At 70.1% G+C, this 56620-nt stretch carries 51 protein-coding genes (1 of these 51 cut by a window edge); 25 read left to right on the top strand and 26 right to left on the bottom strand.

Features of this window, described 5'->3' with window-relative positions; all coding sequences use genetic code 11:
- The 3 genes in view from ACWD26_RS35825 to ACWD26_RS35815 are tightly spaced (at most 44 nt apart) and all read right to left on the bottom strand, a layout consistent with a single transcriptional unit that may run on beyond the window.
- A protein-coding gene (locus tag ACWD26_RS35825) for an ROK family protein (RefSeq protein WP_451276473.1) crosses the window boundary here: on the bottom strand, positions 1-677 show its 5' portion. It extends 496 nt beyond the left edge of the window; 677 of the gene's 1173 nt are visible here — the first part of the coding sequence; its start codon is at positions 675-677; its stop codon lies beyond the left edge, outside the window.
- A gap of 44 nt (positions 678-721) precedes the next feature.
- A complete protein-coding gene (locus tag ACWD26_RS35820) occupies positions 722-1801 on the bottom strand; it encodes a phosphotransferase (RefSeq protein WP_451276471.1) in 1080 nt (359 codons plus the stop codon).
- 24 nt (positions 1802-1825) lie between these two features.
- Positions 1826-3232 carry an aspartate aminotransferase family protein gene (locus tag ACWD26_RS35815; protein ID WP_451276469.1) on the bottom strand — a complete coding sequence of 469 codons (1407 nt, stop codon included), beginning with the start codon at positions 3230-3232 and terminating at the stop codon, positions 1826-1828.
- 117 nt (positions 3233-3349) lie between these two features.
- Here ACWD26_RS35815 and ACWD26_RS35810 point away from each other — a divergent pair, with 117 nt between their 5' ends.
- Together ACWD26_RS35810 and ACWD26_RS35805 are read left to right on the top strand one after the other, a co-directional pair.
- Positions 3350-3754: a PaaI family thioesterase gene (locus ACWD26_RS35810; RefSeq protein ID WP_451276467.1), complete on the top strand. Its 405-nt coding sequence runs from the start codon at positions 3350-3352 to the stop codon at positions 3752-3754.
- Between the two features lie 37 nt (positions 3755-3791).
- Positions 3792-4436: a TetR/AcrR family transcriptional regulator gene (locus ACWD26_RS35805; protein ID WP_451276465.1), complete on the top strand. Its 645-nt coding sequence runs from the start codon at positions 3792-3794 to the stop codon at positions 4434-4436.
- Positions 4437-4656: 220 nt separating this feature from the next.
- On the opposite strand, the gene ychF is transcribed toward ACWD26_RS35805, so the two are convergent.
- Complete coding sequence (gene ychF, locus ACWD26_RS35800; protein WP_093791646.1) at positions 4657-5745, bottom strand: redox-regulated ATPase YchF; 1089 nt, start codon at positions 5743-5745, stop codon at positions 4657-4659.
- 430 nt (positions 5746-6175) lie between these two features.
- Here ychF and ACWD26_RS35795 point away from each other — a divergent pair, with 430 nt between their 5' ends.
- Entirely contained in the window at positions 6176-6718 is a 543-nt protein-coding gene (locus tag ACWD26_RS35795) for a DUF6542 domain-containing protein (protein ID WP_451276463.1), read from the top strand.
- Here the strand turns inward: ACWD26_RS35795 and ppgK are convergent.
- Both ppgK and ACWD26_RS35785 read right to left on the bottom strand, forming a co-directional pair.
- Positions 6715-7461, bottom strand: a complete 747-nt coding sequence (gene ppgK / locus ACWD26_RS35790) for a polyphosphate--glucose phosphotransferase (RefSeq protein WP_451276461.1) — start codon at positions 7459-7461, stop codon at positions 6715-6717. The two genes, ACWD26_RS35795 and ppgK, sit on opposite strands and share 4 nt — an antisense overlap.
- A 140-nt stretch (positions 7462-7601) precedes the next feature.
- Positions 7602-8612, bottom strand: coding sequence for a 4-hydroxy-3-methylbut-2-enyl diphosphate reductase (locus tag ACWD26_RS35785; protein WP_451276459.1), 1011 nt, complete (start codon positions 8610-8612; stop codon positions 7602-7604).
- Positions 8613-8892: 280 nt separating this feature from the next.
- Here ACWD26_RS35785 and xseA point away from each other — a divergent pair, with 280 nt between their 5' ends.
- The 3 genes from xseA to ACWD26_RS35770 all read left to right on the top strand — a co-directional run bounded on the left by xseA (position 8893) and on the right by ACWD26_RS35770 (position 11170).
- Entirely contained in the window at positions 8893-10179 is a 1287-nt protein-coding gene (gene xseA / locus ACWD26_RS35780; protein ID WP_451276457.1) for an exodeoxyribonuclease VII large subunit, read from the top strand.
- 10 nt (positions 10180-10189) lie between these two features.
- Positions 10190-10468 (top strand): exodeoxyribonuclease VII small subunit, encoded by a 279-nt coding sequence (locus ACWD26_RS35775; RefSeq protein WP_451276455.1) that lies wholly within the window; start codon positions 10190-10192, stop codon positions 10466-10468.
- Between the two features lie 111 nt (positions 10469-10579).
- Complete coding sequence (locus tag ACWD26_RS35770; RefSeq protein WP_451276453.1) at positions 10580-11170, top strand: malonic semialdehyde reductase; 591 nt, start codon at positions 10580-10582, stop codon at positions 11168-11170.
- A gap of 133 nt (positions 11171-11303) precedes the next feature.
- Here ACWD26_RS35770 and ACWD26_RS35765 read toward each other — a convergent pair whose 3' ends face one another.
- Positions 11304-11822 carry a DUF4245 domain-containing protein gene (locus ACWD26_RS35765; RefSeq protein ID WP_451276451.1) on the bottom strand — a complete coding sequence of 173 codons (519 nt, stop codon included), beginning with the start codon at positions 11820-11822 and terminating at the stop codon, positions 11304-11306.
- A 125-nt stretch (positions 11823-11947) separates the two neighbouring features.
- On the opposite strand from ACWD26_RS35765, the gene glpX reads away from it, so the two are divergent.
- Complete coding sequence (gene glpX / locus ACWD26_RS35760) at positions 11948-12982, top strand: class II fructose-bisphosphatase (RefSeq protein ID WP_451276449.1); 1035 nt, start codon at positions 11948-11950, stop codon at positions 12980-12982.
- Positions 12983-13148: 166 nt separating this feature from the next.
- Here glpX and ACWD26_RS35755 read toward each other — a convergent pair whose 3' ends face one another.
- Both ACWD26_RS35755 and ACWD26_RS35750 read right to left on the bottom strand, forming a co-directional pair.
- A complete protein-coding gene (locus ACWD26_RS35755) occupies positions 13149-13526 on the bottom strand; it encodes a WhiB family transcriptional regulator (protein ID WP_451276447.1) in 378 nt (125 codons plus the stop codon).
- 173 nt (positions 13527-13699) lie between these two features.
- Complete coding sequence (locus ACWD26_RS35750) at positions 13700-14422, bottom strand: DUF1707 SHOCT-like domain-containing protein (protein WP_451276445.1); 723 nt, start codon at positions 14420-14422, stop codon at positions 13700-13702.
- A gap of 201 nt (positions 14423-14623) precedes the next feature.
- On the opposite strand from ACWD26_RS35750, the gene ACWD26_RS35745 reads away from it, so the two are divergent.
- Entirely contained in the window at positions 14624-16291 is a 1668-nt protein-coding gene (locus ACWD26_RS35745; RefSeq protein ID WP_451276443.1) for a fumarate hydratase, read from the top strand.
- Between the two features lie 249 nt (positions 16292-16540).
- Here the strand turns inward: ACWD26_RS35745 and ACWD26_RS35740 are convergent, their stop codons facing one another.
- Complete coding sequence (locus ACWD26_RS35740) at positions 16541-17329, bottom strand: hypothetical protein (protein WP_451276442.1); 789 nt, start codon at positions 17327-17329, stop codon at positions 16541-16543.
- 107 nt (positions 17330-17436) lie between these two features.
- Between ACWD26_RS35740 and ACWD26_RS35735 the strand changes: the two genes are divergently transcribed.
- From ACWD26_RS35735 to ACWD26_RS35725, 3 genes are all read left to right on the top strand, one after another.
- On the top strand, positions 17437-18822 hold the full coding sequence (locus ACWD26_RS35735; RefSeq protein ID WP_451276440.1) for a class II fumarate hydratase: 1386 nt from the start codon (positions 17437-17439) through the stop codon (positions 18820-18822).
- Positions 18823-18936: 114 nt separating this feature from the next.
- Positions 18937-19629 carry a cytidylyl-2-hydroxypropylphosphonate hydrolase gene (gene fomD / locus ACWD26_RS35730; RefSeq protein WP_451276438.1) on the top strand — a complete coding sequence of 231 codons (693 nt, stop codon included), beginning with the start codon at positions 18937-18939 and terminating at the stop codon, positions 19627-19629.
- 343 nt (positions 19630-19972) lie between these two features.
- Positions 19973-22084 carry a SpoIIE family protein phosphatase gene (locus ACWD26_RS35725; protein WP_451276436.1) on the top strand — a complete coding sequence of 704 codons (2112 nt, stop codon included), beginning with the start codon at positions 19973-19975 and terminating at the stop codon, positions 22082-22084.
- 174 nt (positions 22085-22258) lie between these two features.
- Here ACWD26_RS35725 and ACWD26_RS35720 read toward each other — a convergent pair whose 3' ends face one another.
- Positions 22259-24628, bottom strand: coding sequence for a transglycosylase domain-containing protein (locus ACWD26_RS35720; protein WP_451276434.1), 2370 nt, complete (start codon positions 24626-24628; stop codon positions 22259-22261).
- Positions 24629-24962: 334 nt separating this feature from the next.
- On the opposite strand from ACWD26_RS35720, the gene ACWD26_RS35715 reads away from it, so the two are divergent.
- The 5 genes from ACWD26_RS35715 to ACWD26_RS35695 all read left to right on the top strand — a co-directional run bounded on the left by ACWD26_RS35715 (position 24963) and on the right by ACWD26_RS35695 (position 30127).
- Positions 24963-25487 (top strand): PadR family transcriptional regulator, encoded by a 525-nt coding sequence (locus ACWD26_RS35715; RefSeq protein WP_451276432.1) that lies wholly within the window; start codon positions 24963-24965, stop codon positions 25485-25487.
- Positions 25487-26173 carry an ABC transporter ATP-binding protein gene (locus ACWD26_RS35710; RefSeq protein ID WP_451276430.1) on the top strand — a complete coding sequence of 229 codons (687 nt, stop codon included), beginning with the start codon at positions 25487-25489 and terminating at the stop codon, positions 26171-26173. The genes ACWD26_RS35715 and ACWD26_RS35710 overlap by 1 nt, the downstream gene beginning before the upstream one ends.
- Complete coding sequence (locus ACWD26_RS35705; protein WP_451276428.1) at positions 26170-28515, top strand: ABC transporter permease; 2346 nt, start codon at positions 26170-26172, stop codon at positions 28513-28515. Before ACWD26_RS35710 ends, ACWD26_RS35705 begins: the two co-directional genes overlap by 4 nt.
- Positions 28516-28614: 99 nt before the next feature.
- Positions 28615-29148, top strand: coding sequence for a carboxymuconolactone decarboxylase family protein (locus ACWD26_RS35700; RefSeq protein WP_451276426.1), 534 nt, complete (start codon positions 28615-28617; stop codon positions 29146-29148).
- Positions 29149-29347: 199 nt separating this feature from the next.
- Positions 29348-30127: a class I SAM-dependent methyltransferase gene (locus ACWD26_RS35695; protein ID WP_451276424.1), complete on the top strand. Its 780-nt coding sequence runs from the start codon at positions 29348-29350 to the stop codon at positions 30125-30127.
- 4 nt (positions 30128-30131) lie between these two features.
- On the opposite strand, the gene ACWD26_RS35690 is transcribed toward ACWD26_RS35695, so the two are convergent.
- The gene (locus ACWD26_RS35690) at positions 30132-31322 is read right to left on the bottom strand and encodes a winged helix DNA-binding domain-containing protein (protein ID WP_451276422.1); all 1191 of its coding nucleotides are present in this window, start codon (positions 31320-31322) and stop codon (positions 30132-30134) included.
- 725 nt (positions 31323-32047) lie between these two features.
- Here ACWD26_RS35690 and ACWD26_RS35685 point away from each other — a divergent pair.
- From ACWD26_RS35685 to ACWD26_RS35670, 4 genes are all read left to right on the top strand, one after another.
- Positions 32048-32821: an isoprenyl transferase gene (locus ACWD26_RS35685; protein ID WP_451276420.1), complete on the top strand. Its 774-nt coding sequence runs from the start codon at positions 32048-32050 to the stop codon at positions 32819-32821.
- A gap of 326 nt (positions 32822-33147) precedes the next feature.
- On the top strand, positions 33148-34473 hold the full coding sequence (locus ACWD26_RS35680) for a PhoH family protein (protein WP_451276418.1): 1326 nt from the start codon (positions 33148-33150) through the stop codon (positions 34471-34473).
- Positions 34474-34879: 406 nt separating this feature from the next.
- Positions 34880-35587, top strand: coding sequence for an aggregation-promoting factor C-terminal-like domain-containing protein (locus tag ACWD26_RS35675; protein WP_451276416.1), 708 nt, complete (start codon positions 34880-34882; stop codon positions 35585-35587).
- Positions 35588-35751: 164 nt separating this feature from the next.
- Complete coding sequence (locus ACWD26_RS35670) at positions 35752-37245, top strand: AI-2E family transporter (protein WP_451276414.1); 1494 nt, start codon at positions 35752-35754, stop codon at positions 37243-37245.
- A 111-nt stretch (positions 37246-37356) separates the two neighbouring features.
- Here ACWD26_RS35670 and ACWD26_RS35665 read toward each other — a convergent pair whose 3' ends face one another.
- The gene (locus tag ACWD26_RS35665; protein WP_451276412.1) at positions 37357-37803 is read right to left on the bottom strand and encodes an anthrone oxygenase family protein; all 447 of its coding nucleotides are present in this window, start codon (positions 37801-37803) and stop codon (positions 37357-37359) included.
- A gap of 91 nt (positions 37804-37894) precedes the next feature.
- Between ACWD26_RS35665 and ACWD26_RS35660 the strand changes: the two genes are divergently transcribed.
- Positions 37895-38473, top strand: a complete 579-nt coding sequence (locus ACWD26_RS35660; protein ID WP_451276410.1) for a TetR/AcrR family transcriptional regulator — start codon at positions 37895-37897, stop codon at positions 38471-38473.
- A gap of 267 nt (positions 38474-38740) precedes the next feature.
- Positions 38741-39823 (top strand): HEAT repeat domain-containing protein, encoded by a 1083-nt coding sequence (locus tag ACWD26_RS35655; protein WP_451276408.1) that lies wholly within the window; start codon positions 38741-38743, stop codon positions 39821-39823.
- A gap of 8 nt (positions 39824-39831) precedes the next feature.
- On the opposite strand, the gene ACWD26_RS35650 is transcribed toward ACWD26_RS35655, so the two are convergent.
- The 13 genes from ACWD26_RS35650 to ACWD26_RS35590 all read right to left on the bottom strand — a co-directional run bounded on the left by ACWD26_RS35650 (position 39832) and on the right by ACWD26_RS35590 (position 52424).
- Complete coding sequence (locus ACWD26_RS35650; RefSeq protein ID WP_451276406.1) at positions 39832-40503, bottom strand: OmpA family protein; 672 nt, start codon at positions 40501-40503, stop codon at positions 39832-39834.
- A 1-nt stretch (position 40504) separates the two neighbouring features.
- On the bottom strand, positions 40505-41098 hold the full coding sequence (locus ACWD26_RS35645) for a hypothetical protein (protein WP_451276404.1): 594 nt from the start codon (positions 41096-41098) through the stop codon (positions 40505-40507).
- A 15-nt stretch (positions 41099-41113) separates the two neighbouring features.
- Positions 41114-41731, bottom strand: a complete 618-nt coding sequence (locus tag ACWD26_RS35640) for a pilus assembly protein TadG-related protein (protein WP_451276537.1) — start codon at positions 41729-41731, stop codon at positions 41114-41116.
- The gene (locus tag ACWD26_RS35635) at positions 41728-41937 is read right to left on the bottom strand and encodes a hypothetical protein (protein WP_451276535.1); all 210 of its coding nucleotides are present in this window, start codon (positions 41935-41937) and stop codon (positions 41728-41730) included. The genes ACWD26_RS35640 and ACWD26_RS35635 overlap by 4 nt, the downstream gene beginning before the upstream one ends.
- A gap of 105 nt (positions 41938-42042) precedes the next feature.
- On the bottom strand, positions 42043-42813 hold the full coding sequence (locus ACWD26_RS35630) for a response regulator (protein WP_451276402.1): 771 nt from the start codon (positions 42811-42813) through the stop codon (positions 42043-42045).
- A complete protein-coding gene (locus ACWD26_RS35625) occupies positions 42806-43984 on the bottom strand; it encodes a sensor histidine kinase (RefSeq protein WP_451276400.1) in 1179 nt (392 codons plus the stop codon). The genes ACWD26_RS35630 and ACWD26_RS35625 overlap by 8 nt, the downstream gene beginning before the upstream one ends.
- A gap of 479 nt (positions 43985-44463) precedes the next feature.
- On the bottom strand, positions 44464-45366 hold the full coding sequence (locus ACWD26_RS35620) for a DUF5936 domain-containing protein (protein ID WP_451276398.1): 903 nt from the start codon (positions 45364-45366) through the stop codon (positions 44464-44466).
- 19 nt (positions 45367-45385) lie between these two features.
- Positions 45386-46402 (bottom strand): type II secretion system F family protein, encoded by a 1017-nt coding sequence (locus ACWD26_RS35615; protein WP_451276396.1) that lies wholly within the window; start codon positions 46400-46402, stop codon positions 45386-45388.
- Between the two features lie 31 nt (positions 46403-46433).
- Positions 46434-47774 (bottom strand): CpaF family protein, encoded by a 1341-nt coding sequence (locus ACWD26_RS35610; protein ID WP_451276394.1) that lies wholly within the window; start codon positions 47772-47774, stop codon positions 46434-46436.
- A 131-nt stretch (positions 47775-47905) separates the two neighbouring features.
- Positions 47906-48229, bottom strand: a complete 324-nt coding sequence (locus ACWD26_RS35605) for a TadE/TadG family type IV pilus assembly protein (protein WP_451276533.1) — start codon at positions 48227-48229, stop codon at positions 47906-47908.
- Positions 48230-48918: 689 nt separating this feature from the next.
- Positions 48919-50535 carry an AAA family ATPase gene (locus tag ACWD26_RS35600; RefSeq protein ID WP_451276392.1) on the bottom strand — a complete coding sequence of 539 codons (1617 nt, stop codon included), beginning with the start codon at positions 50533-50535 and terminating at the stop codon, positions 48919-48921.
- A 217-nt stretch (positions 50536-50752) separates the two neighbouring features.
- On the bottom strand, positions 50753-51469 hold the full coding sequence (gene cpaB, locus ACWD26_RS35595; RefSeq protein WP_451276390.1) for a Flp pilus assembly protein CpaB: 717 nt from the start codon (positions 51467-51469) through the stop codon (positions 50753-50755).
- A gap of 82 nt (positions 51470-51551) precedes the next feature.
- On the bottom strand, positions 51552-52424 hold the full coding sequence (locus tag ACWD26_RS35590) for a hypothetical protein (RefSeq protein WP_451276531.1): 873 nt from the start codon (positions 52422-52424) through the stop codon (positions 51552-51554).
- A gap of 306 nt (positions 52425-52730) precedes the next feature.
- On the opposite strand from ACWD26_RS35590, the gene ACWD26_RS35585 reads away from it, so the two are divergent.
- From ACWD26_RS35585 to ACWD26_RS35575, 3 genes are all read left to right on the top strand, one after another.
- A complete protein-coding gene (locus tag ACWD26_RS35585) occupies positions 52731-54503 on the top strand; it encodes a chitinase (RefSeq protein ID WP_451276388.1) in 1773 nt (590 codons plus the stop codon).
- A gap of 116 nt (positions 54504-54619) precedes the next feature.
- Positions 54620-55354 (top strand): RNA polymerase sigma factor, encoded by a 735-nt coding sequence (locus ACWD26_RS35580; protein WP_451276386.1) that lies wholly within the window; start codon positions 54620-54622, stop codon positions 55352-55354.
- Complete coding sequence (locus ACWD26_RS35575; protein WP_451276384.1) at positions 55351-56349, top strand: CU044_5270 family protein; 999 nt, start codon at positions 55351-55353, stop codon at positions 56347-56349. Before ACWD26_RS35580 ends, ACWD26_RS35575 begins: the two co-directional genes overlap by 4 nt.
- The last annotated feature ends 271 nt before the right edge of the window (positions 56350-56620 follow it).

Below are 56620 nucleotides of genomic sequence, written 5' to 3'. Positions count from 1 at the left end.
GCCAGTTCCTGGTCCCTGCAGGTGGCGAAATTCAGGGTGCTGCTGACGCTGAACAGGGCAGCGTCATGGACGCTCGCGTCGTCCGTGAGCACCTGGAGCAAGGACGCGTTCGCGTCACTGTCGAAGGTCACCGGAGCGTCGACGAGCTTTTCAACGGTTCGGTGGAGATCTCTGCCGGAGAGGATTCCCATCGGATCGGCAGGCCGAAAGACCTCGGCGCCGTCGCGGACATGGGCGGGCAGTGCCACGACGACCTGGCGCAGTGGCCCTCGCGCGGATGCGCTGGTCTGCGCGATCAGGTCGACCAGCCACCGGCCCGCGGCGGGAACCTCGTGGTGCTCGACCGTCGGAACGATCACCTGTCCGATCTCACGGCCGCGTAGGTCGGTCACCAGCACGCCGGTGGTCACGGCGCCGAAGCCGACCCCCACGACGTGTCCGGCCGTCTCGGGCACATCCAGGTAGGTCGACGGACGGCCACGCCCGGCAACGGCGTCGACTCCCCCGTCCACGACGAACCCGTCAGAGCGCAGCTCCTCGACGGCCCGCGACACCGTCGCCTTGCTCAACCCCGTGAGCTCGATGAGCTTGTTCCGGGTCAACGGCGCATGGGAGAGAACCACGTCAAGGACACTCGCCTTGTTGTAGTCGCGCGGTGTGGGGTTGATGCTGCTCACCTCATGACCTTAGCGAGACCGGGGTGTCACCTTGGCGGCGCCGCTCAAGCTGTGTCATGGCGGGTGCTCAGCAAGCGGGCCACGACCTCCTCCATGGCGACGGCCATCGCCCGCTCCACGTTGACCCAGTCGTCTCTGGCGTGCTCGAGCAGGTAGTCGCGACGCTCGGGCACTCGTTCCGCGCGCCAATGGGTGACCAGCGCGCGAAGTGTGAGGCGTGCCAGCGCGGCAACAGGCAGGAGCGGGAGTTCGGTGTCCTTGATCGGCCGGGCCCGCTCGTATCCCGCGACGAAGCCGCATGCCTCACGCCAGGGGTCCCCCGGTGTCCGGCCGAGAAGGTTCGCGAGAGACACAGCGGGATCGAAGATCAGAGCACTGCGCATGCTGTCACCGAAGTCGATCACTCCTGTGACGTAGCTGTCCGCCCGCGGATCCACCAGCACGTTGTAGGGGCTGTAGTCACCATGGATCACTTGGGTTTCGAGATCACCCAGCCTCGGAACAACGGCCTCGTGGAAGAGGCGGAACACTTCTTGAGCCAGCCGACGGTGCGCGGCGCCGGGCGTGTACTCGACGAGCTCACGCAGCTGGTCGAAGTGCCGAAGGTCCCACACAAGGTTCCGCTCGTCCGCCGGATGCCTGAATGACCGCAGAGCCAGATCCACTCGCCCGAGCATCTGCCCGGCCTTGGCAAGCTGGTGGGGATCGGGGTTCGTCCGCGCCAGGACGGCACCTTCGACGAAGTCGAAGACGCGCAGGACTCGAACGCCGTCTTTCGTCTCGATCGGTACGCTGTCGCCGCCTTCGGTGGTCTCCTTGACCCGCTGGACGGGGAGATGAGGAGCTTCGGTCTCGAGGTGGCGCATCACAGCCGTCTGCAGAGCCACGACAGCTACCGCCTCGTCGGGCGGGGAAACCTTGACGAGATGGTCGGCCGTGCCGGTCCGCAGCCGGAACGTGTCGTCCTTCTCGGTTGCCAGCCGCTCGAGATGTCCGCTCAGCCGGTAGTGCCGGGCCAGCAGGGCGTCCACCACGTTCGTCTCGATGGGCTCGTGGGACGATGCCAGGCCGCTCTCCTCGAACAACTGCTGGGCGATACGTGCGGGGGGCGTGGCGTTCACCATTCGTTCCCTTCGGCTTTCGGCCTGCTACAGGCGCGTCTCGGCGATCTCCGCGAAGGTCTCGAGGAACCGCGTCACGTCGGCCGAGTCGAAGGCCAGCGGCGGTCGGATCTTGAGCACATTGACTGCTTCCCCGGTGCCGCTGATGAGGACGCGGCGCTCGCGCATGTCGTTGATGACGTCGTCGGCGAGGACACGATCGGGCTCCAGCGACTCCCGGTCCTTCACGAGTTCGACGCCCACGTACAGACCACTGCCGCGGACCTCCGCGACGTGGGGAGACTCGCGAGTGATCTCCTCAAGGCCGGCTCGAAGGGCCCTGCCGTTGTCGAGAACTCGCTGCCGAACGTCCTCCGCTTCGAAGACGTCCAGCACCGCGGCACCGGCGGCAACCGCGATCGAACTGCCCGCGAAGGTGTTGAAGTAACGGACATTCCGCCCGAACTCGTCGCACACCTCGGGCCTGAACACCACGCCGGAGATCGGCATGCCATTGCCCATGGGCTTGCCCATCGTGACGATGTCCGGAAGCACCCCATGACGGCTGAACCCCCACATCGACTCTCCGAGCCGGGCGAATCCCGACTGGACCTCGTCGGCGATGTACACGCCGCCCGCGGCGTGCACCTCCTCGACCATGTCACGCAGGTAACCGACGGGATCGGTGAAGATGCCGTCGCTGGAGTGCGCGCAGTCGGTGATCAGCGCCGCAAGCCTGTAGCCGTGGCGCTCGAGGTCGTCGATCGCGCCGCGCACCTGGCTCCGCATGTGGTCGGGAAGCGAGGAACCCGGCGGGACGAGTCGCGGATCGGGAGCATCGATGACCCGCACGTTCGGCCCGAGCGGCGACCCCGCGCCGAGCGTCGGCGAGAAGCTCGCGACCTCACGGGTGAGACCGTGGTAGGCCCAGCGAGTCACTACGATTCCCTCGCCGCCGGTGTGGAAGCGAGCCACGCGCATGGCCAGGTCGTTCGCCTCCGACCCACTGCACGCGAAGCTGACCCTCGAGAGCGCTTCGGGCATGGTCGCGAGAAGGCGCTCGGCGTAGTCGACGAGTGATTCCTGCACATAGCGCGTGTTGGTGTTGACCGCCGCCATCTGGCGGGACACCGCCTCGACGACGTGCGGGTGCGCGTGACCGACGCACGGCACATTGTTGTAGGCGTCAAGGTAGTCGTTGCCGTCCGCGTCGAACAGGTGAGCGCCCCGGCCGGAGACGAACTCGACCGGCTCCCGGTAGTTCAGCGCGTAACCAGGGCCCAGCACGCTGTTTCGCCGCTTGACGAGGGACTGCAATCGCCCAGGCAGTTCACCGAGCGCTGCGGGGTCGAACCTGTTGGGGTAGTTGGCCAGCGCTCTACTCGGCGTGGAAGTCATCAGCAGATCCCCTCCTTCGTGGCTTGCATCTCGTCGCGGCTGCTTCAGTGGCAGCATACCAGCTTTCGTTTCAGTTCCAACCTGAAACTTAATGGCTCCCTAGATCGGTCACCTCGGTTGACGACCTGGGTTAACGCCGATAAGTTATCGCCACTAACCAGGATGGGAGTGGCTGTGACCACACTTGGAGCCGAAGACGTCTACGCGCTCGCGCCGTATGCCAAGACGCTCGGAGTCGAGTTCGAGGAGATGTCGGAAGTCAGCGTTCAGGCCAGACTGACGCACGACTTCTCCCTTTCAACGGTGGGCGGCGGCCTCCACGGAGGGGCGTTGATGGGGCTCGCAGATGTGTGTGCCGCCGTGTGCGCCGCCCTCAACGGTCCAGCCGGCGCCGCACCGGCCACCGTGGAGTCGAGCACGCATTTCCTTCGGCCCGCGCGCACGAGCGTCGTTGCGACAGCTCGTCCCTTGCGCCTGGGGCGCAACACCGTCATCGAGGTCGACATTCATGACGACAAAGGTGAACTCTGCGCCCGGGTGACCCAAGTGGTCACCACCATCAAACCGAAGACATCTTGATGCCTGGCGACACACCGCCACGAAGGCTCGCATTCTCATGACCGGTACCCGAGTTCGCGCCGCCAAGGGCCAGGGCGGTCTGCTCCGAGACCAGCTTCTCGACATCGCCGATCAGCTACTGGAAGGCGGTGGCGCCGACGCCCTGACGATTCGTGCGGTAGCGGCACGTGCGGGAGTCAGCCCGCCGGCCGTCTACCTCCACTTCGCCTCGAAGAGGGAACTCGTCCATGCGACGTGCCTGCGCGTGTGGAGCTCACTGTTCACCGAGTTGGAAGCGGTGTCCCGGGAGATCTCGGACCCTGTGACGGCGCTCTATGAAACCTGCGTCGCCTACATCGCGTTCGGACTTCGCCATCCTTCCCAGTACCGACTGGTGATGGCCGGTGAGGCCACCGAGGCCAGCCGCCAGAACGAAGACGAATGCTTCCGCTATTTCCGGGACAAGGTCGCAGCCTGTGTTGACGCCGGAGTACCTGTCACGAGCAAGACCGAAACCTCCAGAGTGTTGTGTGCCAGCGTGCACGGGGCGGTTTCTCTTCTGATCCACCAAGAGCATGATGCATGGCCTCCAGACAGCGACTGCTACGTCAGACGGGCGGCGTCCTCAGCCGTCCACGGCGCTCTTCTCACTGCATCCCACGCGGTCAGACCGTCGATAGCCGGCGTGATGCGGTCGGGCTGAACAACGGGCGCCAAACCGCGCCACTGGCGTCACCGGCCGGTGAGGAAGGCGGTGGCAACAGCGGTGTCGAAGCCGGCCGCCGCGCCAACGCCGGTCCCGCGGGGCAACCAGGAGTCAGCCCCAAGTCAGCACGGGTACGCCGAAGGGGCCAGACTCACCAGAGCCTGACCCCTTCTGGCCTGCACACTTGACGCATCACCTAGCGCACAGTGAGCAGCGGTCACACATTGAACCGGAACTCGACGACATCCCCGTCCTGCATGACGTAGTCCTTGCCCTCCATGCGGGCCTTGCCCTTGGCGCGGGCCTCGGCGACGGAGCCGGTTTCGACGAGGTCGGCGAAGGAGATGACCTCGGCCTTGATGAAGCCCTTCTGGAAGTCGGTGTGGATGACACCGGCGGCCTCGGGGGCGGTGGCGCCCTTCTTGATGGTCCAGGCGCGGGATTCCTTGGGGCCGGCCGTGAGGTAGGTCTGCAGGCCCAGGGTGTCGAAGCCGACGCGGGCGAGGGTCGCGAGCCCCGGCTCCTCCGCGCCGACCGACTCCAGCAGCTCCATCGCGTCCGCCTCGTCCAGCTCGGCGAGGTCCGCCTCCAGCTTGGCGTTGAGGAAGATCGCCTCGGCGGGGGCCACCAGGGCACGCTGCTCGTTCTTGAAGTCCTCGTCGGTCAGCTCGTCCTCGTCGACGTTGAAGACGTACAGGAACGGCTTGGTGGTGAGCAGGTGCAGGTCGTGGAGGAGCTCCTCGTTGCCGGAGCCCTGGACGATGCCCTGGGAGAAGAGGGTGTCGCCCTTCTCCAGGATCTCCTTGGCGGCCTCGACGGCGGCGACCTTCGGCGCGATGTCCTTCTTGATGCGCGACTCCTTCTGGAGACGCGGCAGGACCTTCTCGATGGTCTGGAGGTCGGCGAGGATCAGCTCGGTGTTGATCGTCTCGATGTCGTCCTTGGGCGAGACCTTGCCGTCGACGTGGACGACGTTCTCGTCCTGGAAGGCGCGGATGACCTGGCAGATCGCGTCCGACTCGCGGATGTTCGCGAGGAACTTGTTGCCGAGGCCCTCGCCCTCGCTGGCGCCGCGCACGATGCCCGCGATGTCGACGAAGTCGACGGTCGCCGGAAGGATCTTCTGCGAGCTGAAGATCTCGGCCAGCTTCGTCAGGCGCTCGTCCGGGACGCCCACGACGCCGACGTTCGGCTCGATCGTGGCGAACGGGTAGTTGGCCGCCAGCACGTCGTTCTTGGTCAGGGCGTTGAACAGGGTCGACTTGCCGACGTTGGGCAGACCGACGATTCCGATCGTGAGCGACACGTTTGCGACTTCCCGTACGTAGAAGGGCCAGGCGGCCGGGGGGCTGGAGCGGCGGGCCGGGGACCTGAGGCCTGTCCGGCGGATCGTGCCCCAGCGGCCGGAGGGCCGGCCGATCCCCCAGTTTACGGCGTGTCGGCACCCGGCCCGGCGTGGTATCGAACGCTTGGCCAACGTCCGCCGAACGGCGTGTCTGTAAACGCATTCGGCACATTAACCGACCTAAGTTGGACGAGTGGAGCAGCAGCAAAGGACGTATCCCCCGCACGCCTCTCGGACCGGGCCGCAGCGCGGCACCCCGCCCCTCCCCCCACAGGCGGGCAGAGAGGGCCGGCGTCCCGGCGCGGGCGTGACGCGTCGTGCTCCGGTCGCGCGCGGGCCCGTACCACCGCCGGTCCGAGCCGTGCGGCGCGTCGCGCGGGCCGTGCGCGGGATGCCGAACCCACGCCTCACCGGGCTGGGCTGCGGGCTGTTCTGCGGGGTGTCGATGTTCGCGCTGGCCGGCCTCGACCGGCTGCTGTTCGGTGCGTCCGACACCCTGTACGGAATACTGTTCCTGCTGGTCAGCGCCTTGAGCGCGGTGTGGGTGGGGCGCGATGACCTGGCGAGCGCCCCGGTCGTCGTGCCGATCGCCTTCGCGGCCGGTCTGCCTCTGATCATCGTGGGCGAGGGCGGGCTCGGCGATCATCTGATGGCCCTGGTCACCGCCCTCGCCATGCAGGCGGGCTGGCTGTACGGCGGCACTCTCGTCGCCGGGCTCATCGTGACCGTACGCAAGCTCCGGCTCATGGCCCGCCGGGCGGCCGAACGGGAGGTGGAGCGCCGGCGGGAACGGGAGCGGCAGCGGGTCTGTGGGCAGGCCAAGGTCCGGGCACCCGGCGCCCAGGCCCGCCCCCCGTACGACCGCCGCCCGGTCCGCCCCCGGGCCCCGATGCCCCCGGCCCGGTCCGGCCGGACGGTCCCCCGGAGTTCCTAGCCGGCCTTCGCCGCTCGCATCGCCGCGCCCACGATGCCCGCGTTGTTCTGCAACTGGGCCGGGACGATCTCCGCCTGGATGCCCTCGATGAGGGGGAGGAACTTCTGGGACTTGCGGCTGACGCCGCCGCCGATGATGAAGAGCTCGGGCGAGAAGAGCATCTCGACGTGGGCGAGGTACTTGGTGACCCGCTTGGCCCAGTGCTCCCAGGTCAGCTCGTGGTCGTCCTTGGCCTTGGTGGAGGCGCGGGTCTCGGCGTCGTGGCCGTGCAGCTCCAGGTGGCCCAGCTCCGTGTTCGGGACGAGGACGCCGTCGGAGAAGACGGCGCTGCCGATGCCCGTGCCGAAGGTGAGCAGGATGACCGTGCCCTGGCGGTCGCGCCCGGCGCCGAACTGCACCTCGGCGACGCCCGCCGCGTCCGCGTCGTTGACCACGGTCACCGGCAGGCCGCCGAGCCGGTCACCGAGCAGGGCGCGCGCGTCGACGTCGATCCAGCTCTTGTCGACGTTGGCCGCCGTACGGATCGTGGCACCGCCGGTGACCACGCCGGGGAAGGTGATGCCGACCGGGCCGGTCCAGCCGAAGTGGTCGACGACCTCCTTGACCCCGTCGGCCACCGCGTCGGGCGTCGCCGGGTGCGGGGTCAGTACCTTGTGCCGCTCGTCCGCCAGGTCGCCCAGGTCCAGGTCCACGGGAGCGCCCTTGATCCCCGAACCACCGATGTCCACGCCGAAGATGTGCATGGCCCTACGTTACGTCGTACGACTGACAGTCACGGCGCCGAGGTACCCGGCCACCGCCGGGGGCCGGAATCCTCACGGCCTCGGACGCGTACGGCCCCGGAACCTTCACGTTCCGGGGCCGTACGCAGGTGTTCAGAAGGTCAGGCGCCCTGGCCGGTGCGCTCGGCGACCAGGGCGGCCGCCTCCTCGCGCAGGTCGCGGCGCAGCTCCTTGGGCAGCGAGAAGGTGATCGACTCCTCGGCGGCCTTGACCAGTTCGACGTCCTCGTAGCCGCGCTGGGAGAGCCACTCCAGGACCTCCTCGACGAGGACCTCCGGCACGGAGGCGCCCGAGGTGACGCCGACGGTCTCCACGCCCTCCAGCCAGGCCTCCTCGATCTCGCTCGCGAAGTCCACGAGGTACGCCTCGCGGGAGCCGGCGAGCTTGGCGACCTCGACGAGCCGGACCGAGTTGGAGGAGTTGCGGGAGCCGACCACGATGACCAGCTCCGCCTCTGCGCCCATCTGCTTCACGGCGAGCTGGCGGTTCTGTGTGGCGTAGCAGATGTCGTCGCTGGGCGGGGAGACGAGCAGCGGGAACTTGTCCTTGAGGGCGCCGACCGTCTCCATCGTCTCGTCGACGGAGAGGGTGGTCTGGGAGAGCCAGACGACCCGGGAGGGGTCGCGGACCTCGACCTTGTCGACGTCGCCGGGGCCGTCGACCAGCTGGATGTGGTCCGGCGCCTCGCCCGAGGTGCCGATGACCTCTTCGTGCCCCTCGTGCCCGATCAGGAGGATGTCGAAGTCCTCGCTCGCGTACCGGATCGCTTCCTTGTGGACCTTGGTGACCAGCGGGCAGGTCGCGTCGATGGTGGCGAGCTTGCCGCGCGCCGCCTCGTCGTGGACGGTCGGGGCCACGCCGTGCGCCGAGAACATGACGATGTTGCCCTCGGGGACCTCCTCCGTCTGCTCGACGAAGATGGCGCCCTTCCTCTCCAGCGTCTGGACGACGTATTTGTTGTGGACGATCTCGTGGCGGACGTAGATCGGGGCCCCGTACTTCTCCAGGGCCTTCTCGACGGCGATCACTGCGCGGTCGACACCCGCGCAGTAGCCGCGCGGGGCGGCGAGGAGGACACGGCGGCGGCCAGGCGAAGCGGTCATGTCCTCCATCGTAGGGGGTTCGTCGGCGGGGGCTTCGCCGACCGAGAGCGCGTCAGGAGGAGGGGTGCCTGTGTGTCGGCGGCCGCGGGTGGGTGGGGGCTGGTCGCGCGGTTCCCCGCGCCCCTGAAAGGCGACGGGCCCGCGGGCCGAAAAGCAAGGGGCGCAGCCCCTGCTTTTCAGGGGCGCGGGGAACTGCGCGAGCAACCACGACGCGCCCTCAGCCGCCGACGCACCCGAACCCCCGAGCTGAGAGGCGGCCTTGTCCGTACCCCCCGCTACCCTCGGCCGCATGGCTCTCAACACATCCGCCGAATCCCCCCTCCCCGTCGGCGAGGTCTCGCGCCTCATCGGCGGCTGGATCGACCGGCTCGGCGCGGTGTGGGTGGAGGGGCAGATCACGCAGCTGTCGCGGCGGCCGGGCGCGGGCGTCGTCTTCCTCACGCTGCGGGACCCGTCGCACGACATCTCCGTGAGCGTGACCTGTTTCCGGCAGGTGTTCGACGCGATCGCGGACGTCGTGAGCGAGGGCGCCCGGGTCGTCGTCCTGGCGAAGCCCGAGTGGTACGCGCCGCGCGGCCAGCTGTCGTTGCGGGCCACCGAGATAAGGCCGGTCGGGGTCGGTGAACTGCTGGCCCGGCTCGAGCAGTTGAAGAAGTCCCTGGCGAGCGAGGGGCTGTTCGCGCCGGAGCGGAAGAAGGCGCTGCCGTTTCTCCCGCAGCTGATCGGGCTCGTGTGCGGCCGGGCCTCCGCGGCCGAGCGGGACGTGCTGGAGAACGCCCGGCACCGCTGGCCGGCCGTCCGCTTCGAGGTGCGCAATGTCGCCGTACAGGGTGTGCACGCGGTGCCGCAGGTCGTGCAGGCGGTGAAGGAGCTGGACGCGCTGGAGGGCGTGGACGTCATCATCGTGGCGCGCGGCGGCGGCAGTGTGGAGGACCTGCTGCCGTTCTCCGACGAGCAGCTCGTGCGGGCGGTCGCGTCCTGTCGTACGCCGGTGGTGTCGGCGATCGGCCATGAGCCCGACACCCCGCTGCTGGACTATGTGGCGGACCTGCGGGCGTCCACGCCGACCGACGCGGCCAAGAAGGTCGTGCCGGACGTCGGCGAGGAGTACGAGCGGGTGCGGTGGCTGCGGGACCGCGCGCGGCGGTGTGTGGAGGCGTTCGTGGACCGGGAGGAGCGGGGCCTCGCGCACGCTCTCGCGCGCCCCTCGATAGAGGATCCGCACCGCATGATCGACGAGCGTGCCGACCATGTGGCCGCGCTGCTCGACCGGGGCCGCCGCTGCCTCGGACACCATCTGGACCGGGCCGCCTCGGAGTTGACGCACACGCACGCGCGCGTGGTGGCCCTCTCCCCCGCGGCGACGCTCCAGCGGGGGTACGCGGTGCTGCAGAAGACCGACGGCCATGTGGTCCGCGCGCCCGGCGAGGTCACGTCGGAGGAGCCGTTGCGGGCGCGGGTGGCCGAGGGCGAGTTCGTCGTCCGGGTCGACGGGACGGGGACAGTCCAGGAGGCAGGGACAGTCCACGAGGCCGGGACTGTCCACGAGACGGGGACTGTCGGAGGGGACGCATAAGGTGGGCCGCATGACCAGCAACGTGAGTGAGGCCGGCGGGACCACCGAGGCCACCGGGGCCTCGGAGGCCGACCGCGCCCTCGGGTACGAGCAGGCGCGGGACGAGCTGATCGAGGTCGTCCGCCGCCTGGAGGCGGGCGGTACGACGCTGGAGGAGTCCCTCGCCCTGTGGGAGCGCGGTGAGGAGCTGGCCAAGGTGTGCCGCCGCTGGCTGGACGGCGCACGGGCGCGGCTGGACGCGGCGCTGGCGGAGGACGACGCCGCCGAGGCCGGCGACGGGGACGACTGAGCGCCACGGGGCACTGTGAAGCGGATCACCCAGCCTCACATTTGATTGAACCTTGAACTTTCCTGGCGTACCTTCGGAGCCGTAAACCGCACATCTTCCGAAGGTTGCCTGATGTCCCTCGTTCTTGACCCCACTGCCCAGGACCTGCTGTTCCGCGAGGCCCACACCGCCAACACGTTCACCGACGAGCCGGTGACCGAGGAGCAGGTGCAGGCGATCTACGACCTGGTCAAGTACGGCCCGACCGCCTTCAACCAGACCCCGCTGCGCATCGTCCTCGTCCGTTCCGCCGAGGCCCGCGAGCGTCTGGTGCCGTACATGTCCGAGGGCAACCAGGCCAAGACGGCCTCCGCCCCGCTGGTCGCGATCCTCGCCGCGGACAACGAGTTCCACGAGGAGCTGCCGGCCCTGTTCCCGGCGTTCCCGCAGGCCAAGGACCTCTTCTTCGCCGAGCGCCCGGCCCGTGAGTCCGCCGCCGGGATGAACGCCGCCCTCCAGGCCGCGTACTTCATCATCGGCGTCCGCGCCGCCGGCCTGGCCGCCGGCCCGATGACCGGCTTCGACTTCGCCGGTGTCCAGAAGGAGTTCCTGGACGACGACCACACCCCGCTGATGGTCGTCAACATCGGCAAGCCGGGCGAGGGCGCGTCCTACCCCCGCTCCCCGCGTCTGGGTTTCGACGAGGTCGTCACCACGGTCTGAGCAGTCCGCGCGAGTCGTGACGAAGGGCCCCGGCGGCGACGCCGGGGCCCTTCGTCACGTCCACGTCATGCGCGTTCACCCGAAATCGACGTCGAAGCGGCTCACGTCCCGCACGGGCTCACGTCCCGCGAGGTCACTCCGTCTTCAGCGACTCGGCCATCTTCGTCAGCCGGTCGAACGACGCCGAGCCCGCGACCACGGTCGTGGAGCCCTCGCTCTCCAGGACCAGGGCGTCATAGCGCTCGCCCTCGTACCGGGTCCAGGTCGCGTCGCCGATCTTCTGGGTGGTCTCGGTCTTCCTCGCGTCCTGGGTGGCGTCCGGAATGAACCGGGACGGCTTCTCGGCGGACTGCTCGACCGCCACGTACTGACCTTCGGGGTCGTGGAACCCGAGGTGCCAGTGGTCGGACTCGTCGCCGCGGAAGCGGACGGACGTGGCTTTCCAGGTGTCGGGCAGGCCCTCGGGCGCGGCCACCGGGTACGAGGCCGCGCGGCGCGCCGTCAGCAGTTCGACGCGGTAGTCGACACGCTTGAGCTCCTGCTCGGTCTCGTCATGCGGGATGAAGAGATAGATGACCCATGCCGCCAGCACGATGAGCCCCAGGGAGAGGACCATGTCGCGAACGGTCTGCTTGCCTTTCATACCTGCCACGCCCTCATCGTCGCAGGTGCACTGGTCTGCTCATCCGTGGGGTCCCCTGCTCATTCTGTCGGACTGACGATAGAGTCGAGCGGAACCCTCATCCGGCCGTCGTCGTATCAGAAAGGTGCGCTCCGATGACCGAGAACCATCATCTGCCGTCCGAGCTCGAAGTCCCCTCCGAGGCCCCCGACCGCAACCTCGCCCTGGAGCTCGTACGGGTGACCGAGGCGGCCGCGATGGCCGCGGGCCGCTGGGTCGGCCGCGGCGACAAGAACGGGGCGGACGGGGCCGCCGTGCGGGCCATGCGGACCCTCGTCTCCACCGTGTCGATGAACGGCGTCGTCGTGATCGGGGAGGGCGAGAAGGACGAGGCCCCGATGCTCTTCAACGGCGAGCGCGTCGGTGACGGCACCGGCCCCGAGTGCGACATCGCCGTGGACCCGATCGACGGTACGACGCTGACGGCCAAGGGCATGACCAACGCGATCGCCGTTCTCGCGGCGGCCGACCGGGGCACGATGTTCGACCCGTCGGCCGTCTTCTACATGGACAAGCTGGTCACCGGGCCCGAGGCGGCGGACTTCGTCGACATCGACGCGCCGGTGTCGGTGAACATCCGCCGGGTCGCCAAGGCGAAGCGGTCCACGCCGGAGGACGTGACGGTCGTCATCCTCGACCGGCCGCGCCACGAAGGCCTCATCGAGGAGATCCGGGAGACCGGGGCGCGTATCAAGCTGATCTCGGACGGTGATGTCGCGGGCTCGATCCTGGCGTTGCGCGAGGGCACCGGCGTCGACATGCTGCTCGGCGTGGGCGGTACGCCCGAGGGGATCATCTCGGCCTGCGCGGTGAAGTGTCTCGGCGGCACCATCCAGGGCAAGCTGTGGCCGAAGGACGACGCGGAGCGGCAGCGGGCGGTCGACGCGGGGCATGACCTCGACCGGGTGCTGACGACCGATGACCTGGTGTCCGGGGAGAACGTGTTCTTCGTGGCGACCGGTATTACGGACGGGGAGTTGCTGCGCGGGGTGCGGTACCGGTCGGAGACCGCCACCACCGACTCGATCGTGATGCGGTCGAAGTCGGGGACGGTGCGGCGGATCGATTCGACGCACCGATTGAGCAAGTTGCGGGCCTACAGCTCCATCGACTTCGAAAAGGCCAAGTAGGCGGCCGGTGGACTGAAGGGGTGGGGAGTTCGCCGCGTGGTCGGCCGCGGGATCGTTGTGGCTTGTCGCGCGGTTCCCCGCACCCTGGAAGGGTCGCCGCCCCTCCAACGCCGACAGGGCGCCCTCTTGTGCGGAGAGGGTGCCCTGTCGGATGGGTGTGTCGGCGTCAGCCCGCCGCGGCTATCGTCCCGTTCGTCCGTGCCGCCTTCTTCAGTTCCAGGTCTCGGCGGCGCCTGCGGGCCAGCACCACGCGGCGTTCGGCTGCTGTCAGGCCGCCCCAGACTCCGTAGGGCTCTGGTTGCAGGAGTGCGTGTTCTCGGCACTCGACCATGACGGGGCAGCGGGCGCAGACGCGCTTGGCGGCTTCTTCTCGGGAGAGCCGGGACGCGGTGGGCTCCTTGGAAGGGGCGAAGAACAGTCCGGCCTCGTCACGCCGGCACACGGCCTCCGTGTGCCACGGGGCGTCCTGATCCCTGTCGCGCACTGGCACCCGCTGGGGCGGAACAGCAGCGACCTGCAGGGACGAATGCGGCGGATGCAGCACGGTCTACTCCTGACGACGGCTTCGCGAGCGAGAGACGATGCAGCAAGGCCTACCCGCTGTGCGCGGGCCTATGCACTGAGTCCCGATCCGCTGGAATTCGGCGTCAACACCGCCTGGTCACAACCGGACCGGGCCCCTTCGAGTGGGACCCGGCATGGTCGAATTCACAAGCGTCAACGATCCAGGTGTTTGCGCAAATGATCGTCGACCTTGCGGGAGACGTGGTCGGTCACCCTGCCCAGGAGGTCGGCGATCACCTTGCCGCGCTTGGGCTTCGCCTCGATGTGTCCGAGGACGGCCAGTCCGTCCACAAAGACCACGGGTGCGTCGGTCTCGACCGAATCCAGCGCGTCCACCTCGAAGTTGCCGAGGATGCCGCCACCGCTGCCGCGCAGCGAGACGTTCTCCGGGACGCGGATCTCGACGCTGCCGAAGACCGAGATCGCCTTGATCATCACCTGACGGTGCTCGAAGAGGGCCTCGCTGAGGTCTATCTCGACGCTGCCGAACATCGCGTACGCGTGGATGCGGCGGCCGGCCCGCCAGCGCCCCTTGCGCATCGAGGAGCTGAAGACGGCCATCAGACGGTCGTCGGGGTCCATCGGGATGGCCCCGGGGGTGGGGCGGTTGGGCACGGAGGACACCGGCGGCACATACGCCGGCCCCGCCTTCCGGGCCTGACCGGCCGGCAGGTCGCGTACGAAGACGTCCAGCTCGCCCACGGTCTTGGCGGCGAGCACGCCCTCAACCCGTTCGGAGTGCTCCTCCGCGGTGAGGCGGCCCTCGGCGAGAGCGTCGCGCAGGAGATCGGCGATCCGGTCGCGGTCGGCGTCGGAGGCGCGCAGCTCGGCGGTCGACAACGGCGGTTCCTGGGTGGGGCGCTTCTGAAGGTCCACGGGAGCAGCGTACCCACTCGCGATAGATCGCGACCAGGGGTGTGGACAACTCGGGACGGCGAACTGAGCCTTACCTCACAAGCCCGCCCTCGGAGGCAGGTTCTACGCTGGTGGGCGCTGCCCACGGAGGTCAGCCGTCGGCGAGTGAGCCGCAGGGCGCGCGAGCCTGACCACAGCCTTGTCGAGTGAGGAATGGGCGACATGCCTGAGTTCGAGTACACCGATCTGCTCCCCATGGGAGAGGACACCACCCCGTACCGGCTGGTGACCTCCGAGGGTGTCTCCACGTTCGAGGCCGACGGGCGCACGTTCCTCAAGGTGGAGCCGGAGGCGCTGCGCAAGCTGGCCGCCGAGGCCATCCACGACATCCAGCACTATCTGCGCCCGGCCCACCTCGCGCAGCTGCGCCGGATCATCGACGACCCCGAGGCGTCGGGCAACGACAAGTTCGTCGCGCTGGACCTGCTGAAGAACGCGAACATCGCGGCCGCCGGTGTGCTGCCCATGTGCCAGGACACCGGTACGGCGATCGTCATGGGCAAGCGCGGGCAGAACGTGCTGACCGAGGGGCGCGACGAGGAGGCCCTGAGCCGGGGCATCTACGACGCGTACCTGAACCTGAACCTGCGGTACTCGCAGATGGCTCCGCTCACCATGTGGGAGGAGAAGAACACCGGGTCGAACCTGCCGGCGCAGATCGAGCTGTACGCCACCGACGGCGGCGCGTACAAGTTCCTGTTCATGGCCAAGGGCGGCGGCAGCGCCAACAAGAGCTTCCTCTACCAGGAGACGAAGGCCGTCCTCAACGAGGCCTCCATGATGAAGTTCCTGGAGGCGAAGATCCGTTCGCTGGGCACGGCCGCGTGTCCGCCGTACCACCTCGCGATCGTGGTGGGCGGCACGAGTGCCGAGTACGCGCTGAAGACCGCGAAGTACGCCTCCGCGCACTACCTGGACGAGATCCCGGCGGAGGGGTCGCCGCTCGGGCACGGGTTCCGGGACAAGGAGCTGGAGCAGAAGGTCTTCGAGCTGACGCAGAAGATCGGGATCGGCGCGCAGTTCGGCGGCAAGTACTTCTGCCATGACGTGCGGGTGGTGCGGCTGCCGCGGCACGGGGCGTCCTGCCCGGTCGCCATCGCCGTCTCCTGCTCCGCCGACCGGCAGGCCGTCGCGAAGATCACGGCCGAGGGTGTGTTCCTGGAGCAGCTGGAGACGGACCCGGCGCGGTTCCTGCCGGAGACGACGGACGAGCACCTGGACGAGTCGTCGGACGTCGTGCGCATCGACCTCAACCAGCCGATGGACGACATCCTCGCGGAGCTGACCAAGTACCCGGTGAAGACGCGGCTTTCGCTCTCCGGGCCGCTGGTCGTGGCGCGTGACATCGCGCACGCCAAGATCAAGGAGCGGCTCGACGCGGGTGAGGAGATGCCGCAGTACCTGAAGGACCACCCGGTGTACTACGCGGGGCCGGCGAAGACGCCCGAGGGGTACGCGTCGGGGTCGTTCGGGCCGACGACGGCCGGGCGTATGGACTCGTACGTGGAGCAGTTCCAGGCGGCGGGTGGTTCCAAGGTGATGCTGGCGAAGGGGAACCGGTCGCAGCAGGTCACGGACGCGTGCGGGGCGCACGGCGGGTTCTACCTGGGGTCGATCGGCGGGCCTGCGGCCCGGCTCGCGCAGGACTGCATCAAGAAGGTCGAGGTCGTCGAGTACGAGGAGCTCGGCATGGAGGCCGTCTGGAAGATCGAGGTCGAGGACTTCCCGGCGTTCATCGTCGTCGACGACAAGGGCAACGACTTCTTCAAGGACCCGGCGCCGGCGCCGACGTTCACGTCGATTCCGGTGCGGGGGCCTGGGCTGGCGTAGTTCGGTTCGGGCGGCCGGGTCGCGTTTTCCTCGCCCCCGCCGCCCCTACCCATACCCGTCCCCAGGGGCGCTGCCCCTTCGACCCCACCCGTCCCTGGGGGCTACGCCCCCAGGCCCCCCATCGGCCTCCGGCCTCGTCCTCAAACGCCGGACGGGCTGAATCGAACGGGCTTCTGGATTGAGCGGGCTTCCGCCCGTCTCGAGCGCGTCCTACGGGCCATATGAGACGGCCGGTCACGATTGCCGGCCTTACCGCAGTTTTTTCAGCTGGGCCTCGGTGACCTCCGTCGGGAAGTCGAAGTCCTTGCCCGTGGCGGCCGAGGCGATGTTGAGGGCGGTGAAGTAGCCCAGTGTGCTGCCCTTGCGGAAGACGACGATCTTCATCGGGATCTTCGCGGCGCCGCCCTCGCTGAGGAAGTCGAGGGCGATGGCCTCGTCGGCGCCCTGCGGGGCGGTGGCCGTGGAGACCTTGGTGACGTCCTGGCTGGTGCCGTCGACCGTGACCTTGAAGCCCTCCGCGCACGCCTTGGCCGAGCTGTTGAGGGACTTCATCACGGTCTGGGCTGCCGCGCTGTCGTAGGCGGACAGGCGCAGCAGGACCCGGGTGGTGTCGAGGCCCGAGGCGCCGACGCTCTTGGCGGCCTTGGCCGGATCGATCTCGCTGGCCGTCTCGCGTTGCACGGTCGCGGACGGCTCGTCCACCACGCTGCCGACCATGGCGTACGCGACGGGCGCGCACTCCTCGCTGTCCGTCTCGACATCCTTCTGGTCCACCGTGGCGGTGGGCGCGGTGACCTTGTGGCCCTCGACGTCCCCGTCCTTCAGGGCGGCCTTCTCCAGGTCCGCGGCGGACAGGGCCGGCGCCTTGCTCTCCTCGGCGGCCGAATCCGACCCGCCCTCGCCGGCGTCCGAGCACGCGGACAGCAGGGTCAGGGACAGGGCGGCGACACCGGCCACACAGGACCGGCGTATGACAGCTCTTCTCAATTCACGTTCTTTCTTCGGAAGTTCGTCGAACTCGTTCGACGGGCCACTCATCGTGGCGACGCTACTGCACGCCACCGCCATCGGCCCGCGGATTACCGCCCTCACCCACAAGGCGTACGAGCGGGAACATCACGGCCGGCCGGGACGCTGTACCGGTCATGACTGACTACCGCGTCGAACACGACTCCATGGGTGAGGTCCGAGTGCCGGCGGACGCCAAGTGGCGGGCCCAGACACAGCGGGCGGTCGAGAACTTCCCGGTGTCGGGGCAGCGGATCGAGCGCGCGCACATCGAGGCCCTGGCCCGGATCAAGGGCGCCGCCGCCAAGGTGAACGCCGAGTTGGGGGTGCTCGACAAGGAGGTCGCCGAGGCGATCCAGGACGCCGCCGACGAGGTCGCGGACGGGCGCTGGGACGAGCACTTCCCGGTCGACGTGTTCCAGACCGGTTCCGGGACCTCGTCGAACATGAACACCAACGAGGTCGTGGCCACCCTGGCGAGCGAGCGGCTCGGCCGGGACGTGCATCCGAACGACCACGTCAACGCCTCGCAGTCGTCCAACGACGTCTTCCCCTCCTCCATCCACATCGCCGCCACCGCCGCCGTGACGCGTGACCTGATCCCCGCCCTGGAGCATCTGGCCACGGCCCTGGAGCGCAAGGCGGAGGAGTTCGCGGACGTCGTGAAGTCCGGTCGTACGCATCTCATGGACGCCACACCGGTCACTCTCGGCCAGGAGTTCGGCGGGTACGCGGCCCAGGTGCGGTACGGGATCGAGCGGCTGGAGGCGTCGCTGCCCCGGCTCGCCGAACTCCCCCTGGGCGGTACGGCCGTGGGGACCGGCATCAACACGCCGCCCGGGTTCTCCGCCGCCGTGATCGCGGAGGTCGCGCGGGTCACCGGGCTGCCGCTCACCGAGGCGCGGAACCACTTCGAGGCGCAGGGGGCACGGGACGGGATCGTCGAGACGTCCGGGCAGCTCCGGACGATCGCCGTGTCCCTCACGAAGATCGCCAACGATCTGCGGTGGATGGCGTCGGGGCCGAGGACCGGTCTCGCGGAGATCTCCCTCCCGGACCTCCAGCCCGGGTCCTCGATCATGCCCGGCAAGGTCAATCCGGTGATCCCGGAGGCCGTGCTCATGGTCGCGGCCCAGGTGACCGGGAACGACGCCACGGTCACCACGGCGGGCGCGTCCGGCAACTTCGAGCTCAACGTCATGCTGCCGGTGATCGCCAAGAACGTCCTGGAGTCCGTCAGGCTCCTCACCAACGTCTCGCGGCTGCTCGCCGACCGGACCGTGGACGGGATCGTCGCGCACCGCGAGCGGGCCCGTGAGTACGCCGAGTCCTCGCCGTCGGTGGTCACCCCGCTCAACAAGTACATCGGGTACGAGGAGGCCGCGAAGGTCGCCAAGAAGGCCCTCGCGGAGCGGAAGACGATCCGGGAGGTCGTCCTGGAGAGCGGGTACGTGGAGCGCGGCGATCTGAGCCGGGATCAGCTCGACGAGGCGCTGGATGTCCTGCGGATGACGCGGCCGTGACGGGACGGCGGATTCCGGCCGTACCAGGTGTCACCCGGGTAACCGATTCCCGCCAGGGCGTGAACCGTGAACGGCACCGCAGCGTCGTATGCCCATGACACCTAATATCTGCGCATGGGAGACGACGGAGTGGTGAGACGAGTGGAAGCGGGCGGGGCAGCGGGGTTCTGGGAGCCCGGGAGTCAGATCCTGTGGCGCTACCGGGAGAACGCCGGAGAGGGCTTCCATATCGCGCGTCCCGTCACCGTCGTGCGGGACGACGAGGATCTGCTGGCCGTCTGGATGGCACCCGGCACCGAGTGCGTACGGCCCGTGCTGGCTGACGGCACCTCACTGAGCACCGAGCCGCTCGCGTCCCGGTACAAGAAGCCCCGGAGCGTACGGCTGGGCCGGTGGTCCGGCAACGGCGTGCTGAAGCTGGCGCGGCCGGGCGAGCCGTGGTCGGTGTGGCTGTTCTGGGAGCAGGGTTGGCGTTTCAAGAACTGGTACGTCAATCTGGAGACCCCGCTGGCCCGTTGGGACAGCGGCGTGGACTCCGAGGACCACTTCCTGGACATCTGCGTGTACCCGGACCGGTCCTGGAACTGGCTCGACGAGGACGAGTTCGCGCAGGCTCAGCAGGACGGCCTGATGGACGCTCACGCGGCCGAGGGGGTGCGGGAGGCGGGGCGGTCCGCGGTGGAGGTGATCCGCGCGTGGGGCCCGCCGTTCTCGGAAGGATGGCAGCACTGGCGCCCGAATCCGGCGTGGGGGGTACCGTCTCTCCCGGACGACTGGGACCGTACACCCGCGCACTTGTCCTCATGAGACCCTTGATGCGCCCCCGGTCCGCAACCGTAGGATCGTCCTCCGCAAGAGTTCACAGGGGCAACTCCCGCAGTTCGGGTAGGGCTTGACCGTACGTCACCGAGGGGCGGCAAGACGTGATCAAGGGGTACGAGGGTTACACCGGGATGAGCCGGAGACGGCCGGACGGACGGTCGGTACTGTCCTCCGGCGCGCCCGCCGGTACCGTGTGTGGCACAGGAACTGCCTCTGACCACGCGGGAATTCCGTTCCCAGGACACGTAATCCGGGTATCGGCCTTTCTGCGGAACGAAGTTTCGGGTTTGCGGGACGCACTGCGCGCCTGGCGCGCAGTCCCGGACGGATGGATTCGACACGCGTGACGGAGCACCCCACCTCCCACGAGCGCCCTCAGAGCGGCGCCGGCCCCACGGATCCCCGCGGGGCGCTCCTGCGTACCCAGGAGCCGCCCCGAGCCGCGCCCGCCACGGCCTTACCCGCACAGGCACGCATGGGTGACGCGTCGGCCGAGCCGGGCACGGCGGCCCCGTGCGCGAAGGGCGGACAGGCCCCTTCGGAGCACGCCCAGCCGGCGCTCTCCGAGCACTCGCAGCCCGCGGCCACGGAGCCCGATCCGCACCGCCCGCGCCCCGCGCCGGAGACCATCCCGGCGCAGCCCGGCGGCGAGCCGGACCGGTCGGGCGGGGCCGACGGCGCCCTGGAGCGGCGCAGCGGGCAGGGCGTGCCGCCGGGCGCTCCCATGCCCATGCGGCGGGACGGCGACCGGCTGCGCTTCGTGGGCGCCGCGACCCGGCGGATCGCGCGGGGCATCGACCTGGACGAGATCGTGATGGGTCTGTGCCGGGCCACCGTGCCGACGTTCTCCGACGCGATCCTCGTGTATCTGCGCGAGCCGCTGCCGGTCGGCGACGAACGGCCCACCGGGCCCATGGTGCTGCGACTGCGGCGCACCGACCGGATCCCCGAGGAGCGGGACACCGAGGGCGGTTTCATGCCCGCGTTCCAGCCCGAGCAGCCCGTCGATCTGGCCGTGGTCACCGCCGAGCAGTGCGAGGTACGGCCCGGCGGGGCGCTCGCCGAGGTGCTGCGCGGGGTGCGGCCGGTCTTCGCGGACGCGCCCGCCGCGCACGACGCGCTGCCCGAGCTGCTGGGTCCGGACGCCGAACTGACCGTACCGACCGGCCAGCGGGCGATCCTCGCGCCGCTGCGCGGCCGGCGCCGGGTGATCGGCGCGGCGGTCTTCCTGCGCCGCCCGGAGCGGATGGCGTTCGAGCAGGACGATCTGCTGGTCGCCGCCCAGCTCGCCACGCACAGCGCGCTCGGCATCGACAAGGCGGTGCTGTACGGCCGTGAGGCGTACATCGCTGACGAGTTGCAGCGCACGATGCTGCCGGAGGCGCTGCCGAAGTGCACCGGCGTGCGGCTCGCGCACCGGTATCTGCCGGCCGCCGAGACCGCGCGGGTCGGCGGTGACTGGTACGACGCGATTCCCCTGCCGGGGAGCCGGGTCGCGCTGGTCGTGGGTGATGTGATGGGTCATTCGATGACCTCCGCCGCGATCATGGGTCAGCTGCGGACCACCGCGCAGACGCTGGCGGGGCTGGACCTGCCGCCGCAGGAGGTGCTGCACCACCTCGACGAGCAGGCGCAGCGGCTCGGTACGGACCGCATGGCGACGTGTCTGTACGCCGTGTACGACCCGGTCTCGCATCGGATCACCATCGCCAACGCCGGGCATCCGCCGCCGGTGCTGCTGCACCTGGGCGGACGTGCCGAGGTGCTGCGGGTGCCGCCGGGGGCGCCGATCGGTGTGGGCGGCGTGGACTTCGAGGCCGTCGAGCTGGACGCGCCGGCCGGGGGCACGTTGTTGCTGTACACCGACGGGCTCGTGGAGTCCCGGCTCCGTGATGTGTGGACCGGGATAGAGCAACTGCGCGAGAAGCTGGCCGCGACGGCCCAGTTGACCGGGCCGGATCATCCGCCGCCGCTGGAAGCGCTGTGCGACGAGGTGCTCGACATGCTCGGCCCGGGTGACCGGGACGACGACATCGCGCTGCTCGCGGCGCGGTTCGATGGGATCGCTCCCAGTGATGTCGCGTACTGGTTCCTGGAGCCGGAGGAGATGGCTCCGGGGCGGGCTCGGCGGCTGGCTCGGCATGCCCTGTCGCGGTGGGGACTTGAGGAGTTGACCGACTCCGTCGAGTTGCTCATCAGTGAGGTCGTGACGAACGCGGTGCGGTATGCGACTCGGCCCGTCACCCTGCGGTTGCTGCGGACCGATGTGCTGCGGTGCGAGGTGACCGACGACGTGCCGCAGTTGCCCCGGTTGCGGCAGGCCCGGGCGACGGACGAGGGGGGCCGTGGGCTCTACCTGGTCAATCGCCTGGCCAAGCGGTGGGGGGCCACTCGGTTGAGTGCGGGGAAAGTCGTCTGGTTCGAGCTCAATCAGGCGTGAGCGCTCCGCTGGTTGAGCCGCTCGCAGCTCGGGGCCCGGTGTGCCTTGCGGACTGCGGGTTCGTCGTGGTTGATCGCGCCCACGCGGCGGAGCCGCAGATCGACACAGCCCCGCGCCCCTAAAACAGAGGGCGCCCGGTGGTTACCGGGCGCCCTTCTCTTGTGCGCTCGTGCGCTATCCGTCTGACTGCGGATCGTTCGGATCCGTCGGCAGTTCGATGTCGCCGTCGTCCGACGGGGTCTCCACCGGGGTCGTCTCCGGCGTTGTCTCCGGGGTCGTCTCCGGGGTCGTCTCCGGTGTCGTCTCCGGGGTGGTCGCGGGCTCGGTCGACGGTTCCTCGGTGGTGGGGGTCTCCGACGGGGTCGGGCTCGGGCTGGTCGAGGGGGTCGGGGACTCCGTCGGCGCCACCGCGGCGCCCTGCTTGGTGTCCAGCTCGAACTTGGTGGTCTTGCCCATGACGCCGAAGGTGTACGTGGCCCAGATCTGGGCCGGGAAGCCACCGCCGTTGACGCGCTCCTCGCCGCCGGCACCGTACATCGGGACGTGCTTGCCGTTCTTGCTCATGTCCTCGCCGAAGAGGCCGACGGAGGTCACGAGGTTCGGGGTGTAGCCGGTGAACCAGGCGGAGCGGTTCTCGTCGGAGGTACCCGTCTTGCCGGCGACCACCTGGCCGTCGCGGGCGGGGTTGTCGCGGACGGACGTCCTGGCCGTACCGTCGTCGACCACGCCGGTGAGGACCGAGGTGACCGTGTCGGCGGCCTCGGGGGTGATGACCTGCTCGCCGATCGCCTCGGGGAACTCGACCTCGCCCTCGCGGTGCGTGGCGGAGGCGACGATGGTCGGGGTGACCTTCCTGCCGTGGTTGTCGAGGGTGGCGTAGATGCCGGCCATCTCCAGCGGGCTGGCGCCCATGGAACCCAGGGTCTGGGCGGGGACCGCCTCCATGCCCTCGGTGTCCATGCCGAGCTTCCCGGCGACCTCCATGACCTTCTCCATGCCCACGTCGACGCCCATCTGGGCGAAGACGGAGTTGATGGACTTGTTCATGGCGGTCTGCACGGTGACGTCGCCGTAGTCGACGTTGTCCTCGTTCGGCGGGTTGAAGCCGACCGCGGTGCCGTTGTCCATGACCTTGTGCCCGCTGTCACCGTCGTAGACGGTGCTCGCGGTGATCGGGTCGCCGTCCTGCGTCTCGGCGCCCTCGTCGACGGCCGCGGCGAGGATCACCGGCTTGAAGGTGGACGCGGGCTGGTAGTCCCGGCGCATGGCGTTGTTGGTGAAGTGCTTCACGTAGTCGACGCCGCCGTACATGGCGAGGACCTTGCCGGTCTTCGGGTCGACGGAGACCGCGCCGGCCTGGATGTGCTTGTCGACCTTGCGCTTCTTCGGGTCGAGCTTGCTGGTGAGGCGTTCCTTGACGGCCTTCTCCAGCGCGACCTGCTTCTTCGGGTCGACGTTCAGCGTGACGGTCCAGCCGCCCGCCTCGATCTTCGTCTTGGCATCCTCGATGTCGGAGGCCTTGTTCCCGGCCACGAGCTGCTTGGCCAGCTCGTTGTTGGCCGCGTTCACCAGGTAGCCGTTCTGGCCCTCCATGTCGGGGGCGGACTGGGGCTCCTTCGGCATGGGGAGCTTCATGCCCGCACGCTCCGAGGCGGACAGCTTCTTCATCTCGACCATGTTGTCCAGCACGTAGTTCCACCGGTTCGTGACCAGCTTCCTGCCGGTCGGGGTGGCGGTGGCCAGGTCGTACTGGCTCGGGGCCTGGAGCAGCGCGGCGAGGTAGGCGCCTTCTCGGACGTTGAGGTCCTTGGCGTCCTTGCGGTAGTACGCCTGGGCGGCGGCCTGGATGCCCCAGGCGCCACGGCCGTAGTAGCTGGTGTTGATGTAGCCCGCGAGGATGGTGTCCTTGGACTCGTTGCGCTCCAGCTTCAGGGAGATGACCAGCTCGTTGAGCTTGCGGGTCACCGTCTGGTCGGATGTCAGGTAGAAGTTCTTGACGTACTGCTGGGTGATCGTGGAGCCGCCCTGTTTGCCCTTGCCGGACAGGGTGTTGATCAGGCCTCGGGTCATGCCCTTGAAGTCGACGCCGGGGTCCGTGTAGAAGGTCTTGTTCTCGGCTGCGACGAAGGTCTGCTGGACCTCTTTGGGGATGTCCTTGAGTTCGACGATCTCGCGGTTGGTCGTGCCGGAGCGGGCGAGGATCTTGCCGTTGGAGTACTTGTAGACGTTGCTTTCCTGGAGCGCCTGGGGGTTCCCCTTGGGGATGTCGATCCAGAGGTAGAGCGCGACGAAGGCGGCCATACCGAGCAGGCAGACACCGAAGAACGTGCCGAGGATCTTCTTCCAGGTGAAGAGGCGGCGCAGGAGGCTCTTCTGCTGTTTCTTGCCGGTGCCCTTGGCGGCGGCCCTGGCTGCCGCCCGGCCACCACCGCCCTCGGGCGCACCTATGACGGTCGTCGTGCCCGCATCGCCCCCGGACGAGCGCTTGGGCGCCGCGCGGCGACCGCCGCGCTGCCGCGCTCGTCTTTCTTCCGCTCGTCCCATGGCTCCGGTCCGCTCCGCATTCTGCTCGGTCTCATACGTCACTCGGGTCTTGTCAGCTCAGCAAGCTAACACCGAGGACTATGACAAGAGGGAGTCGGTCCGCCTTGTGGCGGCGTGACAAAGCGCACGCGAAGCGCGCTCCGATAGACCTCATCCCACCGGAACGGACGTTCCAACAGGGCCGATGGTTGCCCCGTCCGGCTCATGAGTTGCCGTCGGCCTCAGTGACACAACCGTGACAATCGGCTCTGACCTGCGCCCCCTCCCCCTCCGGCGACAACCTATACACAGTGGGTATACGTGCGGTGTATAGCCCCTGTGTACAGTCGTGCTCATGTCCATCGGTCACACCCTCCTGGGACTCCTGGAGTCCGGGCCCCGACACGGTTACGACCTCAAGCGGGCCTTCGACGAGAAGTTCGGTCACGACCGGCCGCTGCACTACGGCCAGGTCTACTCGACGATGTCGCGCCTGCTGAAGAACGGCCTCGTCGAGGTCGACGGCGTCGAGCCCGGCGGCGGCCCCGAGCGCAAGCGGTACGCGATCACCGAGGCGGGCATCACCGATGTCCAGCGGTGGCTCGCGACACCCGAGAAACCCGAGCCGTATCTGCAGTCGACCCTCTACACGAAGGTCGTCCTCGCCCTGCTCACCGACCGGAACGCGGCCGACATCCTCGACACCCAGCGTTCCGAACACCTGCGCATGATGCGCATCCTCACCGACCGCAAGCGCAAGGGCGACCTGGCCGATCAGCTGATCTGCGACCACGCCCTGTTCCATCTGGAGGCCGATCTGCGATGGCTGGAGCTGACCGCCGCCCGGCTGGGCAAGCTGGCCGAGGCGGTGGTCCGGTGATGACCCCCGCCGGCTCCCTGCTCGTCGCGACCGATCTGCGCAAGGCGTACGGTCCGACCACCGCGCTGGACGGTGCCGAGTTCTCCATCCACCCCGGCGAGGTCGTCGCGGTGATGGGCCCCTCCGGCTCCGGCAAGTCGACGCTGCTGCACTGCCTCGCCGGGATCGTGCCGCCCGACTCGGGCTCGATCACGTACAACGGCCGTGAGATGGCCACCATGAACGACGCCCAGCGCAGCGCGCTCCGGCGCAGCGAGTTCGGGTTCGTCTTCCAGTTCGGCCAGCTGGTGCCGGAGCTGACCTGTGTGGAGAACGTGGCGCTGCCGCTGAGGCTGAACGGCGGCTCCCGCAAGGAGGCCGAGAAGACCGCACTCGGCTGGATGCAGCGGTTGGAGGTCGACGACCTCGCGCGCAAGCGTCCCGGTGAGGTCTCCGGCGGCCAGGGCCAGCGGGTCGCCGTGGCCCGGGCCCTGGTCACCAACCCTCGGGTGCTGTTCGCGGACGAGCCCACCGGCGCGCTCGACTCGCTCAACGGTGAGCGCGTGATGGAGCTGCTCACCGAGGCCGCCCGGTCCACCAACGCCGCCGTCGTCCTGGTCACGCACGAGGCCCGGGTGGCCGCGTACTCCGACCGCGAGATCGTCGTACGGGACGGCAAGTCGCGGGACATGGAGCGCGTCGTATGAGTTCCGCCATGGTCCGCCAGTGGTACCGGGACCTGGCGATGGGGGTGCGGTTCACCTTCACCGGGGGCCGTGAGGGCTGGGTGCGTGCCGTGCTCACCGCGGTCGGCGTCGGCCTCGGGGTGGCGCTGCTGCTGCTCACGGCGGCGATACCGAGCGCGATGTCGGCGCGGGGAGCCAGGGAGGAAGCCCGGCAGGACCGGGGGATCGGCTACCTGGAGGACAACACCAGGTCCAAGCCGACCGACAGGAGCCTGCTCGTCGCCGACACCGACACCGAGTACCGGCACCGCGAGATAAGGGGACGGCTCCTCGAACCCGAGGGCGAGCACGCGCCGCCACCACCGGGGCTGGGCAAGTTCCCCGCGCCGGGCGAGATGGTCGTCTCTCCCGCCCTCGCCGAACTGCTGAAGTCGGACGCCGGGGAACTGCTGCGGGACCGGCTGCCGTACGAGACGGCGGGCACCATCGGCGAGGCCGGGCTGATCGGCCCGGGGGAACTCGCCTACTACGCCGGCGCCGAGGGGCTCGCCCAGCGGATCGACGGCTCGGTGGTGGCCCGGATCGACCGGTTCGGAGCGACAGAGCAGCCCACCGAGGAGGATCTGGACCCGATCCTGCTGCTGCTCATCCTGGTCGTCTTCGTGGTGCTGCTGATGCCGGTGGCCGTGTTCATCGCGACAGCCGTACGGTTCGGTGGCGAGCGGCGCGACCGCAGGCTGGCGGCGCTGCGGCTGGTCGGCTCCGACGGGCGGATGACGCGCCGGATCGCGGCGGGCGAGGCCCTCGCGGGAGCCGTGCTGGGTCTGGTCTTCGGCACCGGGTTCTTCCTGCTGGGCCGGGAGATCGCCGGTTCTGTCGAGGTGCTCGACGTCAGTGTGTTCCCGAGCTACCTCGACCCCTCCCCCGGCCTCGCGCTGCTGGTCGCGCTCGCGGTGCCGGCCGCCGCCGTCCTCGTCACGCTGTTCGCGCTGCGCGGCGTCGTCATCGAACCGCTCGGTGTGGTCCGTACGGCCAAGCCCGCGCGCCGCAGGCTCTGGTGGCGGCTGCTGCCGCCGCTCGGCGGTCTCGCGCTGCTCTACCCGATGGTCGGCCAGGGGTCGGAGAACGGGGAGTTCAACGAGTACATGGTGACCGGCGGTGTCGTCCTGCTGCTCGTCGGTATCACCGCCCTGCTGCCGTGGGTCGTCGAGGCGTTCGTCGCCCGGCTGGGCTCCGGCGCCCTTTCCTGGCAACTGGCCGTCCGCAGGCTCCAGCTGAGCAGCGGTTCGGCGGCCCGCATGGTCAACGGCATCGCGGTGGCGGTGGCCGGTGCGATCGCCCTGCAGATGCTGTTCGCCGGGGTCGAGAGCAGGTTCACCATGTCGACCGGGAAGGACACCACGCGGGCCCAGATGGAACTCGCCCTGCCGGACGACCTCTCGGTGAGCTCCGTGACCAAGGAGCTGAAGCGGGCCAAGGGCGCGGAGGCCACCGCGGCACTGTCCGACACGGAGGTCTCCGCCACGGTCAAGGACCCCGAGGAGTGGGCGTCGGTGACCATCGGCGACTGCGCAGCGCTGCGCGAAGTCGCGGAGATCTCCTCCTGCCGCGACGGCGACGTCTTCACGCTGGGTGACCCGATGGAGACGAAGCTCATGACCGCCGGGAACACCCTGTACTTCGACGCGTCCTTCAGCGGGGAGGAGCGGGGCGCCGAGATCGCCTGGAAGCTGCCGGAAGCGTTGCGGAAGGTGTCCGCCCGTGCCGATACGCTGCGGCCCGGGACAGCGGGGCTGCTGGCCACTCCGGGCGCCCTGCCCGCCAAGGCGGAGGACGGGCTCTCCAGCTTCGTCTACGTACGGACCGATACCCAGGTTCCGGACGCCCTCGACGAGGTGCGCAACGCCGCCGTCGCGATCGATCCGCTCATCCGCACCTGGGAGTGGGAGTCGACCACGCGGGCCGAGGAGTTCACGGACATCCGTACCGGTCTGCTGGTGGGCGCGTCCGCCGTGCTGGTCCTCATCGGCGCGAGCCTCCTCGTCTCCCAGCTGGAGCAGCTGCGTGAACGCCGGAAGCTGCTGTCTGCGCTGGTCGCCTTCGGTACGCGGCGCCGCACGCTCGGCCTGTCCGTGCTGTGGCAGACCGCCGTCCCGATCACGCTGGGCCTGGTCCTCGCCTCGGCGGTCGGTCTGACCCTCGGCGCGGTCCTGCTGAAGATGACGAACATGCCGGTGAGCGTCGACTGGCCGAGCGTGCTGTCGATGACCGGCATCGGCGCGGGCGTCGTCGTCCTGGTCACGGCGCTGAGCATGCCGCCGCTGGTACGGATGATGCGGCCGGAGGGGCTGCGTACGGAGTAGGCCGCCGCGGCGCCTCAGGGAGTGGGCCGGTGCCGCGGTGTTCCCGCGGCACCGGCCACACTGGTCCCTGTCAGCCGCTCGCCCGGGAGTGAGGACGCCATGTCGCTCGACACCTTGAGGTCCGCGATTCCGGACTACGCCAGGGATCTCCGCCGGAACCTGGACGCCGTCCTCGGTGACTCCGGGCTGACGGAACAGCAGCTGTGGGGGACGGTGCTGGCCACGGCGATCGCCTCGCGCTCGGCGATCGTGCTGCGGGAGCTGGCGCCGGAGGCCAGGGCGCGGCTGTCGCCGGAGGCGTACACCGCGGCGAAGTCCGCGGCGGCGGCGATGGCGCTGAGCAACGTCTTCTTCCGCACCCGGCATCTGCTGTCCGACCAGGAGTACGGCGGTCTGCGGACCGGGCTGCGGATGAACGTCATCGGCGGCCCCGGGGTGGACCGGGTCGACTACGAGTTGTGGGCGTTGGCCGTGTCCGCGATCAACGGGTGCGGGGGGTGTCTGGACTCGCATGAGCGGGTGCTCCGCGCGGCGGGGGTGGGGCGGGAGGCCGTGCAGGAGGCGTTCCGGGTCGCTTCGGTGGTGCGGGCGGTGGGGGTCACGTTGGAGGCGGAGGCGATTCTCTCCGAGTAGGCCGGGGGTCGGCCAGGGGCTGCGCCCCCGGAACCCGCGTGAGAGCTCGGGAGTTGTGGGTCGTGGGGCGGGTGCGGGCCCGATGTGGCTGGTCGCGCAGTTCCCCGCGCCCCTGAAAGACAAGGGGCTGCGCCCCTTCTTTCAGGGGGCGCGGAAAATCAGTCGCGGGCCCTTCTCGCCCTCGGCACAATCCATCCCCATGGCCTCTCCCCACTCCCCCACCTTCGAAGCCCTCGTCGCCGAAGGCGATGCCGTGCCCACCGAGGGGTGGGACTTCTCGTGGTTCGAGGGGCGGGCCACCGAGGCTCGGCCCTCGTGGGGGTACGCGCGGGCGATGGGGGAACGGCTCGCGCGGGCCTCGGCGGCGTTGGACATCCAGACCGGGGGTGGCGAGGTGCTCGCCTCCGCTCCGCGTCTTCCGGCGGTGACCGTGGCCACGGAGGGGTGGCCACCGAACGTCGCGAAGGCCACCGCCCTGCTGCATCCCCGGGGCGCGGTGGTCGTGGCCAGCCCGCAGGACGCGCCGCTGCCGTTCGCGGACGGGGCGTTCGACCTGGTCACCAGCAGGCACCCGGTCCAGGCGCACTGGACGGAGATCGCCCGGGTGCTGAGGCCCGGCGGCACGTACTTCGCCCAGCACGTCGGACCGAGGAGCGCCTTCGAGCTGGTCGAGCACTTCACCGGGCCACTGCCGGAGGAGACCCGCGGCGGCCGCCACCCGGACCACGAGCGCGCCGGCGCCGAGGCCGCCGGGCTGGAGATCGTGGATCTGCGGGCCGAGCGGCTGCGCATGGAGTTCCACGACATCGGCGCGGTGGTGCACTTCCTGAAGAAGGTCGTCTGGATGGTGCCCGGTTTCACCGTGGACGCTTATCGCCCGCGGCTGCGCTCGCTGCACGAGCGGATCGAGGCGGAGGGGCCCTTCGTCGCTCACAGCACCCGCCATCTCTTCGAGGCCCGCAAACCGGCAGCGGTGTGAAGCCCTACGCGTGCGGGCCGACCGTGATCTTCCCGATCGCCAACTCGGCCCGCGCCTCCAGCACGTCGCCCACCCGTGCCACCCGCTCCCCCAACTCCCGCTCCTGCCGCGCGGTCAGCCGCGCCAACGGCTCCACCGTGACCGTCGTACGCCGCCCCTGGCGCCGCTGGTGCCAGACGCCCGCGACCACACCGTCCACCAGGAGCAGGGGGTAGTTGCCCGCCTGGCCGCGCGCGAGTGCCCGTTCGTACGCCGGGCCGGGGAACAGCCGCTCGCGGGGCTGCGCGGCGATGCCGTACGCGTCGAAGTAGGGCAGCAGCCGTACGCCCCGCAGCGTGCGGGCCGGGTCCTCGGGGAAGCCGGTGTCGCCCGCGGCCACCCAGGCCGGTTCGCCCTCGAAGTCGACCTCCTCGATCTCGTCGGCGGCGGCCAGTGAGGTGAAGAGCCGGTCGGACCAGGCGCCGGGCGCCGCAGCCCACTTGGCGAAGTGCCGCGGACGGGCCGGACCGTAGGCGCGCAGATAGTGCCGTACGAGAGCCGCCAGGCCCTCTTCCGCCGAGGGCAGGGGCGCGAAGTGCGGGGGCCGGGTGTACGTCGCCCTGCGGCCGCGGTCGGGGCCGAAGCACAGGGCGCCGGACTGGCCCGCGCGGTGCATCATCTGACGCCAGCGGGGCCACAGGTCCTGGAAGGCGGGCATGACGCGGTCCCCGGCCCACGGTCCGGTGCGGGCGACGACCTCCTCGTTCAGTTCGTCGAGGGTCAGCGTGGTCCCGTCGAGCGCGGCGCCGATGGCGGCGAGGACCTCCTCCGCCTGGCCGTCGGTGAGCCGTACGTCCGGGGCGAACTGGCTCCCGCCGAAGGGGATCGCGGGCAGCGCGGCCGTCCAGAAGGGCAGGTCGGCGGTGGGCAGCAGATGCACGGTGCCGCGCGGCCCGAACGTCTTCACCAGTGTCCGGTCCTCCCACAGCGCGGCCCGGACGTCCGCTCGCGTCGCCCCTTCGGTCCGCAGCCCGACCGACAGCTCGGCCGCCGACAGCACCTGCGCGTGGGCGCCCAGCATGGCGCCGGCCACCTCGGCGACCGCTGTGCCGCCCGGTGCGGGGGCCGCCAGGAACTGCCGTTCCGTCCGTCGCGCGCTCGCCTGCTCCCAGGTGACCTTCATGGTGTCGGCACCCCTCACGCTCGTCGCGGTCATGGGACGACGCTAGGCCGGAAAGAGGTCAGATCCTGACCTCTACGCCGGTTTCCACATCGTTATCGCCCACGGCTTGGCTTCCGCGACCCCGCTCACGTAGGTTCAGACCAAGGTAATTCGCGTGAGCAAAGCCGCGCGGCACGGTTTCGCGCGGTGGAGGGGACTGCGCGAAGCCGTGCGCCCCGACATCGGCGTCAAGCGCGCGTTCCCGGGCCGCTTCACCCACATGGGGGTGCCCCGGCGTTTCTCCCCGGTAGTCGCACAAGGATGCGCAAACCCCACAATCCCACCAGGATTCCTCCCGTTCCCCTTGGAATCCGTCGCGTTCCAGCCATGATCACCCCTCGATCACACCCTGAATGAACGCTTCCGCACCCACCGCCGCGCTGTCATCCGACTCCGCAGAGTAGTTGTGGCACGCCGATGCACGCAGCATCACTCACAAAGGGTTATGGTGGAAACCCCCCCTCGGGCCGGTCCGTCTCCCCCCCACGGACCGGCCCGTTTTTTCTGCGCGGATACGGCCACTCTTCCTGGAGGGCACCCCCGCTTCCCCAGGGCGCGGGGAACCGCGCGACAAGCCCCCCAGACCCGCGGCGATCCGCGAACCGTCGGACGCCGGGGCCCGTCCAACCCCGCACACCCCTTGGCGGAGTTGGCCTCCAACCCCGGTAGGCTCTGCCAACCAAGGGGACCGCCACCGCACCGGAGGGGCTGGAATTCACGTGAACCTGCGCGACAAACTGCGCGGCCTGCTGGTCAGGGTCTACGCACGCAGGGTCGAGGGCCACCTCGACCACGCCCAGGTGCCCCAGCACATCGGCGTCATCATGGACGGCAACCGGCGCTGGGCGAAGGCCGCGGGCTCCACGACCGCCCAGGGACACCGGGCCGGGGCGCACAAGATCGAGGAGTTCCTCGGCTGGTGCACCGAGACGGACGTGAAGGTCGTCACCCTCTGGCTGTTCTCCACGGACAACTTCGGCCGCCCGCAGGAAGAGCTGGTCCCCCTCTTCGGGATCATCGAGGACGTCGTCCGCACCCTCGCCGCCGACGGCCGCTGGCGGGTGCACCACGTGGGCACGCTGGACCAGTTGCCCGGGCAGCTGCAGACCGCGCTGAAGGAGTCCGAGGAGTCCACCGCGGACGTCGACGGAATACTGGTCAACGTCGCCATCGGGTACGGCGGCCGCCAGGAGATCGCCGACGCCGTACGGTCGATGGTCCAGGACGCGCACGAGCAGGGCACCTCGATGGAGGAGCTCGCCGAGAAGGTCTCCGTCGACCTGATCGGCAGCCACCTCTACACCGGCGACCAGCCCGACCCGGATCTGGTGATCCGTACCAGCGGCGAGCAGCGGCTGTCCGGATTCATGCTCTGGCAGACCGCCCACTCCGAGTACTACTTCTGCGACGTCTTCTGGCCGGCCTTCCGGAAGGTCGACTTCCTGCGCGCGCTGCGTGACTACGCCGCGCGACACCGCCGTTACGGAGGCTGAAATTCCGTAACCCGCGGGTGCTCCACCGGTAGCCCACCGGGACGAAAGTAACGAGGAGTTCACCGGGGCGCCGTCGTACCGCTTGGCATGGCGGCGCATGTTCGAGGGCATAACGCAGTCAGGTCGACGCCCGAACCACGGGTGTCGGATCTCAGCGGGCGGCTCGGGGCCGTCCGCCCGGGAGGCCCTTTGCACCAGCCCGATCGTGCGGTCACAGCACGGACGAAGCAGCGGAGGGCCGGTCACCGGCCCGTGCAACGGCGCCGACGACCGGCCCAGATCGTTCTCGTCGCTCCCCGACCTCATCCGAGGGGGTACGTCCTTCCGTGGTGACCAGCACAAAGCGCCGTATGCCAGACCGGCGCACCTACGTCCTCGACACCAGCGTCCTGCTGGCCGACCCGAATGCTTTGAGCCGCTTCGACGAGCACGAGGTCGTGCTTCCGATCGTCGTGGTCACGGAGCTGGAGGCGAAGAGGCACCATCCCGAACTCGGCTACTTCGCCCGGCAGGCCCTGCGTCTGCTCGACGAGTTCCGGGTCCGGCACGGCCGCCTCGACGCCCCCATTCCCATCGGGGAGCTCGGCGGGACCGTGAGGGTCGAGCTCAACCACTCGGATCCCAGCGTGCTGCCCAGCGGCTACCGCCTGGGGGACAACGACTCCCGGATCCTCGCGGTGGCCCGCAATCTGCAGGCCGAGGGCTTCGACGTCACCGTGGTGTCGAAGGACCTGCCCCTGAGGATCAAGGCGTCCTCCGTGGGCCTCCTCGCCGAGGAGTACCGCGCGGAGCTGGCCATCACGGACGCCTCCGGGTGGACCGGGATGTCCGAACTGACCCTGCCGGGCGAGCAGGTGGACATCCTCTTCGAGGAGGGGACCCTCTACGTCCCCGAGGCGAGCGACCTCCCCGTGCACACGGGTCTGACCATCCAGTCGGAGCGCGGCAAGGCGCTCGGCCGGGTGACGCCCGACGGCAACATCCGTCTCGTACGGGGCGACCGGGAGGCCTTCGGCATCAAGGGCCGCAGCGCGGAGCAGCGCATCGCGCTGGATCTGCTGCTCGACCCGGACGTGGGCATCCTGTCGATGGGCGGCCGGGCCGGCACCGGAAAGTCGGCGCTCGCGCTGTGCGCGGGACTGGAGGCCGTACTCGAACGCCGCCAGCACCAGAAGGTGATGGTCTTCCGGCCGCTGTACGCGGTCGGCGGGCAGGAGCTCGGCTATCTGCCCGGCTCCGAGTCCGAGAAGATGAGCCCCTGGGCGCAGGCGGTCTTCGACACGCTCTCCGCGGTCACCAGCCGCGAGGTCATCGAGGAGGTCACCGCCCGCGGGATGCTGGAGGTGCTGCCGCTCACGCACATCCGTGGCCGTTCCCTCCACGACGCGTTCGTGATCGTGGACGAGGCACAGTCGCTGGAGCGGAACGTCCTGCTGACCGTGCTGTCCCGGATCGGCGCGAACTCGCGTGTGGTCCTGACCCATGACGTGGCCCAGCGCGACAACCTGCGCGTCGGTCGCTACGACGGGGTCGTCGCCGTGGTCGAGAAGCTGAAGGGCCATCCGCTCTTCGCCCACGTCACGCTGACGAGGTCCGAACGGTCCCAGATCGCGGCCCTTGTGACCGAAATGCTGGAGGACGGGCAGATTTAGCCCCACTCCAGCCCCAATCCCTGGGCGCCGTCCGGCAAAAGGCTCCGAAGCCTAGCCGGGCGGCGCCTCGGCGCGTGCGGCTTTCCTTGAATCTCCTGCGTCAAACGAGGTGTGAGCTTTCACACGTGGCACTGAATTGCCTCGCGGTGTCGGGGTACGGCAGAGTCTCACTCCTGTCAGGCCCCGCATACGACACACCTGTACCCCCAGCGGTACGGAACAACATGAGCACCACGGTCAATTCCATAGCGTCGTCGTATGCCGCCCGAGCACCACGCGGCGCTCCCCTCGCGGGAGTTGCCCACCGGGCCCGTGCCTCCGTGACCCCGCAGTTGGGAGGCCAGCGCCAGGGGCACGATTGCGTCCGCCAGGGTCACCGAGGCGGGCGATGCTGGAAGGAAACCGTGTGAGCCGGATTTCGGTCCGGGGATTCGCAGTGGCCTCGGCCACCGCGGTCACCGCAGTTGGCAGTGTCGTCGGAGTCGCCTCGGGCAGCACCGCGCAGACGACCACTGACGACGCCGAGGCGGTCGCGAACGACACCACGTTGCTCGCTGACATACCTGTGGGCCAGCAGGCCCAGGTCCAGACCGCTTCCCTGACTGCACAGGCCGACGCCCAGGCCATCGCCGCCGACGCGAGCGCCCGCAAGGACGCCGAGGAGTCCGCCCGTAAGAAGGCGGCCCAGGACGCGATCGACAAGCAGAAGCAGGCGGAGAAGGCCGAGCAGGAGCGCAAGGCCAAGGAAGCGGCGGAGGCCGAGGCCAAGTCGAAGTCCGCTGCCGCCGGCTCGCTCGGTGACATCCCCGTCCAGAGCTCGTACACCGTCGCCGAGATCCAGGCGATGGCGAAGGCGGTCGTGGCCAGCGACCAGTGGACGTGCTTCAGCAACATCGTGAACCACGAGTCCACCTGGAACTACAAGGCCGTCAACCCCTCCTCGGGCGCCTACGGTCTCTTCCAGGCGCTGCCCGCCGGCAAGTACGAGTCCGCCGGCTCCGACTGGCGGACCAACCCGGCCACGCAGATCAAGTGGGGCCTCAACTACATGGAATCGCGCTACGGCAGCCCGTGCGAGGCCTGGGCGTTCTGGCAGGCCAACCACTGGTACTAGGTCATGGGACACCGAGTGCCCGGCATCCGGCCGCTCAACCCCGCGAAGCCCTCCACCGTCCTTTGGTGGGGGGCTTCGGCCATGTACGGTCGGAGCCCCGAGAGGAATCGCGGCCTCCGGGAGGAGTGGTGACCAGCAGGGGTGACGGGGGAAGAGGACGGATGATGTCGCGAGTTCCTGGGTGGCTCGGCCGGCTCGGCGCCGGACTGAGCGGGTGGAGCGAGCGGTTGGAGCGCCGCCGGGCGCAGATCGAGTCGGAGTCGGAGGGGGCCGAGGAGGGCACGGGCCTCGCCGGGGGCCGTCGCGAGGGCGGGAACGGCGGCGACGGCGGTGCTTCCAGGGGATCCGAAGGCGCGCGGGATTCCGGCGACTTCGAGCGGGCCACGCGGTCCGCGGGGGACGGGGACGGGAGTGGGGCCGAGACCGGTGCGAAGGGTCGTGCCGAAGGCGGTGTCGGCGGCGGTGCCGAGGGCACCGGAGTCGCCTCGGGTGGCTCTGCGGGCTCCGGCGGCGGCGCTCGGGGCCAGACGGCCGCCCCCGTTCTCTACGCCCGTCCCGACCCCGCGTCCGCGGTGCCCTGGGGTATGCGGGTCGCGGCCGAGGCCGGCTGGCGGCTGCTCGTTCTCGCGGGCACCGTCTGGGTGTTGATGCGGATCATCAGCTCCGTACAGCTGCTGGTGCTGTCGTTCACCACCGCGCTGCTCGTCACCGCGCTGCTCCAGCCCACGGTGGCGCGTCTGACCCGGCGCGGCGTGCCGCGCGGCCTCGCCACCGCCCTGACCGCCGTCCTCGGCTTCGTCATCATGGGGCTGATCGGCTGGTTCGTCACCTGGCAGGTCATGGAGAACATCGACGACCTCTCCGACCAGGTCCAGGACGGCATCGACGAGTTGCGGCGCTGGCTGCTCGCCAGCCCGTTCCACGTCACCGAGAACCAGATCAACGACATCGCACAGAACCTCCGCGAGGCGATCAGCGACAACACGGACACGATCACCTCGGCCGGTCTGGAGGGCGTGACCGTCATCGTGGAGGCGCTCACCGGCATCCTCCTGACGATGTTCTCCACGCTGTTCCTCCTGTACGACGGCAAGCGGATCTGGCAGTGGACGCTGAAGCTGGTGCCGGCGGCGGCCCGGCCGGGTGTCTCGGCGGCCGGGCCGCGGGCCTGGCGGACGCTGACGGCGTATGTGCGCGGCACGGTGATAGTGGCGTTGATCGACGCGATCTTCATCGGCCTGGGCATCTACTTCCTGGATGTGCCGATGGCCGTGCCGCTGGCCGTCTTCATCTTCCTGTTCGCCTTCATCCCGCTCGTGGGCGCGGTCGTCTCGGGCGCGCTGGCGGTGGTCGTGGCGCTGGTGACGCAAGGCGTCTTCACGGCGGTCATGACGCTGGTCGTGGTTCTCGCCGTGCAGCAGATCGAGGGACACATCCTCCAGCCGTTCATCCTCGGGCGGGCCGTACGCGTGCATCCCCTCGCTGTCGTCCTGTCGGTCACGGCGGGTGGCATGATCGCGGGGATCGGGGGCGCGGTGGTGGCGGTGCCGTTGGTCGCGGTCACGAACACGGTGGTGGGGTCGTTGCGGGCGTACGTGGAGGAGAGGGACCGGGCACGGCTGAAGGCGGGGACGGGCGAGCCCGGGCGCGCGGGCTAGTCGACCGGGCGCCCGTGGCGCGGGAGGACCACTCCGTTGACTGGTCTTGTTGGCTACTCGGTCTCTGTGGGCTGGAGGGTCTGATCCCGGAGGCGCCGGCGGAGGTCGGCCTCAGGCGAGGGCGGCGGCCAACAGGGTGAAGGCGCCGATGATGACGGCGACGCGGACGTAGTGCCAGCGCTCCCAGCGGTTCAGCTGCTCTTTCCAGTCCGCGGGCCGGTTGTCGGGGGTCCACGTCTTGCCCCGGTTGTTGATCGGGACGAGCAGCAGGAGCGACATGACCACGCTGAGGATCAGCAGCGCGGCGGCGCCCACGACGAGGCCGGTGCCTTGGTCATGCCATCCGGCGACGGCCCAGATCGCGACGAGGACGAGCGAGCCGATGTACCAGACCGGCATGACGGCGCCGAGCATCCGGCCCCCGTGGGACTTGCCGAGCTGGCCGGCGTCGCCGGGGAGTGCGTTGAGGATCGGGTTCATGACGAAGGCGACGGAGAACTCCACTCCCACCATCACACCGACGACCACGATGGTGAACACCTCAAGTGCGTTGAGCATGACGGCCTCTCTCATTATCTAGCGCTGCTAGCTGGCAAGGCAACGCTAGTACTGCTGCCGCTCGATTGTCTAGCGGTGCTAGGATCTGGTCATGTCGGTAAAGGAACGCAAGGAGCGTGAGCGGGCGGGCCGCGAGCGTCTCATCGTGGCGACGGCCCGCGAACTCGCCGAGCAGTCGGGCTGGGACGCCGTCACCACGCGCCGGCTCGCCGAGCGCATCGAGTACAGCCAACCCGTCCTCTACAGCCACTTCCGCGGCAAGCGCGAGATCATCGGCGCCGTCGCCCTCGAGGGCGCTGCCGAGCTGGCCGTCGCACTGCGGACCGCGACCTCCGCCGCGGACGGTCCGCGCGCCCGGGTCACCGCCCTCGCCCGCGGCTACCTCGACTTCGCCGAGCGCAATCCAGCGGTCTACGACGCCCTGTTCCAGCTCGACGGCGGCCTGGCGTACGCACAGGAGGACACCCCGGAACCTCTCAAGGACGCCTTCGCCGCCCTGCTGGAGTGCCTCTCCGAGGTCGGCGGGGACGGCGTCCACCCGGGGCTGTTCACCGAGGTGTTCTGGGCGTCCCTGCACGGGATCGCGACCCTGACCCGGGCGGGCCGGCTGCCGCCGGAGGACACCGAGCACAGGGTGGAACTGCTGGTGGACCGGCTCGCCGTGCTCTGACACACCATCCCGGCGGGCACGCGACCGCGGTCCTCGGGCCCCGTACCCCAGACGGGCACCCGCCCCGGAAGCTGCGCTGCTCATTGATCACGCCCCGGTACGCGCCCTGACGCCGCGTCATTCGCGACGCCGTAGGGAGGCCCGGTCGCACGGACATGGGTCCTCGGCGGGGAAATCGGTCGCCCGTGTCGGCGGAGCGGCCTAGCGTGCTCCGGGTACGCGGATGGGCGTTCGAGCGAGTCGAGTCGAGGAGCGAGGAGATCGGGCTTGGAGCCACTGGGGCTGGCCGCGCGGAACGACGACGAGGAGACGGTCAGGGCCCTTCTCGACGGCGGTGCCGATGTCAACGGGCGGTCGCCCGGCGGACTGACCGCGTTGATGCTGGCGGCGGGGGCGGGCGCCCACCACGCGGCGGACGCGCTGCGGGAGAACGGGGCGTACGTCGCCCTGCGGGACGAACGGGGCCGCAGCGCGCTGGACTTCGCGGAGGAGGGCGCCGAGCGGAACCCGGACGAGCCCGGGTATCTGATGATCGTCACGGACCTGGAGAAGTTCTTCGGCAAGCGGGCCGACTTCGCGACGACGATGGAGCGGGCGATCCGGTTCGGTGACCCCGACAGCGAGATCTGGTTCAGGATGGCCTGGACCCTGGACGGCTGGGCGGACGACGAGACCGTGGCCGGGGCCGAGGTGGCGCTGAACAGCCCCCGGGCGCCCGAGCGCTACTTCGCGGCGCAACTGATGGGCTTCTTCTGTCTGTACAACGCCTCGCTGCGCAATGGCGAGCACCGGACGCGGCAGGCGGCGGCGCTGCTGCGGGCGCGGGTGGGCGTGGAGGAGCATCCGGCCGTCCTCGGGCTCGTCGTCCGGGGCCTGTCGATGCAGTCCGGGTTCACCGAGAACGCCCGGGAGATCCTGCGGCATGTCGGCCATCCGCATCCCGAGGTGCGCGCGGCGGTCGCCTTCGCCGTCGAGGCGTCCACGGACCCGAAGGACCGCGAGGCCCTTGACGCCCTGCTCGCCCTGGCCCGCGACCCGTGCGCCGAGGTGCGCGGCCACGCCGTGGCGTCCCTGTCCTACCTCCTCGACCCCTCCGCTCCGGCCCCCGGCGTCCACACCGCCCTCCGACGCGCCCTGTACGACCCGGATCCGACCGTCGTCCATGACGCGGCCTGCGCGCTGGGGCTGCTCGACACCGGGCGGGCGCTGCCGTTCCGCGCGGAGCAGATCCTCGTACGGCGCTTCCTCGACGAGTCGCGTGAGGGCCGGTACTACGCGCGTGCGTACCGGGTCATCGAGCGGTGGTCCCAGGAGCACTTCTGGGACGTGCGGGATTCGTTGCCGGAGTGAGGTGGCGTTCAGCTCTGTTCGCTGTCGGTCCCCGCGTCCGTGGTGGTGCGGGGGAAGGAGACCTCGACCCGGCGGTTCTTCTTGCGGCCTTCCTCGGAGGAGTTGTCGGCGATGGGGTAGTCCTCGCTGTAGCCGCGTACCTCGAAGGTGACGTTGCCGCCGAGGTCGGCGGCGAGGAGGTCGTGGACGGCCTCGGCGCGCGCCTTGGAGAGGGTCAGGCCGTGGGAGTACGAGCCGAGGTTGTCCGTGAAGCCGAAGACGCGGACCGTGCCCGCGCTCTGCTTCTTGATCTCCTCCGCGATGGTCTGGATGCGGGAGCGGGCCTGGGGGTTGAGCTTCGAGCTGTCCTTCGGGAAGAGGACCTCCGCCTGGAGGGCGAACGTCACGTTCTCGTTCGTGTCCTCGCGGCGTTCCTCGCCGCCGAGGTCCTCCACGACCGACTTGATGTCCAGGACCTTGGCGGGGGCGAGCGTGGCGCCCTGCGCGAGCTTCAGGCCCGGGCTGTTGGCGTCCACGTCCGGGGGTGGGGAGGTGGTGACCGTGCCCGGGGGTTCGCTCGGGTCGTCGGCGGCGTGCGCGGGGGTGGCGAGGGTGAGGGCGGCCAGGACGGCCACGGTCACGGCCAGCGCCGCCGTGCCCGTCGTCGCGGCGGCCCGGGGGGTGCGGGCGGTCATCGTCACGTCACTCGTCCTCGGAGAGTTCGATCGTGGCGGGGGGCATGGAGCCGACCTGGAAGTCCACGGAGGTGGTGCCTTCGGGTGGGGCGGGGAACTGGGCGAACCAGTCCGTGGTCGCGCCGGTCCCGACGCCACCAGTGAACCTCGTGCACAGACAACGCCCTTCCGTGTCACGGAGGACGAGGTACTTCTTCTTACCTGTCTGGTCGACCAGATTGGCGCCCGCGATCGAGCCGCCGTTCTTGGCCAGTTCGTTTTCGTCGCCTCGCCACTCCGCGCCGACCCATGGCTTGCCGGTGCCATTGGTAACCGTGCCCTCGACCGTGACGAAGCCGCCACCGTCGCGGGCTGCCGACGTGACCTTGAGGGTCAGACCACCGGCCTTGACCTCGGCCAAGACTGACTCCGTGGCGGGAGCTTCGGACTCCTGCTTGTCGTCATCGCCGTTGCCCTTGGACGGCGTCGACAAGGACTCCGTGTTCGACGACTTGTCGTCGTCCCCTCCCCCGCCGCAGCCGGCCACCGTGAGGAGCAGCCCGGTCGCGATCGCCACCGCGGTCACTGCCCTGCGGCCCTTCATGGTGTGCCGAAGGTTCATCGGTACGGCTTCCTCTCACTCGGCCAGATACACAGAGAACATCACGGATGCGTCGGGCAGGTCGTCCGGATCGAAATTTCCGGGGTCGATGTTCACGGGCACGCCGTCACAGTCCAAGGCGACGGACTGTGCGGGGTTGGGGTTCGGAGGGAGGTCGCAGCGCGGCTGTATGACGGCGACCGCCTGGGCCTGGGCCGTCATGTTCTCGGTGCCGGGGATAATCGAATCGCCCACCGTGTAGTCCGTCACGACGTCGACCCGGAACCCCGGGTCACCGTTCACTTCGGTGGGCGCCGCGCCGCCTTCGAGGGTCGCGTTGTTCTGGGCGGCCAGTTCCGCGGCCGCGTCGGTGGCACCTTCGGCGGGGAGCCCTACGCCGGTCAGGTCCAGCCAGTCCAGCCAGCCCGGGTCGCCCGCCTCGATGACGTCCACGAGATCCAGCAGCAGTTCGTCCCGGGCCTCCTGCGCAGCGGCCAACGCCGCGGCGTCCGCCGCGGACTGGGCTCCGTTGCGGGCGGACGCCGCCTGAGCGAATGCGAAGAGGGCCAACGCCGTGAAGAGCAGAATCGTCGTCAGCCAAATGTAGATGGGGAGGGTGGATCCTCGGTCGTCGAACGGTCGTGGGCCCGTCAGCCGCCGATGACGTTGCTCACCGCAGCCAGGATCGCGCCCGAGATCAGCCCGTCCAGCCCCAGGCCGTCGATCATCACGAAGATCCCGGCGACGATGATCATGATGCCTGCGTACTCCACGAACCCCGCGCCTGAGTCCCGCCCCCTCCCCCTCATCCGGGAGACGACGGTCCTCCTCCACGCCCCGAAACGGTGCTTCACCTTCATGGCGGTTGCCTTCCCGCGCGATGCCGACGCCAACCGGATCACCGTACGTGAGATGGCACGTACGGGGGGTGGGTCCGGGGACCCAATTTCGGTTTGCGGGTGGGGTCATCGGGGCCACCCCCGGTGGGCCGTGCCCAGCCAGTGGGCTATGGCTTCGCTGCGCGTCGAGGTGTGCAGTTTCGCGAAGATGCGGTTGATGTGGTTCTTGACGGTCTTCTCGCTGATGAAACAGGTGGCGGCGATCTGGCGGTTGTTCATGCCGGACGCGATGAGGTCCATCACCTCCACCTCCCTTGAACTCAGGCCGAAGGACGGTCGGTTGGAATGATTGAGGATGCGGCGGTGAAGAGCCGACGCATGGGCGGGGCGAGCCTTTGACGACTGTGCCACAACTGGTTGCAGCTGCGAAGTAAGGTCGTGACTTTCGTGTGAAGGTTTGTAGGAAACGCCGAGCGAACTTGAGACAGTCGCGGAGATGGTCGGGCGGCCGTCCCTCATGTTCCGTACGGCCGTGATCAGTTCGGGGGCCGTGAACTCGCCGTGGACCAGGTAACCGGCCGCGCCCCGGCGCAGGGCCTCGGTCACCACCTCGGGTTCCGTGCTGTACGTCAGCATCATCACTGGGCAGAGCGAGGCCAGTTCGGGGAGTGCGGTGAGGCCGTCCGTGCCGGGCATGCGGACGTCGAGGAGGGCGACGTCCGGGCGGCACCTGCGCGCTTCGACCACCGCCTCTTCGCCGTTCGTGGCCTGGGCCACCACCGCTAGGTCGGGGTGCGTGCCCAGCAGGGCGGTGAGGCCGGCGCGGACCACCGGGTTGTCGTCCGCGACCAGGACGCGGAGGGGTGGGCCGGGGCGTGCCTGGGGCTGGTCAGGCATGTGCGGCCTCCTGTCGGGGGGCTTCGGGGGTGGCGGTGGGGGGTGTGCGGAGGGGCAGAGTCAGGGTCAGGGTGACTGTCGTGCCCTGGGCGGGTGAGGGGGGTGGGCCCACGTGCAGGGTCGCGCCTGTTCGGGCCGCTCGTTCCCACATGCCCAGGAGGCCGAAGTGGCCGGATCTCGCCGCTTCGTCGAGGGTGCGGGTGGGTGGGAGGCCTACGCCGTCGTCCCTGACCGTGAGGCGGAGGAGGGTCGGGGTGATCTTCAGGGACACCTCCGCCGTGGTCGCCCGTGCGTGGCGGTGGGTGTTCTCCAGGGCCTCCGCGGCGATCGCGAGGAGGTGGTGGGTCGTTTCGGGTGGGAGGGGCGGGGGCGGCTCGCCCGTGCGGACGAGGCGGGTGGGGATCGAGGTGCGGGACTCGAAGGCCCTTGTGCGGGTGGCCAGTTCGGTGACGAGGTCCGGGGGCGGGGTGGTCGTCGTCAGGGCCGTGTGGTGGCGTAGGTCCGTGAGGAGGTCGCGGGATTCGGCGGCGGCTCGGCGGGCGGCGGAGGCGACGAGGGTGGCCTGTTGTCTCAGATGGGCCGGGTCGGGGGCGTGGCGGTCCGCCGAGGTCGCAAGGGCGTCGGCGGCGAGGGCCAGGCCGTGGAGTGTCTTGGCGACCGAGTCGTGGAGTTCGCGGGCCAGGCGGGCGCGTTCCGACTCCACGGCCTCCGCGACGGCCAGGCGGGACGTGACTTCGGAGAGCGCCTGGGTGGCCGTGCCGAAGCGGAACATCAGGTTGCGGAGGGTTACGCCGATGATGCCGGCGGCGACGCAGAAGCCGGCGATGAGGAGGGCGTTGGCACCTGCGCCGGGGCGGTGTTCCCAGGCGCGGTGGACCGTGAGGAGGACGCCCAGTTGCAGGCCGGTGAGGACGCCGGCGCCGCGCCAGCCGTAGAGGAGGCCGGAGAGAAGGGGGGTGCAGACCGTGGCGTAGGCGAGGGGGGAGGCGGGGGAGGCGGTGAGGAGGAGGACCGCGCCGAAGAGGAGGTCCAGGGCCATGAGGGTGGGGTGAGCGAGCAGGCGGGGGGCGAAGCGGTCCCAGTCCCTGAGCATGGCGTACGAGATCGTGATGCCGAGGACGGCGGCGATGAGTACGGCGTGGGTCGGGGGGCCGTCCGTGGTGTTGGCCATGGCGAAGGGGGTGCCGATGGTGAGGGTGACCAGGCGGACGGCGAAGGTCTGGCGGGCGAGGGCCTGGAGGGCGTTGAGCTGGAGGCGGAGGGTGGCGGGGGGTGTGGCGTCGTCGGCGAGGTACCCGGTGGTGGGCCCTCCGCCGGGGGCGGGCGGGGGTGGGGTGCGTGTGCCCTCGCCGGGGCCGGGAGGGGGTGGGGTGCGTGTGCCCTCGCCGGGGCCGGGCGGGGGTGGGTTCCGCTGCTCGGCGGTTACGAGGCGCCGCCTGCGCCCACCCTCCCCCAGTCTCGGCTTCGCTCGACCGGGGGGACCCCCATCGCCCCAGCGGCACGATTGCCCGCAGGAGGGTAGGAGGGGGAGCCGCAGGCGGGCCCGCCAGGAGCTCCGTACAGGGCTTTGGATGCCTTCAGGGCTTCGAGTGCCTTCAAGGCCGTAGGTGTCTTCAAGGCTGTGGGTGCCTTCAGGGCTTTGGGCGTTCATCAGCGGCCCAGGATGTCGCCGAAGTTGGTGCCCGAGCCCAGGAACATGCCCGTGGCGATGAGGATCATCGTGGCCGGAAGCATGAAGACCAGGGTGACCAGGGTGGCCTTGGGGATGGTGCGGGCGGCTCGGCGGCGGGCGTTCTGCGCGTCGGTGCGGCGCATGTCCGCGGCCAGTTGGATCAGGGTCTCCGCGATCGGGGAGCCCAGTTCCTCGCCCTGCTGGAGCGCCGAGACGAACTGGGCGACCTGCTCGGAGGAGTTGCGTTTGCGGAGTTCGTCGAAGGCCTGGCGGCGGCTGACGCCCATGTCCATCTGGCGGAGGGTGATGCGCAGTTCGTCGGCCCAGGGCCCCTCGTATTTCTCGGCGACCCGGTCCAGGGCCTGGCGGAAGCCCAGGCCCGCCGAGACCACGACCGCCAGCACGTCCAGGAAGTCCGGCAGCGTGCGGTCGATGACGTCCTTGCGTTCGCGGATGGCCTGCCAGATCGCGGCGTCGGCGGCGAGGAAACCGAAAGCGAAGGTGAAGGCGGCGAAGAGTGGCCGGCCGCTGGTGAGGAAGACCAGGCCCATGAAGGCGCCGAAGAAGCCGTAGACGGCTCGGCGGGCCGCGTAGCGGTTGAGGGTGAGGCCACCGGGGTTGCCCGCCATGTCGATGCGGCGGCGTTTGGCCTCGACCCGGCGGGGGCCCATGAGGCGCAGGACGAGGGGCGCGAAGCGTATGCCCAGGCGGTCGACGGCCGAGCCGGTCTTGGAGACCCGGGTGGCGCCCACCTCCAGGGCTAGGGCCAGGTCGCTGGGGAGTTTCGCGTCGGCGCGGATCATGCGGATGCCCAGGAGGACGCCCGCGACGGAGATGGCCGTCAGGAGGGCGAGGAGGAGGGGCAGCATCGTCGTCGTCATGTCGGGCACGGCCTCCTTCTCATACTTCGATCTTGCCGAGGCGGCGGATGACGAAGAAGCCGACCGTGTAGAGGCCGATCGAGATCAGGACCAGGACCTGACCGAGGGGGGAGCCGGTCACCCGGGCCAGAGCGCCGTCGTTGGAGGAGTTGATCAGGAGGAGGGAGCCCAGGCCCAGGAGGGGGACGGTGAAGGCCGTCGCGTTGACCTCGGAGAGCATCGTGCGGACCTCGCGCCGGGTCTCCTTCCTGTCCTCCAGGGTCTGGGTGAGGTTGCGGAGCGAACTGACCACCGACCCGCCCGCTTTGTTGGACAGGACCAGGGTGGTGACGAGGACGATCAGTTCGCGGGAGGGCAGGCGTTCGGCGAGTTCGCCCAGAGCGTCGTCGATCGAGCGGCCGAGCGCCAGTTGGTCCGCGACCCGGGCGAGTTCCTCGCCCGCCGGGGCCTCCAGTTCCTCCGCCGCCATCGCCAGGGCCGTACGGAGGGCGAGGCCGGCCGCCGTGGCGTTGGCGAGGAGGCGGGCCACGTCGGGGAGTTGGTTGATGAAGGCCTCGATGCGTTTCTGGCGCTGCCAGTTGAGGAAGATCGCGGCCGCCCACACGCCCACCGCGCCGGCGATCGGGCCGAAGAACGGGGCGAGGGTGGCGGCGGCGATCAGCCACAGGGCGACGACGACCATGGCGACGTACGTGGCGAACTCGCCCGCCGTCAGGTCGAGTCCCGTCGTGGTCAGCCGCAGGTGGATCGCGCGGCCGAGGCGGGTGCGGCGCAGGCGCCGGTCGACGGCCGTGAAGCGGCGTACGCGGCCGGCGGCGGTGCGCAGGGGGCCGCCCGGGGCTCCCGCGAGGCGGTCGACCAGAGCCTGGCGCTGGGCGCGGCCGGAGGCGTAGGCGTGGGCGCCCGCGACGGCGAGGGCGCCGCAGAGGACGGTGGCGCCGAGGGCCAGCAGGGTGGTGTTGTCCAGGTCCAGCGGTGCCTCCTGGGCCAGGGGTGCCTGGGCCAGCGTTGCCAGGTGTGCCTGGGCTGTCGCCATGTGCGGTCCTACCTCCTCGGGGCTCTCGGGGCTATCCGATGGCCTGGCGGGTGTTCAGTGGGTCGATGGCCTCGGCCACGCCGTACGCGGGTGGCAGCGGCTCGTTGGCCACGTACAGCTTCTCCGCGACGGGGCGGGGTATCGGCAAGTGCTCGAAGCGGCCGTGGACGACGCGGTCGGCGCCGAGCGGGTCCGGGGCGAAACGGGAGACCGTGGCGATGCGGAACTGTTCGCGGCCGTGCGAGACGAGCAGGGCGATCTCGGTGATCTTGCGGGAGCCGTCGGCGAAGCGGGTGAGCTGGACGACCACGTCCACCGCCGAGTTGATCTGGTCCTTGAGGGCCTCGAAGGGGATGAGGACCTCGGACATCGAGCCGAGGGTCTGGAGCCTCATGAGGGCGTCCTCGGCGGAGTTGGCGTGGACCGTGGCGAGGGAGCCGTCGTGGCCGGTCGACATGGCCTGGAGCATGTCGAGGGTCTCGCCGCCGCGGACCTCACCGACGATGATGCGGTCGGGGCGCATCCGGAGGGAGTTGCGGACCAGGTCGCGGATGGTGACCTGGCCTTTGCCCTCGATGTTGGGGGGCCTCGATTCGAGGCGGATGACGTGTTCCTGCTGGAGCTGGAGTTCGGCGGAGTCCTCGATGGTGATGATGCGCTCGCGGGGCGGGATCAGGCCGGAGAGGGCGTTGAGGAGGGTGGTCTTTCCGGTGCCGGTACCGCCGCTGACGATCACGTTGAAGCGGGCGCGGACGAAGGCGGCGAGGAGCATCAGCATCTGCTCGTCGAGGGAGCCGAGGCCGATGAGTTCCGGGAGCGTGTACGCGCGGGGGAAGCGGCGGATCGTGAGGGTCGGGCCCGTGAGGGCGAGCGGGGGAATGATCACGTTGACGCGCTCGCCTGTGGGGAGGCGGGCGTCGACCATGGGGTTCGACTCGTCGACGCGGCGGTTGACCGTGGAGACGATGCGTTCGATGGTCTGCATGAGCTGGTCGGTGGAGGCGAAGCGGAGGGGGAGCTGTTCTACGCGGCCGCCTCGTTCCACGAAGATCGAGTCCGGGCCGTTGACCATGATCTCGGTGACCGACGCGTCGGCGAGGAGGGGTTCGAGGACGCCCAGGCCGAGGGCCTCGTCGACGACCCTGCGGATGAGCTGGGAGCGTTCGGCGGAGGAGAGGACCGGGCCCTCTCGGCTGATGATGTGGCCCAGTACGCGTTCCAGGCGGGCCCTGCGGTCGGCTGCCGTCAGGGCCGACATCTCGGCCAGGTCGATCTCTTCGAGGAGCTTGGCGCGGTAGACGGCCACGAGGTGTCCGTCCTCGCGTCCGGTTCCCCCTTCGTCGGGGGCGGCGATACGGGATCGCAGGCTCATCTTCTCGTCAACTCCTCTCGGGGGTGGGCTTGGGGGCTGGGGCTGGGGCTGGGGGCTGGGGGCTGAGGGCTGAGGGCTGAGGGCTGAGGGCTGAGGCTGGGGGCAGGGCTGAGGGCGGGGGCGGGGGTCGGTCAGTCGGGGTCGAGGTCGTTGGGCATGGTGGCGGTGCGTTCCACGGTGACCGGGTCGAAGAGGGGGATCACGGAGGGGACGGTGACCGTGACCGTGAAGGTGGTGGTGTCGGTGCCGGCTCCGTCCAGTGCCGGGTTCGGGTCCAGCCAGGCGCTCGCGGCGGCGACGCCCGCCGCGCTGCCCGTGCCGGCCTCCAGCGACTCGGCCCGCGCCGCCGCCCTCGCCGCCGATCCCGCCTGGCTGATGCCGTAGCCGACCAGGCCCAGTTGGATCGCCGCCATGCCTACGAGGAGGAGGATCGGGAGGAAGCCGGCGAACTCCAGGATGGAGCTGCCTCGGTCGTTCCAGGTGTGGCGGCGGGGTGGCTTTCGCGTCGGTGGGTGGTTCGCCCGGGGGCGGTGGGTGGGTCGGGGGCGCGCCGGGGGGTGTCCGTCCTCGGAACGGCGCGGAATCGGTCGGCTGGGAAGTGAGACGTGTTGACGCGCCAACCGCTGCGGGCGGACACCCCCCGACACGCCCCCTTCTCGCCGTACGCGGCCGACCCGGCGTGGGGGGCGTGCCGCCGCATTGCCTGCCGTTCCGCCTCCTGTGGGTACGTGGCCCACCCGGCGTGCGGGGGCTGCCGCCGCATTGGCTTCCGCCCCGCCTCCCGTGGGTACGCGGCCCACCCGACGCGCGGGCCGTGCCGCCGCATTGGCTTCCGCCCCACCTCCCGTGAGTGCTCGGCCAACCCAACGTGCCGGCCGTGCCGCCGCATTGGCTTCCGCCCCACCTCCCGTGAGTGCTCGGCCAACCCAACGTGCCGGCCGTGCCGCCGCATCGGCCTCCGCCCCACCTCCCGTGAGTGCTCGGCCAACCCAACGTGCCGGCCGTGCCGCCGCATCGGCCTCTGCCTCACCTCCCGTCGGTGCGCGGCCCACCCGACGTGCCGGGCGTGGTGTGGTGTTGGCGTTGGCCTCGTCGTTGTTCGGAGGTGTGGGGGGTTTTCGTTGGGCGTCCTTGTCGGTCAGGGTCATTGAGGGTCCCCCTCCAGTGCCGCGCCCGCCTCGCCGTTGACTGTCCAGCCGGCGTCGAAGCCCGGGAAGAAGAGGGGGACGGTGGCCTGGACCTCGGCTCGCATGACGGGGCCCACGGGGGCGCAGTCGATGGAGGTGTCGTCCCAGGCGGCCGGAAGGTTCTGGGTGCCGGCGGCCTCGCAGGCGCCGGCGATGTCGCCGTCGACCGCGTACGCGGCGGTGGCCGCGCGGGCCGCCTCGTCGGCCGCGTTGCCGGCGAGGGAGTAGGTGTAGCCGTAGAGGGCGGCCTGCCAGAGGATCGCCATGGTGATCAGGATCAGGGGGAAGATTCCGGCGAATTCGAGGGTCACGGAACCTCGGTCGCCGCCCTTGCGGCGGAGGACCAGGGCACCGCGGTCGGTCGGCGACCTGCGGCGACGGCCGCCCCCGCCGTGCTCGGGTGCCGCGACCAGTTCCAGTTCCGCGGCCAGCGCCCACAGTGCCTGCTTGACGGCCGAGCGGGCGTCGAGGTCCTGGAGGCGGCCCGCGTCGACGACGGACTGGAGTTCCTTGAAGGCGGCGGGAACGGCGGCGCGGGCCACCTTCGTGCCGGTGACCTTCTCGACCAACGACGGCTGGATCTCCGTACCGCGCGAGTGGCGGTTGACGACCGTCAGCGTCTCCTCCGCCTTGCGGATCTGGAGACGGTCCCAGAGGCGGACCATGCGTTTGGCGGCGCGGATCGCCACCACGTCCGGGGTCACCAACAGCAGCGCCTGGTCGGCCATTTCCACCGCCGCCGCCGTCGCCGCGTTCATCTGGGAGCCGCAGTCGACCACCACCACGTCGTGGCGGGAGCGGAGCGCGGCCAGCACCTGGCGGGCCACGCGGTCCGTCACCTCCTCGCCGCGTTCGCCCTCGGCGGGGGCGAGGAGGAGGGCGATCCCCGTGTCGTGGGCGTACACCGCCTCCTGGAGGACCCGGGGGTTGATGTCCGCGATGCCGGCCAGGTCGGCGACCGAGCGGCGGAACTGCACGTCCAGGTACGAGGCCACGTCCCCCGACTGCAGGTCGAGGTCGAGGAGTGCCACCGTACGGCCGGACGCGCGGGCCCCGAGGGCGAGTTGGACGGCGGTGACCGTGGCGCCCACGCCGCCCTTGGCCCCGCTGACCGTGACGACGGTGCCGCCGGGGCCCGCGTACAGCTCCGGCGTATGGCTGCCGAGGTGGCGGCGCATGCCGGCCGACCAGGCGGCGGCGGCCTGGACGCGTTCGGCGACGGCATCGTAGGAGAGGGGGAGGTTGACGATGCCCCGGGCGCCGGAGTCCATGGCGGCGGTGAGGACGCCAGTGCTGGTGTCGGAGGTGATGAGGACGACGCCGACCGCGGGGAAGCGCAGGACGAGGTCGCGGACCAGGTCCAGGACCGGGACGGGACCGATCCGTTCGTGGACGAGCACCACCTCGGGCAGTTCGTCCAGCGACTCGGCGGCCAGCCGCGCGAGGGTGTCGAGGAGGGCGGTGGAGTCGGAGACGTGCGGCGCCGGTTCGGCGTCGGTCAGCTGGCCGAGCAGGGTGGTGAGGGCACGGGCCGAGTCGACGTCCCCGACGGCGGGGAGGATGCGGATGGTCATCGGCGGATTCCCGTTCCGGTCGTGGAAGTGTGGGGCTCGGCCGTCTCACACCCACAAGGCTCACACCGCCGAGGCTCACACCGCCTGGGCTCACGCGGCTCCACCGCCTCCGGCGGCGCACCCACTCGTAGCGGCTTTCGACGCACCCCCGTTCGTGGCACCCCTGTTCGAGACACTCTCGTACGGACGTTCCGGACCGACCTCATCGCGCGGCCTCCTACTTGTCCTCGTCGAGGGTGTACGAACGGTCGTCCGGTACGACGACCGTGGCCTCCCCGCCCCCGACGAGGGCGAGACGGACGTGCTCGGCGAACGACTCGGCGAACGCGACGCGCTGGGCGTCGGCGGTGTCGAGCGCGAAGGTGATCGGGACGGCCTCGGTCGCCGTGCGCCGGCGGTCGCTGCTGGACTGGCCGGGTTCGAGGGCGGTCAGCTTGCCGACGTCGATGACCCGGGCGTCGCTCACGAGCAGCTTGGACGTGTCCTTGCCGGAGTCGCTGTCCTTCTCCTCGAAGGTGGCGTAGATGTTGACCCGCGACCCCGGGTTGATCTTCCCCGCCACACCGGTCGAGGCGTCGATCAGGATCGCGATCTCCTGCTGCCCGGTTTCGAGTTCGGGCCGGTCCACGATCATGTCGGACTGGAGCAGCGAGCCCTTCTGCAGCTGGGTGACGGCGATCTTCCCGCGGATCTCCGCGAGATCGGTGACGGCCGTGGCGGACAGCCACCGCTCCGGCATCGAGATCTTCTCGAACTGGCCCGCCGACAGCTCCTTGTAGGGCGCGATGTCGCTCTTCAGCCGGTACGCCGTCACCTCGGGCCCGACCTTCGCGTTCACGTCGCGGATCACCGAGAGCACCCCGGCGAAGGCGGCCAGGGCGCACAGGGCCGAGAGGACCAGCAGGACGACGCCGCGGCGCTGGCGTGAGTTCACTACATCTCACCTCGTGGGGACGTGCCGGGCACTTGAGCGGACCTGCTTCCGCCTCGGGGGCTGTGGAGTTGTCGTACGGCTGTCATGTGGCCCCCCGTGGCAGCGCGCGGACGGGGTCAGGTTCCGGTTCGCGTAACGGGGCCGCGCAGAACCCGCAGCGGTCACCGATGAGTTCGAGACCGCACCAGTGGCAGGTCTCGCGGCGCACGGAGGACACGAGCTGGTAGAGCACGGAGACGTCGGAGAGGCCGGCGGCGAACTCGACGAGCTTGCCGGTCCCCCACCAGCGCGTGGACCCCGCCGGCAGCGGCACCGGCAGGGCGCCCTGCACCTGCCAGGCCGGCGCGAGCGTCGCGGTGACCCAGTCGGACGGCGGCTGCGGACCCTGCGCCACATGCAGCCGGGTGCCGAACTCGGGCCCGGTGAGGGGCTCCTGGTCGGCGGTGTGGAGCCGGACGAGCTGGGGCCGCGGATTGGCCAGTACGGCGAACTGGGCGCCCGGCATCCATGACTTGGCGTGCGACTTCAGCGTGACCGGCACGCGGTCGAGCTTGGCTACGGATCCGAGGAGGGCGCCGGCGTAGATGTAGTGGGCGAGCAGGCGTACGGAGGAGGCGAGCACGCCCGGGCTGAAGTCGCACACGGACAGCTGGCGCAACTGCTGGGCGAGCAGGGCGAGTCCGAGCGGGGGCAGATCGACGCCGAGCAGGGCGATGCGGTCGCTCTCCAGCACGGAGCGGACGGTGTGCAGCCGTCGGGCGGCGGCGGACTCGTCGGAGGCCGAGTGGAGGGCGATGACATAGCCGTGCTGCTCGATGAGCGCGTGCATGCCGAGCAGGGAGGCTTCGAGCGTCTCCTGCGGCTGGACGACCGCGGGCGGGGTCTGCCGGTCGTGCGGTGGGAGCACCAGGTCGGAACTGGTGACGGCTATCGCGGTCGGCACGCTGCACACCACCCCGTTCACTTCGGCGGGGTGGTCGACCGCCGCCTCAGATGGCCCCTGTGAGGGTCGGCGTCGCCTTCGACGCCTCTCCTGCATCTCTCCTGCATCGTCTTGCATCAGCACCATATCCACGGCATGCCCCGATCAACACCGAATCTCCTTGATCGACTCACGGAAGGTGCGGGCCGTATCCACACAGAGTGAGACGCATATGCCTCAACTCGGCAGGCGAACAAGGCTGTTGGGACACCCGGACGGGTGAGCGGGTCTCGTGCGGGAGTATTGACAACTCGATTGGTCTGGACCAGCGTGCCAGGCATGTCCAAACACAGAAATGGCATACCCATACATAGAGGCACACCCCTACACAAGAGAGCGCAAGGACGCATACGGGTACGGGTGCGTGTACAAGCAGGGGCCCGGCTCTGGTCGGGGGCCGTCGTCACCGCCCTCGCCCTCATCCTGTCCCTCGTCGGCGCCGGGCAGGCGTCCGCCGCGGACATCAACAACGCCAGGAACGCCGGATTCGAGTCGGGGCTCAGCGACTGGAACTGTGCGGCGGGCAGCGGCGGCACGGTCGCCTCACCGGTGCACGGCGGAGCGGCCGCACTGCGGGCGACCCCGGCCGGGCAGGACAACGCCCGATGCACCCAGGCCGTGGCGGTCAGGCCCAACTCGACGTACACGCTCAGCGCCTGGGTGCGGGGCGGGTACGCGTACCTGGGGGTGACCGGCACCGGCACGACGGACGTGTCGACGTGGACGCCGGACTCGGCGGCCTGGAAGCAGTTGTCGACGACCTTCACCACGGGTTCCTCGACGACCTCGGTGACGGTGTACACGCACGGCTGGTACGGACAGACGGCGTACTACGCGGACGACATCTCCGTCTTCGGTCCCGACGGCGGCGGTGGCGGCGACCAGCCGCCCACGACCCCGGCCGCGCCCACCGGCGTGACGGTGTCGGGCTCGACGTCCTCCTCGGTGTCGCTCGCCTGGAACCCGGTGCCGGGCGCCACGGGTTACCGCGTGTACCGGGGCGGCGCGTCGGTCCAGTCGGTCACCGGCACCTCGGCGACGGTGACGGGGCTCGCCGCCGCCACCTCGTACACCTTCCAGATCACGGCGACGAACGCGGCGGGCGAGTCGGCGAGATCGGCGACCGTGACGGGCACGACCACGACGACCCCCGGCGGCGGCACCGGGATACCCCGGCACGCCGTGACCGGCTACTGGCAGAACTTCGACAACGGGGCCACCGTCCAGAGGCTCTCCGACGTCCCGTCCGCGTACGACATCATCGCCGTCGCCTTCGCCGACGCCACCGCCACACCGGGGGCGGTGACCTTCACCCTCGACTCGGCGGGCCTCGGCGGCTACACGGTCGACCAGTTCAAGGCGGACATCAGGGCGAAGCAGGCGGCAGGCAAGAAGGTCATCGTGTCGGTGGGCGGTGAGCGCGGCACGGTGTCGGTGAACGACGCGGTCTCCGCGACGAACTTCGCGGACTCCGTGTACTCCCTGATGCGGACGTACGGCTTCGACGGCGTCGACATCGACCTGGAGAACGGCCTCGACGCCACCCACATGACACAGGCGCTGCGGTCCCTGTCGTCGAAGGCGGGCCCCTCGCTCGTCCTCACGATGGCCCCGCAGACCATCGACATGCAGTCCACGTCCCACGCGTACTTCCGGACGGCGTTGAACGTGAAGGACATCCTGACCGTCGTCAACATGCAGTACTACAACAGCGGTTCCATGCTGGGCTGCGACGGCAAGGTCTACAGCCAGGGGTCGGTGGACTTCCTCACCGCCCTCGCCTGCATCCAACTGGAGGGCGGCCTCGCCCCGTCCCAGGTGGGGCTCGGTCTGCCGGCCTCGACGCGAGGCGCGGGCAGCGGGTACGTCTCCCCGACGGTGGTGAACTCCGCCCTCGACTGCCTGACCCGAGGCACCCGCTGCGGCTCCTTCAAGCCGCCGCGGACCTATCCCGACCTGCGGGGCGCGATGACCTGGTCGACCAACTGGGACGCCACGGCGGGCAACGCCTGGTCGAACGCGGTGGGGCCGCACGTCCACGGGTTGCCGTAGGCGGCGGGACGGTGCCTGCGCCCGGCCGGGGGCACGCCGGGCTGTGGCGCAGGTCACCGGAACCTCCTGCACCTCGCGGAGAGACATGGGTGTGAGGTGTAAGAGGTGCATACGACATGAGTGACCCTGTGCGGGCGGAGGCCCCGGCGCGGGCGGAGGCGTCGGTCCGGGCGGAGGCGTCGGTCCGGGCGGAGCTGTCGGCGCGGGCGCGGATACGGGCCGGTGACCGGGAAACCTTCGCTGAGGCCTACGACGCGTACGCGCGCACCGTCTACAACCATGCCTATCGGCTGACCGGCGACTGGTCGACGGCCGAGGAGGTGATGGCGGACACCTTTCTCGACGCCTGGCGCACCCGGGAGCAACTGGAGTCCGACGGCGGCACGTTGAAGCCATGGCTGCTGGGCATCGCGACCAACAAGGCCCGCAACGCCAACCGGGGCCTCGGCCGCCGCCTGGCCTTCCTGGCCCGCCGCCCGGCCCCGGGGCCGGTGCCCGACTTCGCCGACGAGACCGCCGGGCGCCTCGACGACGCGCGCCGGCTGGCCGCCGTACGACAGGTGTACGGCCGACTGCGGCGCGGGGAGCGGGAGGTGCTGGCGCTGTGCGTGTGGGCCGGCCTGGACTACGGGCAGGCGGCCGAGGCGCTGGGCGTCCCGGTGGGGACCATACGGTCGCGGCTGTCGCGGGCCAGGGCACGGCTCCGCCGGCTCACGGACGAGCACCTGAGCGAACAACAGGCAGAAACCCGCACGAACAGCAGGGAACCGGGGCGTCGTCGCGGAGAGGTAGAGGGCGAGGCCGTGTTCGCGGCCCTTCCGCTCAAGGAGATTCAGGAGGGATCCCGATGAACGAGGAGCTGGCCCGACTGCTGCCGCCCCCGCCCGAACGGGACGTCCCGCCCGGTCCCCTCGCCCACCACAAGGACCGTTTGATGCAGCTCATCGACGACGACCGGACGCCCTCGCCCGCCGCCGCCCCGGCCCGGCAGCCGCGCCTCCGCCCGCTTCGCCCGGCGATCTGGATGCCCACCGCCGCCCTCGCGCTGGCCGGGGCGCTGACCGTCGGCCTCGTCACGACCATGGATTCCGGCTACGGGCTGGAACAGTCCGGCGGCGAGACGGCCGTCGTCCTCCTCGACCGTATCGCCGATGTCGCCGCGCGGACGGAGGTCGCGCCCGTGCGCGACGACCAACTGGTCTATGTGAAGAGCCTGACGGCCGGGGCCGAGGCCGTGGAGGACGGCCCGTTCGTCCCCGGAGAACTGCACCAGCGGGAGGTGTGGGTGTCGCAGGAGCCCGGCCCGGTGAAGCAGTTGGCCCTGCATTACGAGGAAGGCGGCTACGCCCCGGTCAGGGAGCTGCTGCCGCCGGGTTCACCGGGTACCCCGGCGGGCATCGACCGCCCGACGTACCAGTGGCTGGCCGCCCTGCCCACCGATCCCGGCCGACTCCTCGACGAGCTCTACCGCCTGACCAGGACGGTGGACGGCGAGGAGAAGGCCCAGGCCGTCTTCGCCAAGATCGGCGAACTGCTGGGGGAGACGGTCATGCCGCCGAAGACCGCCGCCGCGCTGTACGAGGCCGCCGCGAGGATCCCCGGAGTGACCCTGATCGAGAACGCGGTGGACCCCGCGGGGCGGAACGGCGTCGGCATCCGCCGGGTCGACGAGCGGGTGGCGTGGGCCACCGAGTGGATCTTCGACCGGGACAGCCTCATGTACCTGGGTGAGCGCAGCTACCTCACGGCGGACGGGGAGATGGGAAAGAAGGGCACGGTCATGAGCGAGACCGCCGTCCTGCAGCGGGCCGTCGTGGACGAGTACCGGGAGCGGCCGGGGTCGTAGGTCAGGCAGACCGGCTTCGTGAACCGCCGGGGGCGACTTCGCCACCACGTGGGGCGGCATCGCCGCCGCCGGGGCCGACTCGCGTCGCCGGGGCCGGCTTCGTGGACCGCCGGGGGCGACTTCCCACCACGTGGGGCGACTTCGCCACCGCCGGGGCCGGCTTCGTGAACCGCCGAGGGCGACTTCCCACCACGTGGGGCGACTTCGCCACCGCCGGGGCCGGCTTCGTGAACCGCCGAGGGCGACTTCCCACCACGTGGGGCGACTTCGC

It is taken from the genome of Streptomyces sp. NPDC002787, from assembly GCF_053592095.1.
The sequence above is the reverse complement of the archived record's forward strand: the minus strand, read 5'-3'. Positions and strand labels throughout refer to the sequence as shown.

Bases quoted from the DNA above. Each gene is read 5' to 3' on its own strand.
- ACWD26_RS35820 (WP_451276471.1), bottom strand. From the start codon at position 1,801: ATGGTGAACGCCACGCCCCCCGCACGTATCGCCCAGCAGTTGTTCGAG.
- ACWD26_RS35815 (WP_451276469.1), bottom strand. From the start codon at position 3,232: ATGCTGCCACTGAAGCAGCCGCGACGAGATGCAAGCCACGAAGGAGGG.
- ACWD26_RS35805 (WP_451276465.1), top strand. From the start codon at position 3,792: ATGACCGGTACCCGAGTTCGCGCCGCCAAGGGCCAGGGCGGTCTGCTC.
- ACWD26_RS35795 (WP_451276463.1), top strand. From the start codon at position 6,176: ATGCCGAACCCACGCCTCACCGGGCTGGGCTGCGGGCTGTTCTGCGGG.
- ppgK (WP_451276461.1), bottom strand. From the start codon at position 7,461: ATGCACATCTTCGGCGTGGACATCGGTGGTTCGGGGATCAAGGGCGCT.
- ACWD26_RS35785 (WP_451276459.1), bottom strand. From the start codon at position 8,612: ATGGAGGACATGACCGCTTCGCCTGGCCGCCGCCGTGTCCTCCTCGCC.
- xseA (WP_451276457.1), top strand. From the start codon at position 8,893: ATGGCTCTCAACACATCCGCCGAATCCCCCCTCCCCGTCGGCGAGGTC.
- ACWD26_RS35775 (WP_451276455.1), top strand. From the start codon at position 10,190: ATGACCAGCAACGTGAGTGAGGCCGGCGGGACCACCGAGGCCACCGGG.
- ACWD26_RS35770 (WP_451276453.1), top strand. From the start codon at position 10,580: ATGTCCCTCGTTCTTGACCCCACTGCCCAGGACCTGCTGTTCCGCGAG.
- glpX (WP_451276449.1), top strand. From the start codon at position 11,948: ATGACCGAGAACCATCATCTGCCGTCCGAGCTCGAAGTCCCCTCCGAG.
- ACWD26_RS35745 (WP_451276443.1), top strand. From the start codon at position 14,624: ATGCCTGAGTTCGAGTACACCGATCTGCTCCCCATGGGAGAGGACACC.
- ACWD26_RS35740 (WP_451276442.1), bottom strand. From the start codon at position 17,329: ATGAGTGGCCCGTCGAACGAGTTCGACGAACTTCCGAAGAAAGAACGT.
- ACWD26_RS35735 (WP_451276440.1), top strand. From the start codon at position 17,437: ATGACTGACTACCGCGTCGAACACGACTCCATGGGTGAGGTCCGAGTG.
- fomD (WP_451276438.1), top strand. From the start codon at position 18,937: ATGGGAGACGACGGAGTGGTGAGACGAGTGGAAGCGGGCGGGGCAGCG.
- ACWD26_RS35725 (WP_451276436.1), top strand. From the start codon at position 19,973: ATGGATTCGACACGCGTGACGGAGCACCCCACCTCCCACGAGCGCCCT.
- ACWD26_RS35720 (WP_451276434.1), bottom strand. From the start codon at position 24,628: ATGGGACGAGCGGAAGAAAGACGAGCGCGGCAGCGCGGCGGTCGCCGC.
- ACWD26_RS35715 (WP_451276432.1), top strand. From the start codon at position 24,963: ATGTCCATCGGTCACACCCTCCTGGGACTCCTGGAGTCCGGGCCCCGA.
- ACWD26_RS35710 (WP_451276430.1), top strand. From the start codon at position 25,487: ATGACCCCCGCCGGCTCCCTGCTCGTCGCGACCGATCTGCGCAAGGCG.
- ACWD26_RS35705 (WP_451276428.1), top strand. From the start codon at position 26,170: ATGAGTTCCGCCATGGTCCGCCAGTGGTACCGGGACCTGGCGATGGGG.
- ACWD26_RS35700 (WP_451276426.1), top strand. From the start codon at position 28,615: ATGTCGCTCGACACCTTGAGGTCCGCGATTCCGGACTACGCCAGGGAT.
- ACWD26_RS35695 (WP_451276424.1), top strand. From the start codon at position 29,348: ATGGCCTCTCCCCACTCCCCCACCTTCGAAGCCCTCGTCGCCGAAGGC.
- ACWD26_RS35690 (WP_451276422.1), bottom strand. From the start codon at position 31,322: ATGACCGCGACGAGCGTGAGGGGTGCCGACACCATGAAGGTCACCTGG.
- ACWD26_RS35670 (WP_451276414.1), top strand. From the start codon at position 35,752: ATGTCGCGAGTTCCTGGGTGGCTCGGCCGGCTCGGCGCCGGACTGAGC.
- ACWD26_RS35665 (WP_451276412.1), bottom strand. From the start codon at position 37,803: ATGCTCAACGCACTTGAGGTGTTCACCATCGTGGTCGTCGGTGTGATG.
- ACWD26_RS35660 (WP_451276410.1), top strand. From the start codon at position 37,895: ATGTCGGTAAAGGAACGCAAGGAGCGTGAGCGGGCGGGCCGCGAGCGT.
- ACWD26_RS35645 (WP_451276404.1), bottom strand. From the start codon at position 41,098: ATGAACCTTCGGCACACCATGAAGGGCCGCAGGGCAGTGACCGCGGTG.
- ACWD26_RS35635 (WP_451276535.1), bottom strand. From the start codon at position 41,937: ATGAAGGTGAAGCACCGTTTCGGGGCGTGGAGGAGGACCGTCGTCTCC.
- ACWD26_RS35630 (WP_451276402.1), bottom strand. From the start codon at position 42,813: ATGCCTGACCAGCCCCAGGCACGCCCCGGCCCACCCCTCCGCGTCCTG.
- ACWD26_RS35625 (WP_451276400.1), bottom strand. From the start codon at position 43,984: ATGGCCAACACCACGGACGGCCCCCCGACCCACGCCGTACTCATCGCC.
- ACWD26_RS35620 (WP_451276398.1), bottom strand. From the start codon at position 45,366: ATGACGACGACGATGCTGCCCCTCCTCCTCGCCCTCCTGACGGCCATC.
- ACWD26_RS35615 (WP_451276396.1), bottom strand. From the start codon at position 46,402: ATGGCGACAGCCCAGGCACACCTGGCAACGCTGGCCCAGGCACCCCTG.
- ACWD26_RS35610 (WP_451276394.1), bottom strand. From the start codon at position 47,774: ATGAGCCTGCGATCCCGTATCGCCGCCCCCGACGAAGGGGGAACCGGA.
- ACWD26_RS35600 (WP_451276392.1), bottom strand. From the start codon at position 50,535: ATGACCATCCGCATCCTCCCCGCCGTCGGGGACGTCGACTCGGCCCGT.
- ACWD26_RS35585 (WP_451276388.1), top strand. From the start codon at position 52,731: ATGTCCAAACACAGAAATGGCATACCCATACATAGAGGCACACCCCTA.
- ACWD26_RS35580 (WP_451276386.1), top strand. From the start codon at position 54,620: ATGAGTGACCCTGTGCGGGCGGAGGCCCCGGCGCGGGCGGAGGCGTCG.
- ACWD26_RS35575 (WP_451276384.1), top strand. From the start codon at position 55,351: ATGAACGAGGAGCTGGCCCGACTGCTGCCGCCCCCGCCCGAACGGGAC.